The 57,671-nt window shown below is 73.4% G+C and carries 40 protein-coding genes and 4 pseudogenes (2 of these 44 only partly in view); 26 read left to right on the top strand and 18 right to left on the bottom strand.

Annotated features, from left to right (window positions below):
- Positions 1-913, top strand: partial view of an ornithine carbamoyltransferase gene (gene argF, locus E4N63_RS07260; protein WP_125625476.1) — the 3' portion only. Its footprint begins 95 nt before the window's first position; 913 of the gene's 1,008 nt are visible here — the last part of the coding sequence; its start codon lies off the left edge, out of view; the stop codon is at positions 911-913.
- A gap of 94 nt (positions 914-1,007) precedes the next feature.
- Here argF and E4N63_RS07255 read toward each other — a convergent pair.
- A pseudogene (locus E4N63_RS07255) lies at positions 1,008-2,389 on the bottom strand (CoA transferase).
- Between the two features lie 203 nt (positions 2,390-2,592).
- Between E4N63_RS07255 and E4N63_RS07250 the strand changes: the two are divergent.
- Positions 2,593-3,159: a hypothetical protein gene (locus E4N63_RS07250; RefSeq protein ID WP_230240250.1), complete on the top strand. Its 567-nt coding sequence runs from the start codon at positions 2,593-2,595 to the stop codon at positions 3,157-3,159.
- A 126-nt stretch (positions 3,160-3,285) separates the two neighbouring features.
- Here E4N63_RS07250 and E4N63_RS07245 read toward each other — a convergent pair whose 3' ends face one another.
- Positions 3,286-5,166 (bottom strand): glycoside hydrolase family 15 protein, encoded by a 1,881-nt coding sequence (locus tag E4N63_RS07245; RefSeq protein ID WP_125625478.1) that lies wholly within the window; start codon positions 5,164-5,166, stop codon positions 3,286-3,288.
- Between the two features lie 418 nt (positions 5,167-5,584).
- Here E4N63_RS07245 and E4N63_RS07240 point away from each other — a divergent pair, with 418 nt between their 5' ends.
- Together E4N63_RS07240 and E4N63_RS07235 are read left to right on the top strand one after the other, a co-directional pair.
- Positions 5,585-6,526 (top strand): NAD-dependent epimerase/dehydratase family protein, encoded by a 942-nt coding sequence (locus tag E4N63_RS07240; protein WP_230240249.1) that lies wholly within the window; start codon positions 5,585-5,587, stop codon positions 6,524-6,526.
- Positions 6,496-10,305: an aminotransferase class I/II-fold pyridoxal phosphate-dependent enzyme gene (locus E4N63_RS07235; RefSeq protein WP_374112705.1), complete on the top strand. Its 3,810-nt coding sequence runs from the start codon at positions 6,496-6,498 to the stop codon at positions 10,303-10,305. Before E4N63_RS07240 ends, E4N63_RS07235 begins: the two co-directional genes overlap by 31 nt.
- 455 nt (positions 10,306-10,760) lie before the next feature.
- Here the strand turns inward: E4N63_RS07235 and E4N63_RS07230 are convergent, their stop codons facing one another.
- From E4N63_RS07230 to E4N63_RS07220, 3 genes are all read right to left on the bottom strand, one after another.
- Entirely contained in the window at positions 10,761-11,216 is a 456-nt protein-coding gene (locus tag E4N63_RS07230; RefSeq protein WP_125623697.1) for a helix-turn-helix domain-containing protein, read from the bottom strand.
- Positions 11,217-11,522: 306 nt separating this feature from the next.
- Entirely contained in the window at positions 11,523-12,680 is a 1,158-nt protein-coding gene (locus E4N63_RS07225; protein WP_125623698.1) for an MAB_1171c family putative transporter, read from the bottom strand.
- A 59-nt stretch (positions 12,681-12,739) separates the two neighbouring features.
- Complete coding sequence (locus E4N63_RS07220; protein ID WP_230240248.1) at positions 12,740-13,468, bottom strand: TetR-like C-terminal domain-containing protein; 729 nt, start codon at positions 13,466-13,468, stop codon at positions 12,740-12,742.
- 310 nt (positions 13,469-13,778) lie between these two features.
- On the opposite strand from E4N63_RS07220, the gene E4N63_RS07215 reads away from it, so the two are divergent.
- Both E4N63_RS07215 and E4N63_RS07210 read left to right on the top strand, forming a co-directional pair.
- Positions 13,779-14,162 carry a helix-turn-helix transcriptional regulator gene (locus E4N63_RS07215; RefSeq protein ID WP_125623700.1) on the top strand — a complete coding sequence of 128 codons (384 nt, stop codon included), beginning with the start codon at positions 13,779-13,781 and terminating at the stop codon, positions 14,160-14,162.
- 5 nt (positions 14,163-14,167) lie between these two features.
- Entirely contained in the window at positions 14,168-14,947 is a 780-nt protein-coding gene (locus tag E4N63_RS07210) for a cation diffusion facilitator family transporter (protein ID WP_230240247.1), read from the top strand.
- 95 nt (positions 14,948-15,042) lie between these two features.
- Here the strand turns inward: E4N63_RS07210 and E4N63_RS07205 are convergent, their stop codons facing one another.
- Complete coding sequence (locus tag E4N63_RS07205; protein ID WP_019711070.1) at positions 15,043-16,572, bottom strand: UDP-N-acetylglucosamine 1-carboxyvinyltransferase; 1,530 nt, start codon at positions 16,570-16,572, stop codon at positions 15,043-15,045.
- Positions 16,573-16,823: 251 nt separating this feature from the next.
- Here E4N63_RS07205 and E4N63_RS31005 point away from each other — a divergent pair, with 251 nt between their 5' ends.
- From E4N63_RS31005 to E4N63_RS07125, 16 genes and pseudogenes are all read left to right on the top strand, one after another.
- Positions 16,824-17,417, top strand: coding sequence for a gas vesicle protein (locus E4N63_RS31005; RefSeq protein WP_308188660.1), 594 nt, complete (start codon positions 16,824-16,826; stop codon positions 17,415-17,417).
- On the top strand, positions 17,410-18,414 hold the full coding sequence (locus tag E4N63_RS07195) for a gas vesicle protein (RefSeq protein ID WP_230240246.1): 1,005 nt from the start codon (positions 17,410-17,412) through the stop codon (positions 18,412-18,414). The genes E4N63_RS31005 and E4N63_RS07195 overlap by 8 nt, the downstream gene beginning before the upstream one ends.
- Entirely contained in the window at positions 18,398-18,748 is a 351-nt protein-coding gene (locus tag E4N63_RS07190; protein WP_125623703.1) for a gas vesicle protein K, read from the top strand. The genes E4N63_RS07195 and E4N63_RS07190 overlap by 17 nt, the downstream gene beginning before the upstream one ends.
- The gene (locus tag E4N63_RS07185; protein ID WP_125623704.1) at positions 18,745-19,659 is read left to right on the top strand and encodes a GvpL/GvpF family gas vesicle protein; all 915 of its coding nucleotides are present in this window, start codon (positions 18,745-18,747) and stop codon (positions 19,657-19,659) included. Before E4N63_RS07190 ends, E4N63_RS07185 begins: the two co-directional genes overlap by 4 nt.
- Before the next feature lie 448 nt (positions 19,660-20,107).
- Positions 20,108-22,858, top strand: a complete 2,751-nt coding sequence (acnA, locus tag E4N63_RS07180) for an aconitate hydratase AcnA (protein ID WP_230240245.1) — start codon at positions 20,108-20,110, stop codon at positions 22,856-22,858.
- A gap of 276 nt (positions 22,859-23,134) precedes the next feature.
- Positions 23,135-23,388 (top strand): annotated as a pseudogene (locus E4N63_RS07175) (cytochrome P450); the annotation flags it as partial.
- 561 nt (positions 23,389-23,949) lie between these two features.
- Complete coding sequence (gene ngcE, locus E4N63_RS07170) at positions 23,950-25,374, top strand: N-acetylglucosamine/diacetylchitobiose ABC transporter substrate-binding protein (protein ID WP_125623706.1); 1,425 nt, start codon at positions 23,950-23,952, stop codon at positions 25,372-25,374.
- A gap of 57 nt (positions 25,375-25,431) precedes the next feature.
- The gene (locus E4N63_RS07165; protein WP_125623707.1) at positions 25,432-26,361 is read left to right on the top strand and encodes a carbohydrate ABC transporter permease; all 930 of its coding nucleotides are present in this window, start codon (positions 25,432-25,434) and stop codon (positions 26,359-26,361) included.
- Positions 26,362-26,366: 5 nt separating this feature from the next.
- A pseudogene (locus E4N63_RS07160) lies at positions 26,367-27,312 on the top strand (carbohydrate ABC transporter permease).
- Between the two features lie 369 nt (positions 27,313-27,681).
- Positions 27,682-28,884, top strand: coding sequence for an ROK family transcriptional regulator (locus E4N63_RS07155; protein WP_043460875.1), 1,203 nt, complete (start codon positions 27,682-27,684; stop codon positions 28,882-28,884).
- 117 nt (positions 28,885-29,001) lie between these two features.
- A complete protein-coding gene (locus E4N63_RS07150; RefSeq protein WP_185831190.1) occupies positions 29,002-30,087 on the top strand; it encodes a sugar ABC transporter substrate-binding protein in 1,086 nt (361 codons plus the stop codon).
- A 177-nt stretch (positions 30,088-30,264) separates the two neighbouring features.
- A complete protein-coding gene (locus E4N63_RS07145) occupies positions 30,265-31,053 on the top strand; it encodes an ATP-binding cassette domain-containing protein (RefSeq protein WP_078649015.1) in 789 nt (262 codons plus the stop codon).
- Positions 31,050-32,318: a sugar ABC transporter permease gene (locus E4N63_RS07140; protein WP_125623709.1), complete on the top strand. Its 1,269-nt coding sequence runs from the start codon at positions 31,050-31,052 to the stop codon at positions 32,316-32,318. The genes E4N63_RS07145 and E4N63_RS07140 overlap by 4 nt, the downstream gene beginning before the upstream one ends.
- Positions 32,319-32,587: 269 nt before the next feature.
- The gene (dxs, locus tag E4N63_RS07135; protein ID WP_125623710.1) at positions 32,588-34,540 is read left to right on the top strand and encodes a 1-deoxy-D-xylulose-5-phosphate synthase; all 1,953 of its coding nucleotides are present in this window, start codon (positions 32,588-32,590) and stop codon (positions 34,538-34,540) included.
- A 221-nt stretch (positions 34,541-34,761) separates the two neighbouring features.
- Positions 34,762-36,285 (top strand): amino acid permease, encoded by a 1,524-nt coding sequence (locus E4N63_RS07130; protein ID WP_125623711.1) that lies wholly within the window; start codon positions 34,762-34,764, stop codon positions 36,283-36,285.
- Positions 36,286-36,361: 76 nt separating this feature from the next.
- Positions 36,362-37,936, top strand: coding sequence for a glycosyltransferase family 39 protein (locus tag E4N63_RS07125; protein ID WP_230240244.1), 1,575 nt, complete (start codon positions 36,362-36,364; stop codon positions 37,934-37,936).
- A 39-nt stretch (positions 37,937-37,975) separates the two neighbouring features.
- Here E4N63_RS07125 and E4N63_RS07120 read toward each other — a convergent pair whose 3' ends face one another.
- Positions 37,976-38,845 (bottom strand): trans-aconitate 2-methyltransferase, encoded by an 870-nt coding sequence (locus E4N63_RS07120; protein WP_374112702.1) that lies wholly within the window; start codon positions 38,843-38,845, stop codon positions 37,976-37,978.
- Between the two features lie 156 nt (positions 38,846-39,001).
- The gene (locus E4N63_RS07115; RefSeq protein ID WP_125623714.1) at positions 39,002-39,595 is read right to left on the bottom strand and encodes a helix-turn-helix domain-containing protein; all 594 of its coding nucleotides are present in this window, start codon (positions 39,593-39,595) and stop codon (positions 39,002-39,004) included.
- A 95-nt stretch (positions 39,596-39,690) separates the two neighbouring features.
- Here E4N63_RS07115 and E4N63_RS07110 point away from each other — a divergent pair, with 95 nt between their 5' ends.
- On the top strand, positions 39,691-40,701 hold the full coding sequence (locus tag E4N63_RS07110; protein ID WP_230240243.1) for an NAD(P)/FAD-dependent oxidoreductase: 1,011 nt from the start codon (positions 39,691-39,693) through the stop codon (positions 40,699-40,701).
- A gap of 305 nt (positions 40,702-41,006) precedes the next feature.
- Here the strand turns inward: E4N63_RS07110 and E4N63_RS07105 are convergent.
- Positions 41,007-41,411 (bottom strand): annotated as a pseudogene (locus E4N63_RS07105) (NTP pyrophosphohydrolase); the annotation flags it as partial.
- Between the two features lie 125 nt (positions 41,412-41,536).
- On the opposite strand from E4N63_RS07105, the gene recQ reads away from it, so the two are divergent.
- Positions 41,537-43,615: a DNA helicase RecQ gene (gene recQ / locus E4N63_RS07100; RefSeq protein ID WP_230240242.1), complete on the top strand. Its 2,079-nt coding sequence runs from the start codon at positions 41,537-41,539 to the stop codon at positions 43,613-43,615.
- Between the two features lie 180 nt (positions 43,616-43,795).
- Here the strand turns inward: recQ and E4N63_RS07095 are convergent, their stop codons facing one another.
- The 6 genes from E4N63_RS07095 to E4N63_RS07070 form a co-directional block, all read right to left on the bottom strand.
- Complete coding sequence (locus E4N63_RS07095) at positions 43,796-44,914, bottom strand: LCP family protein (RefSeq protein ID WP_125623717.1); 1,119 nt, start codon at positions 44,912-44,914, stop codon at positions 43,796-43,798.
- A 328-nt stretch (positions 44,915-45,242) separates the two neighbouring features.
- Complete coding sequence (locus tag E4N63_RS07090) at positions 45,243-47,372, bottom strand: 3-hydroxyacyl-CoA dehydrogenase NAD-binding domain-containing protein (protein ID WP_125626785.1); 2,130 nt, start codon at positions 47,370-47,372, stop codon at positions 45,243-45,245.
- A complete protein-coding gene (locus E4N63_RS07085) occupies positions 47,369-48,589 on the bottom strand; it encodes an acetyl-CoA C-acyltransferase (protein WP_125626786.1) in 1,221 nt (406 codons plus the stop codon). The genes E4N63_RS07090 and E4N63_RS07085 overlap by 4 nt, the downstream gene beginning before the upstream one ends.
- A 271-nt stretch (positions 48,590-48,860) precedes the next feature.
- Entirely contained in the window at positions 48,861-50,144 is a 1,284-nt protein-coding gene (locus E4N63_RS07080; protein WP_125626787.1) for a ribonuclease D, read from the bottom strand.
- Between the two features lie 92 nt (positions 50,145-50,236).
- Positions 50,237-50,899, bottom strand: a complete 663-nt coding sequence (locus E4N63_RS07075; RefSeq protein ID WP_030544346.1) for a response regulator transcription factor — start codon at positions 50,897-50,899, stop codon at positions 50,237-50,239.
- Positions 50,900-51,276: 377 nt separating this feature from the next.
- The gene (locus tag E4N63_RS07070) at positions 51,277-51,918 is read right to left on the bottom strand and encodes a DUF3000 domain-containing protein (protein ID WP_125626108.1); all 642 of its coding nucleotides are present in this window, start codon (positions 51,916-51,918) and stop codon (positions 51,277-51,279) included.
- 199 nt (positions 51,919-52,117) lie between these two features.
- On the opposite strand from E4N63_RS07070, the gene hemE reads away from it, so the two are divergent.
- Positions 52,118-53,170 carry a uroporphyrinogen decarboxylase gene (gene hemE / locus E4N63_RS07065; RefSeq protein ID WP_019706414.1) on the top strand — a complete coding sequence of 351 codons (1,053 nt, stop codon included), beginning with the start codon at positions 52,118-52,120 and terminating at the stop codon, positions 53,168-53,170.
- 82 nt (positions 53,171-53,252) lie between these two features.
- Here hemE and E4N63_RS07060 read toward each other — a convergent pair whose 3' ends face one another.
- The 3 genes from E4N63_RS07060 to E4N63_RS07050 form a co-directional block, all read right to left on the bottom strand.
- The gene (locus tag E4N63_RS07060; protein ID WP_230240241.1) at positions 53,253-54,446 is read right to left on the bottom strand and encodes a hypothetical protein; all 1,194 of its coding nucleotides are present in this window, start codon (positions 54,444-54,446) and stop codon (positions 53,253-53,255) included.
- 109 nt (positions 54,447-54,555) lie between these two features.
- Positions 54,556-55,941, bottom strand: coding sequence for an FAD-dependent oxidoreductase (locus tag E4N63_RS07055; RefSeq protein ID WP_230240240.1), 1,386 nt, complete (start codon positions 55,939-55,941; stop codon positions 54,556-54,558).
- Positions 55,942-56,202: 261 nt separating this feature from the next.
- The gene (locus E4N63_RS07050) at positions 56,203-57,360 is read right to left on the bottom strand and encodes a DUF4349 domain-containing protein (protein WP_230240239.1); all 1,158 of its coding nucleotides are present in this window, start codon (positions 57,358-57,360) and stop codon (positions 56,203-56,205) included.
- Positions 57,361-57,621: 261 nt separating this feature from the next.
- Between E4N63_RS07050 and hemG the strand changes: the two genes are divergently transcribed.
- A protein-coding gene (gene hemG, locus E4N63_RS07045) for a protoporphyrinogen oxidase (RefSeq protein WP_230240238.1) crosses the window boundary here: on the top strand, positions 57,622-57,671 show its start. The gene runs 1,492 nt beyond the window's last position; 50 of the gene's 1,542 nt are visible here — the first part of the coding sequence; it begins with the start codon at positions 57,622-57,624; its stop codon lies off the right edge, out of view.

Genomic DNA, 57,671 nt, shown 5'->3' with positions numbered 1-57,671 from the left:
GGCCGCCAAGCGGGCCGGGACCGAGACGCCGTCCCTCCGGGGCCGCAACATCGCGCTGATCTTCGAGAAGACCTCGACCCGCACCCGCTGCGCCTTCGAGGTGGCCGCCGCCGACCAGGGCGCCTCGACGACCTACCTGGACCCCTCCGGCTCGCAGATCGGGCACAAGGAGTCGGTCAAGGACACCGCCCGGGTGCTCGGCCGGATGTTCGACGGCATCGAGTACCGGGGCCACGGACAGGAGGCCGTCGAGGAGCTCGCCGCGCACGCCGGGGTCCCCGTCTTCAACGGCCTGACGGACGAGTGGCACCCCACCCAGATGCTCGCCGACACGCTCACCATGACCGAGCACAGCCCCAAGCCGCTGCACGAGATCGCCTACGCCTACCTCGGCGACGCCCGCTGCAACATGGGCAACTCCTACCTCGTGACGGGCGCGCTGCTCGGCATGGACGTCCGGATCGTGGCGCCCCGGTCCCTCTGGCCGTCCGAGGAGGTCGTGGCGGAGGCGGAGCGGCTCGCCGCGGGCAGCGGCGCCCGGGTGACGCTCACCGAGGAGATCACGGAGGGCGTGCGCGGCGCGGACTTCGTGGCCACCGACGTCTGGGTCTCCATGGGCGAGCCCAAGGAGGTCTGGGACGAGCGGATCGCGCTGCTGAGCCCGTACGCCGTGACGGCGGACGTCCTGGCCGCGACCGGCAACCCGGACGTCAAGTTCCTGCACTGCCTGCCCGCCTACCACGACCTCGGCACCAAGGTTGCCCGCGAGATCCACGAGCAGTACGGCCTGACCTCGCTCGAAGTCACCGACGAGGTCTTCGAGTCCGACCGCTCCGTCGTCTTCGACGAGGCCGAGAACCGCATGCACACCATCAAGGCCGTACTGGTCGCCACCATGGCCGGCCTGAAGTAGCACAGTCGGCCCCGCCGGAAGGCGGGCAGCGGAGGCAGCAGCGGCGGCCCTGTCCGTGAGCCGCCGTGAAGCCGTGAAGCCGCGCCGCCGCCTCTCAGCTCTCCCAGGCCGGACGGTCCGTGCCCCACACCCCGGGCGGGCGGCTCCAGTTGGCGGGCGCGCCCGCGTACCCGACGGGCGGGAGGGCGTGGCGGAGCGTGCCGGCGGGGAGGCGGTCTCGGTCAGCCAGGCTTCCGGCTCGTACGGCTCGCCGTTCAGGGGCGCCGGGCGGATGCCGTGCAGCAGCCAGGAGGCGGTGCCCGCGAGGGCGAGCCGCAGATGGCGGCCGGCCCCGGTCGTCCGGCGGTCGGTGAGGGCACGCAGGACCGCGGCCGCGAGCAGATACCCGGTGCCGTGGTCCAGCGCCTGCGCGGGCAGCACGCCGGGCCGGCCGTCGTCACCGGCGGCCTCGGCCGCGGCGATGCCACACGCCGCCTGGACGAGGCTGTCGAAGCCGCGCCGCCCGGCCCACGGCCCGGACGGGTCCCAGGCGCGGAGCTGGGCGACGATGAGGCCGGGCCGGCGCTCGAACAGCGCCTCCGGCGACAGCCCGTACCGGTCGAGCGCTCCGGGCCGGTAGCCGGTGATCAGGACGTCGGCCGAGGCGAGCAGCTCCTCGAAGGTCTCCCGTCCTCCGGGGGAGGAGAGGTCGAGCAGCGCCGAGCGCTTGCCCATGCCGGTGTCGGCGTGGGCGTCCGCGAACTCCCGGACGCCGGGCGGATCCACGCGCAGGACGTCGGCCCCCAGCAGGGCGAGGGTGCGGGTGGCCACGGGGCCGGCGATGACCCGCGTCAGGTCCAGGACCCGGACCCCGGCGGCCGGCAGCGGGGCCGGCGGCAGCTCCCGGGCGCGGCCCCCGCCGGCCGTCCGCGCCCCGGTGATCCGTGTTCCGACGAGCGGGTGGACGGCCGGCGCCGGCTCGGTGGCGACGGCCACGGCCAGGCCGCCCGCCGCGTAGACGGTCTCCTGCACCTCCCGGGCCGGGCGCGAACCCACTTCGGCCGCCAGCGCCGCGGACGCCGCCCGGTCGTCGGCGGTCTCGCCGATGCCCAGGGCGGCCAGCAACCGGGCACGGTGGTGCGGGTAGTTGGCGTGGGTCCGCACCCAGCCGTCGGCCGCCCGCCAGAAACCGGACAGCGGCGCGAAGGTGACCGGGGCCCGGCCGTCGATCCGCAGATGGCGCTCGCTGACGAACGCCGTGGCCACCGCCCCCTCGTGCACCCGCACCTCCGGCAGCGGGCAGGCGTTGCGAGCGGCCAGCAGCTCGGCGGCGGCCAGCGAGCACACGCCCACCGTCGCCCGCGCCAGCTCCCGCACCGGCAGCCGGGCCGGGAGTATGCCCTCCGCCCCGGTGAAGGAGACACGGCCGGCCAGGTCCTCCGGGCCGCCGAGTGCGGCCCACGCGTCCGCGGTCGCGGCGTCGATTCCACTCGTCATCCGGCCATGGTGCGGCAGGACCCCCAGCCGGGTGGTCGTCCGGAGACGGACATCACACCCGCCCCGGCCGATCGCCGTGACCGGTCACTTCCGGCCAACCCCCGTACACAGACCTTGGAAACGGCACAACGGGGGCAGGCGAAACCGAACAAGCCGCCTCCGAGAAGCGGAAAGGGCGCGCGGCCATGCGGAACACGCGAAGCATGCGGAAGCTGACGCAAAGACTCGAACGACACCTCGGGGCCCAGGCGCTCCTCATCCTGCTGGTGGCGTGGCCCGCGCTCGCGTTCACCGGCCGGGAGTCCTGGTCCGGTTCCTTCGCACGCGCCGCGGTGTTCGCGGCCGTGGGCACGGCCGTCCTGGCGTTCGACCAGCGCCGGGACAGCAAGGCCGCCGGGCTGAGCGAGGACGACGCGGCGGACCTCGACCGGAGGCTCCGCCACGGCGAGATCCCCCGGCGCCGGCGGGAGCGGGTGGCCATGTACCGGCTGCTGGTCCACCGCCGCCACCGGATGCGCCACGCCTGGATCGCCCTTCCCGCGCTGGCCGTGGGCATCGCGACGGCCCTCGCCGTCATCGTCAAGGGCGCCGTCGGAGCGGGCCTGTTCCTGCTCGCCGTCCTGGTGTGCGTCACCGCCGTCGGCGCCTGGGGCAGCCACCGCCAGCTCACCCGCCTCCGCCGCCTGGAGGAATCCCTGGTCCGCGAGCGCGAGCGCGAGCGTGAACGTGAACGGCAACGCGCCCGCGTCCACGCCTCCGCGGGTGCCTGACACCCACGGGCTCGCGGCCGTCACATCACCGCAGGACGACGCGGACGCCCCTCTCCTCGCCGCGGCACCGGGATCTCGACGCGGTGCGCTCACACCTCCGGGCTGCGGCAACCGGGTGCCGGGCCGTCAGCCCGCAGGCCCTCCGCCGGACCCTTCCCCGTGCCGCTCCTCCGCCTGGGCGATGGTCCACGCGGCGTTGACCAGTCCGATGTGGCTGAACGCCTGGGGGAAGTTGCCCAGCGGCTGCCCGGTGTCCGGGGCGGCCTGCTCGGCGAGGAGGCCGAGGTCGTTGGCGTGCGCGGCGGCCCGTTCGAAGGTGGCGCGGGCCTCGGCCGTGCGTCCGGCCACCGCCTGGGCCTGGGCGAGCCAGAAGGTGCACAGCAGGAAGCTGCCCTCCCGCCCGGCCAGCCCGTCGACGCCGGTGACGCCGGCGGCCGTGCCGTAGCGCCGTACGAGGCCCCGGCTGTCCGTGAGGTGGGCGGCGACGGCGTCGAGGGTGGCGAGGAAACGCGGGTCGTCGGCGGGCAGGAAACCGGTGAGGGGCAGCATGAGGGCGGAGGCGTCCAGGGCGTCGCTGCCGAAGGACTGCGTGTAGGCGCCGACCGCCGGGTTCCAGCCCCGGTCGAGGATCGCGGCGCGGATCTCCTCGCGGGTCCGGCGCCATGCCGCGGCGTGCCCGGTGGCGCGCAGCAGCGGTGCGAGCCGCACGGCGCGGTCGAGCGCAACCCAGCACATGAGCTTGGAGTACAGAAAGTGCCGCGCCTCGCCACGGATCTCCCAGATGCCGTGGTCCGGCCGGCGCCACGCCTCGGCGGCGGTGTCGGCCAGGCCCGTCAGGAAGGAGCGCAGCGCCGGCCCGGAGCCGAGCTGGTCCTCGAAGCGGGCCGCGGTGTCGAGGAGTTCGCCGTAGACGTCCAGTTGGGGCTGGTTCCAGGCGCCGTTGCCGACGCGCACGGGCCGGCTGCGGCGCCAGCCGGCCAGATGCGGCAGCTCGCGTTCGCTCAGGTCGTGCTCGCCGCCGATGCCGTACATGATCTGCAGGTGGGAGCGGGTCCAGCCGGTGGCCGCGGCGCCGGCCATGAAGGCGAAGAACTCGTCCGCCTCGTCCGGGCAGGCGGCCACCCACAGCGCGTCCATGGTGAACGCGGCGTCCCGCACCCAGGCGTAGCGGTAGTCCCAGTTCCGCACCCCGCCGGGGTCCTCGGGCAGCGAGGTGGTCGCCGCGGCCACGATCGCCCCGGTGGGCTGGTAGGAGAGGGCCTGGAGGATCCGGCCGGAGTGGTGCACCTGCTCCTTCCAGGGGCCGGAGTAGCTCTGGTGCATCCGTGACCACCGCTGCCAGGCGGTGACGGTGTCCTCCAGCTGCCGGGCGAGGTCGTCCTGGCTCCACACCCGCGGGTCCGGACCGCCGGACGGGGCCCACTGCAGGGCGAAGCGGAGCGTCCGCCCCGCCCGTACCCGTACGGTGCCGTGGGCCGCGCCGGCGGCCCGGGTGAGGGGGACCGGGCTGGTCAGGGCGAAGTCGGCGGGGCCGCCGCGGGCCCGGAACCCGCCCTCGCACACCGACAGCAGCGGGACGACCAGGCCGTACTCCGGGCGCGGCCGGAAGTCCACGGTCAGTTCGGCGGAGCCGCGGGAGCAGTGCACCGAACGGATCAGCAGGTGCGGGGCCCGTTCCCCGAGCCGGTGCGGGTCCCTGCCGGGGCCGGTGGCCAGGGCGTCGGTGAGGACGACCGTGCCGGTGGGCGTGGTGAACTCGGTCCGCAGGACCATGCTGTCCTCCACGTACCGGCGGGTGACGCGGGTGTCACCCGCCGGCCGGATCGTCCAGCTTCCGGCGCGTTCGTCGAGGAGGGCGGCGAAGACGGCGGGGCTGTCGAAGCGGGGGAAGCAGAGCCAGTCGACCGCACCCGTGCGGTCGACCAGGGCCGCGCTGTGCCGGTCGGACAGCAGCCCGTAGTCCCCGATCGGGGTGCCCGCCCCCCGGGTGCGGGATCGCGCTGGCATCACGCCCGGCCCTCCGGTTCCTCTGCGGCGACGATGCTGTGCCGGAACGCCCTGTGGCCGCGGTCCGCCCTACGGCCGCGGTCCGCCGGACGGTTTCGGCGGCCGTCCCGAGCGGTTCCGGGCGGTCCCGGTCCGGTCCGGCCCGGTCGCCCGCTCGCCCGCCGGGCCGGGTGGCGGCTCCACCCTGCCACGCGCAGGGCCGTGCCGCCGGGCCGTCCACGCGGGCTCGCCGGGTGACGGAGTTCCCGTCCGCGCGGCCGGGAAACCCCTGCAACCAGCGGTGACGGGACGGCGCCGAGCTCTCGGCCGCCCGTGCCCCGCCGGCGGAGACCACCCCGGCGGCGCAGGCCGGCAGGCACCCGCCGACACCCCCGGCACCCCTGCCACAGCCACCGCACACACGCGCTAATGTGCGCGCGTGAGCCTTTCTGTCGTCTTAGGTTTCGGGCCCGCCGGGGCAGCCACCGCACGGCTGCTGGCCGATCAGGGGCATTCCGTACGAGTCATCAGCAAGTCGGGCCGAAGTCCGGAGCCCGGTATCGAACACGTCGCGCTGGACGCGACAGACAGCGGGCGGCTGACCGAGGCCGCCCGGGGAGCGGACGCGATCTACAGCTGCGCCGCACCGCCCTACCCGCGCTGGGCGAGCGACTGGCCGCCGCTGGCCTCCTCCCTCCACACGGCGGCCGAGGAGACCGGGGCCGTCCTGGTCATGCTCGGCAACCTCTACGGCTACGGCCCCGTGGACGGCCCCCTCACCGAGGACCTGCCGCTCGCGGCGACCGGCCCCAAGGGGCGCGTGCGCGCCACCGTGTGGGAGCAGACCCGGCAGCTCCACGAACAGGGCCGCATCCGGGCCGTCGAGGTGCGCGCCTCGGACTTCTTCGGGCCCGGCGTGACCGACGGCGGGCACCTCGCCGGGCGCGTCATGCCCCGGCTGCTGCGCGGCAAGCCGGTCTCCACGCTCGGCGACCCGGACGCCCCGCACAGCTGGAGCTACGTCCCCGACGTGGCGCGGGCGCTCGTCGAGGTCGCGGGCGAGGAACGGGCCCGGGGACGCGCCTGGCACGTTCCGACGGCGCCCCCGCAGTCCGTCCGGGAGATGACCGACCGCCTCGCCGCCCGGGCCGGGACGGGGCCGGTCGCCGTGCGCGGCCTGCCGCCGGCGGTGCTGGGCATCGCGTCGCTCTTCTCCCCGATGCTGCGCGAACTGAAGGAGGTCCGCTACCAGTTCGACCGACCGTTCGTCATCGACGCGAGCGCCTACGAAGCCGCGTTCACGGTGCGGGCCACCCCCCTCGACGAACAGGTCGGGGCGACGGTGGACTGGTGGCGCGAGCGCCTGGCGGCCTCCCGGTGACGGCCGCGACCGCGAAGGAACCCCCCGCGGGCTTACCCGGAGCACGGCGCGACGACATCGCGATCGTGGGCATGGCCTGCCGGTTCCCCGGGGCGCGGAACGTCAACCGGTACTGGCGGCTCCTCATGGACCCGCGGGCGCAGTTCTCCACCGTCCCGGACTCCCGGTGGCGCGCCGCCGCCTTCCTCCGCGACGACTTCCGCGACACCTGCTCGGCGTACACCGACACCATGGCGCTGCTGCCGGACATCGGCCACTTCGACGCCGTGCACTACGGCATCCCGCCGCGGCGGGCCCGGGCGATGGACCCCCAGCACCGGCTGCTCATCGACCTCGCCCGGGAGGCCGTCCAGGACGCGGGCTGGGAGGCCGAGGGCTTCGACCGCGAGGAGACCTCGGTGATCACGGCACTCACCGAGAGCGGCTACCGCGGGCTCAGCACCCTGCAGATCCGGATGCGCCAGCTCGCCGGCGGCGAGTTCGGGGCGCGGGCGGCCGGCCCCGGCTGGGCCGACGCGGTCCGCGGCGTCAGCGGCCTGCACGGCACCTCCGTGGCCGGGCTGCTGCTCAACATGGGCCCGAACACGATCAGTTCGGTCCTCGATCTGCACGGCGAGAGCTACGCCCTGGACTCGGCGTGCTCCGGCGGGCTCATGGCCGTGGCCAACGCCGTGTTCGCGCTGCGCGCCGGCCGGTGCCGTATCGCCCTCGCGGGCGGCGCCCAACTGCACGTCACCCCGGACCTGCTGGTGGGGCTGTGCCGGATCGGCGCCATCTCGCGCACCGGCAGATGCCTGCCCTTCGGCGCGGAGGCCGACGGCTTCGTCCTCGGGGAGGGCGCCGGGGTCCTGGTGCTGCGCCCCCTGTCCGACGCGCTGGCGGCCGGCGACCGGGTCTACGCGGTGATCCGGGGCGTGGGCACGGCCAACGACGGGACCGTCCAGGGCGGTCTGCACCCCGAGGCGGCCGGCCAGCTCCGGGCGCTGCGCCGGGCCTACCGTGACGCGGACCTGGCCCCGGACGCGGTGGGCTATCTGGAGGCGCACGGCACCGGGACCACGGTCGGCGATCCCGTCGAGGTCGGCGTCCTGCGCGAGCTGCGCGGGGAAGAGGGCGCGCCCGCCTACCTCGGCGCGGTGAAGGCGGTGGTCGGGCACTCGCTCAACGCCGCCGGCATCGCCGGGCTCGTCAAGGCCGTCCTGGCCGTGCACCGGGGAGTGATACCGCCGCAGCCGGAGTTCGGCCTGGCGGACCGCTCCGGGCTCGACGCCGCACGGCTGACCGTCCCGGCGGAACCGTCCCCGTGGCCGGGGTCCGGGCAGCCGCGCCGGGCGGGGGTGAGCGCCTTCGGCTTCGGCGGCACCGGGGTCCATCTGGTGGTGGAGGAGTGCGACGCGGCAGCGGCCCGCCCGGTGGCGGACCGCCCGGCGCCCGACGAGGGGCCGCACCTGCTGGTGCTCAGCGCCCGCGACCGCGCCGGACTGGCCCGGCACGCAAGGGAGTTGGCGCAGATCATCGACGGCGACCGGCCGCCGCCGGCGGGAGTGGCGGACACCCTGGCCCGCCGGACCCTCTTCGCGGAGCGACTGGCCCTGGTGGCGGAGGACGCCGCCGACGCCGCCGCCAAGCTGACCGAGGCGGCCGGGGCCGTGGCGGCGGGGCGGACCGGAAACCTCGGTCCGGGGCTGGTGGCCGGTACGGCGCGGCCGGCCGGTGACGAGCTGCCCGAGGTCGCGGTGCCGGCGCCGGGCTCGCTGTCCGCCGAAGCGCGCTGGGCGGTGCTGGCACGGCTCGCGGAGCGCGTGACCGCCGGTGCGGACCTCCGCCCGGCGCGGGAGCGCATACCCCCGTACACCCTGCCACCGAGCCCTCTCGCCCCGCGCCACCACTGGGTGGTGGACGAATCGGCCCGCGAGGACGGGGACCCGTCGCACGCCGCCGGGGCGTCGGCCGACGGCGCCGCCTCGCCCGGCGCCGAGGCAGTGGATGGGGGCACCTCCCACGCCGTCAGGGCAGTGGATGGGGGCACCTCCCACGCCGTCAGGGCAGTGGGGGAGGGCCGCCCCGCCCCTCCGGGCCCGCCCGGGCCGGCGCCCGTCACGGCGCACCCCGGCGCCGCGTCCGCCGCGGCGTCCCTCGTCTTCGAGGAGGTGTCGCGGACCAGCGTCTTCCCCGTCTCCGACCTGAGCGAGCGGACGGTGCTGGTGACCGACCTCGGCTTCGACTCCCTGATGCTGCAGGAGCTGGAGGTCAACATCGGCAAGCGGATACCCGGCTTCCGCACCGACGAGATCTTCTCGCCGGACCTCACCATCGCGCGCCTGATCGCGCTCGTCGCCCCGCACGTCACGCGGCCGCCCGCACCCGGGGGACTGCTGCCCGGTGAGACACCGGCGGACTGGGACGCGGGCACCGCCCGCGTCGACGACTTCCCGGAGGTGCGGCAGTTCGAGGAGCGGCTGAGCGCCATCACGGGCAGCGGCGCGGACTTCCCGTACTTCCGCGTGCACGAGGGCAACATCCGCGACAGGACCGTCATCGGCGACCGGGAGTACCTGTCCTTCGGCAGCTACAACTACCTGGGACTCTCCGGCCATCCGGCGGTCACCGAGGCCGCGCGGCAAGCGGTGGAGCGGTACGGGACCTCGGTCTCCGCGAGCCGGGTCCTCTCCGGCGAACGGGACCTGACCGTACGCCTGGAGCGGGCGCTCGCCGGCTTCCTCGGCGTGGACGACTGCCTGGCGCTGGTGAGCGGCCACGCCACCAACGTCACCGCGATCGGGCATCTCCTCGGCCCGCGGGACCTCGTGCTCCACGACGATCTGGCCCACGACAGCATCCTGCAGGGCTGCGCGCTGTCCGGGGCGGCGCGGCGCCCGTTCCCCCACAACGACACCGGCCGGCTGGAGCACCTGCTGCGGCTCAACCGCTCCCGATTCCGGCGGGTCCTGATCGTCGTCGAGGGCGCCTACAGCATGGACGGCGATCTGGCCGACCTGCCGGCCGTGATCGGGCTGAAGAAGCGCTACGGCGCCCTGCTGATGGTCGACGAGGCGCACAGCATCGGCACGGTGGGGGAACTCGGCCGCGGTGTGGGGGAGTTCTTCGGCGCCGACCGGTCCGACGTGGATCTGTGGATGGGCACCCTCTCGAAGGCCTTCGCGAGCTGCGGCGGCTACCTCGGCGGCTCGGCCCGGATGGTGCGGTGGCTGCGCCACACGCTGCCCGGCTTCGTCTACAGCGTCGGCCTGACCCCGGCCAACGCGGCCGCGGCTCTGGCCGCCACCGAGCTGATCACCGCCGAACCCCACCGGGTGCGCGCCCTGCGGCGGAACGCGGAGCTGTTCCTCGGCCTGGCCTCCTCGGCCGGCCTGGCGACGGGCTCCAGCGCCCACACGCCGATCGTGCCGTGTCTCCTCGGCGATTCGGCGCGGACCCTGCGCGTCGCGGACCGGCTGTTCGACCGGGGTGTCGTCGCCGACCCGATCTTCCACCCCGCGGTGGAGGAGGGGCTCGCGCGGCTGCGCTTCTTCGTCACCAGTGAACACCGGGAGGAGGACATCGGACGGGCCGTGTCGGTCCTGGCCGAGGAGGTGGCGGCCGCCGGGGATGAGGGGACGGGCGGGACAAGGGGCGCATCTCAGATCAGCGTGCGTTCGATCCGGTCGAGCGTGGCGTCCTCCCGGACCCCCGCCCTCCCCGGCGGCCCCGCCCGGGCCCGGGCGCGCCGCGCCGTCCCTTGGTGCTGCCCACCCGCTGCGAGAGCAGATAGGCGATGATCTCCGCCTCCTGTTCCTGCACGTCGTCGTAGGTCGCGCGCAGGAGCATGTCGCGCACGAGGTCGGGGTCGAGATTGGGGAAGAGGAGGCGGGCGCTCGCCTCGTCCAGCCAACCCGCCCCGCGATGGCAGCAGATGATGTGGCCCAGCTCGTGCAAGATGATGTGCTCCCGATGCGCGCTGGTCGTGTTGGCGTCGTAGAAGATCAGGTCCTCGTCGCGCGCGGCGACCCACATGCCGCACGGGTGCGACGCGGGCATCTGCATCGGGACCACCGTGATGGGACGGTCGCGGATCTCGCCGAGGTAGCGGCAGAGCTCGGCCACGTCGGCCACCTTCGGCAGGTCCAGCTCGGCCAGCCGCCGCGCGCCCGCCTTGCGGAGCCGCTTGAGCCGGCTGCGGCGGTCCTGGTCGGCCGGCCGGCCCTTTCTGCTGCCTCTCACCGGCCGGTGCCCCTCACTTCTGCTCCGAGGGGCCGGCGGGATCGGGATCGGTGACGGGCGGAAGGCCCTGCAACTGCCGGTACTGGTCCATGATGGCCGTGATGGCCCGGAGGTTCTCCCTCTTCATCCCGGCGGCCCGCATCGCCACGGAGCGGACCCCCGCCTGCCGCAGCGCCTCGATGGCGGCGACCTCGCTGAGCACCGACTCGGCGACCTCGTCGTCGAAGAAATAGGCCACCGACACGCCGAAGAAGCGTGCCAGGGCGGCCAGCAGGTCCGGGGAGGGGTTGGAGCGCTTGCCCGTCCGCAACTGCGAGAGGTACACGCCCCCGACGCGGAGGTCGGGGTTGGCCCGCTTCAGCTCGTCCGCCACTTCGGCGTTCGTCCAGTGCCTGCCCTTGGGCCGAACCGTCTTGAAGAGCTGGTCCAGGCGTACTGCCAGCACGGGCCGCTCGTCGGTCTCGGACATTCCCAATCTCCCTCCCGCCACCTCCTCGGTCTTGCTCTCAGCTAACCGTCAGTTTTCCAGATTAGCGGTCAGTTGACAATCTGACGGTACTGCGCCAACGTGGACCCCGGCCGATAGCTGGCAGCTAATTCGCTTACGGGGGAAGCGAGTTGGGTGCCGGCCGCGTCGGCCCGGCCCGGGACGGGGGAACGAACCGGGCCGGGCCGGGCGGGTCGTATCCGCCCGGTCCGCGGGAAACACGGGGGAACGGGGAGGCCCGCCCGGTCTGCAGGGGGCAGACCGGGCGGCCCCCTCAACCCAGCGCTCTCAGCCCGTCTTGCCGAGCCTGCGGTAGGCGGACGCGACCTTGGTGAGCCAGACGATCTCGGCGCCGAAGTTGTCCGTGTCGCGGTCCTCGAAGTCGCCGGCGTCCTTGTTGTCGTCGGGCACGGTGCCGGTGCGCTTGGCCTGGAGGGCCTGTCTGATCTGTGCCGCCTCGGCGTACGCCTGCCGGGACTCCTCGCTCGCCCCGGAGCCCGCCCCGCCGGCGCCGTTGGAGGTGCGGTCGATATAGGGGCGCAGGTCCCGCCAGCCGTCGCGTATCTCCACGACCCGCCGGTGGAGGCGGTAGTTGAGATCGGAGACGGAGGCGGCCCCGGACGGCTCGAGAACGATGTCCGGGGAGGACTCGTACAGATCCCGCCACAGCGGATACAGCACCCGGTACGACCGGTAACTGCGCGCCCACTCCACCAGCTTGGCGACCGACCCGCCCCAGGAGGGGATGGTCAGGCTGAGGGACAGAACGAGGATGCCCGCGGCACTAAAGATGTTGGAGGCGAGCTGCCAGACGCCGATGTCCACCCCGGCCGCGGCCGTGAGGATGTTGACCGTCCGCGCCAGGCAGTAGAGGAAGAGGACCACCGCGGCGACGCGGAGCATCCGCAGGGCCTGCCGCAGCGAGTCGTTGTCGGTCATCCGCGCGTAACGGCCGCACTGGCGGAAGATCGTCACGCACGGAATCGCCTGGGAGACGATGAAGAACAGGAGATAGGTGAGCACCAGCGGCCGGCCGCTGCCGGTGTTGAAGTCCGACGCCGGCCGGCCGGGCCCGTCGGCGACGAAGAACAGCGCGATCAGCAGCGCGTTCAGCGCGATACCGGCCACGAGCCAGAAGCGGGTCTTCCAGACCGCCTCCTCGGCGTCGGTCGCCCAGCGCAGCAGGATGATCTGCGCGCTGACGCAGAAGGCCACCGCCGACACGTGCATCACCAGGATCGCGAGGTTGCCGACGCCCAGGAAGCTGTCGCTTCCCATGGCGACGGCACCCATCGTGAAGGTGAGGCACTGGAGCAGCAGCGTGACCATCAGCGTGCGGTAGGTGACGTCCCGCCAGCTGCGCCTCACCTGGAACAGCCGGTAGGTGAGCGCGGCGTAGGACGAGAGCGCCGCGATGACGAAGCAGAGGGTTCTGATGCTGTTCACTGCCTGGCCTGATCCCCCGGTTGGTGCCGCGCGGCGCGCGGCCGGACTGGTCGGACGGACTAGTCGGTGGTCTCGCCCACGGGAACCGTGAGTCCGATGCCTTCGGCGGCCACGGCGATGGCGTAGTCGAAGAACGCGGACTCGTCCCGCACGCTGTCGTGGGTGCGGCTGAAGACCTGGAACACCAGGAGCCCGATGAGGCTGCTCCACAGCACGATGCCGCGCTCGATGATGTCCGAGAACGGAGCCGGTGGCGTGCCGCCGAAGACCTGCACGGCCTCCGGCAGGAGCAGCGGCGGCCCGGGCACCTCCCGCCGGGGCGGGGCGAGTTCACCGGCCTCCAGCGCCGACCGCACGATGCCGGCCAGTACGGCGGGGGTGCGTGAGGCGGGCGGGACCGTGTCCTGCGGGGCGTGGTAGTCCGGCACGGGGGAGCCGTAGATCAGCGTGAACTCGCCGGGGTTGTCGAAGGACCACTGCCGCAGCGCCCGCGTCACCGCCAGGAGCCGCGCGCCCGCCGAGGCCCCGGCCTCCCGGGCGTCCCGGTCGGCCCGCTCCATCGCGGCGGCGGAGTTGTTGTAGGCGTCGATGACGAGCGCGGTGAGGAGATCGTCCCGATGCGGGAAGACGGCCTCCACCTCGGCGACGGCGAGACCGCCCTCCCGGGCGACGGCCTCCGGGGACAGCCCTGCGGCGCCCAGTTTCACCAGCAGTTGGCGCGCGGTTGCCTTGACGGCCTCCGTCAGATCGCTGTTCTCGTCGGTCACACGTGATCCGGAAACTCCCATGGCCAAACCGTAGCGGTCGGTTACGGCCGCCATAAGTACCGTCAGCCGCGAGCGGCGACCGTGCGCTGTGATTCGGCCACAAGCTGTCCGAAGGGCACCCCTGCCGGCTCCCGTCTGGGACTCAACGGGGCGCCGCACGACGGCTGTTACCGCCACCCGCCCGGCGCACACGGCCCGGGCGCCGGGGAGAAACCCCCGGCGCGGCGTGAACGGAGGTGCACCGGGGGTGCTGAAGCGCGGCGGGAACCCCGGAGTCGCCGTAGCCGTACCCCGCCGATAAATGACCTGTGACCGTCGATATTATCGTTCCATGACGATGAATGGCGAAGAGGCCGCCCTGACGGCCACCACCTCCTGCGGGGCCCCGTCGGCGGCCGTGGCCCTGTTCCGTTCCCTGGGCGACCCGGCCCGGCTGGCGATCCTGCGCCGGCTGGCCGAGGGCGAAGCCCGTACCACCGACCTGGTCGCCTGTGTGGGGCTGGCGCAGTCCACGGTCTCGGCGCACCTGGCCTGCCTGCGTGACTGCGGCCTGGTCACCTTCCGCCCCGTCGGCCGGGCCTCGTGGTACTCGCTGGCACGCCCCGAACTGCTGGACCTGCTGGCCGCCGCCGAGCAGTTGCTGGCGGCGACGGGCGAGGCCGTCGACCTGTGCCCCGCCTACGGCACCCATCCCGCCCGGGACTCCGCCCGGTGAGCGGCGTGTCCTCCACCGGCGCCACGCCGGACGTGACCGGCCCGGCCGCGCACCGTGCGGTGCGCTACGCGAAGTTCACGATCGGCTACAACGTCGTCGAGGGCGTCATCGCCGTCTCCGCCGGTGCGGTCGCCGGGGCGATCTCCCTCATCGGCTTCGGCATCGACTCCGGCATCGAGGTGGCCGCGGCCACCGTGGTCCTGGTGCGGCTGCTGGCGGAGATCAAGGGCGGCGAACCGGACGAGGCCAAGGAACGCAAGGCGCTGAAGTTCATCGCCCTCACCTTCTTCGCCCTCGCCGCGTACGTCACCGTCGAGGGCATCCGCGATCTGGTGGCCGACGAGAAGCCCGACACCTCTCCCGTGGGCATCGCCCTCACCGGCCTGTCGATCGTCGTGATGCCGTGGCTGGCCCGGGTCAAGCGCAGAGCCGGACTGGAGATGCGCTCCCGTCTGGTCGTCGCGGACGCCGCCGAGACCAGACTGTGCGCCTGGCTGAGCGTCTCCACCTTCGCCGGACTGCTCGCCTTCGCCGCCTTCGGCTGGACCTGGATCGACCCGGTCGCCGGATTCGTCATCGCAGCCTTCGCCATCATGGAAGGCAGGGAAGCCTGGGAGGGCGAACTCGTCTGCGACGACGGCTGCGACGACGGCGGTGCGGACGAGGACGCGGGCGCGGGCGTGGGCGCGGACGAAGAGCGCGAGAACGCGGGCGCGGGTGAACGCGTGGACGGCAAGGGCGCCCCCTCCGGCGGAAGGACCTCTTGCCCGGACAACTGCCGGTGACTGCCGCCACCGCGGCCCGGTCCGGCGCCTTCTCACGCCGGACCGGCCCGATCCCCTCACGGGCGGCCCGCCCGGACCTGCGCCCGGCCCACCCCTCAGATGTCGCGGAAGATCTCGATCTGCGCACCGACCGAGTTCAGGCGTTCCGCCAGTTCCTCGTAGCCGCGGTTGATGACGTAGACGTTGCGCAGGACCGAGGTGCCCTCGGCCGCCATCATCGCCAGCAGGATCACCACCGCGGGGCGCAGGGCCGGCGGGCACATCATCTCCGCGGCCCGCCAGCGCGTCGGGCCCTCGACCAGCACCCGGTGCGGGTCGAGGAGTTTGACGTCGGCGCCGAGCCGGTTGAGGTCGGTGAGGTAGATCGCGCGGTTGTCGTAGACCCAGTCGTGGATCAGCGTCGAGCCCTGCGCGGTGGCGGCGATGGCCGCGAAGAAGGGGACATTGTCGATGTTGAGGCCCGGGAACGGCATCGGGTGGATCTTGTCGATCGGGGCCTTCAGCTTCGACGGGCGCACGGTGAGGTCGATCAGCCGGGTGCGGCCGTTGTCGGCCGGGTACTCGGGGCTGCGCTCGTGGTCCAGGCCCATCTCCTCCAGGACCGCCAGCTCGATCTCCAGGAACTCCACCGGCACCCGCCGGATGGTCAGTTCGGACTCGGTGACGAGGGCGGCGGCGAGCAGGCTCATCGCCTCCACCGGGTCCTCGGAGGGCGAGTAGTCCACGTCCCGGTCGATGTGCGGAACGCCGTGCACGGTGAGGGTGGTGGTGCCGACGCCCTCGACCGTCACGCCGAGCTGCTCCAGGAAGAAGCAGAGGTCCTGGACCATGTAGTTGGAGCTGGCGTTGCGGATCACGGTGACGCCGTCGTGCCGGGCGGCGGCCAGCAGGGCGTTCTCCGTGACGGTGTCCCCGCGCTCGGTCAGCACGATCGGGCGGTCGGGACGGATGCTGCGGTCGACCTCGGCGTGGTAGATGCCGTCGGTCGCCGTGATCTCCAGGCCGAAGCGGCGCAGCGCCGTCATGTGCGGTTGCACCGTGCGGGTTCCCAGGTCGCAGCCGCCGGCGTACGGGATGCGGAACCGGTCCTCGCGGTGCAGCAGCGGGCCGAGGAACATGATGACGCTGCGGGTGCGCCGCGCCGCCTCCATGTCCATGGAGTCCAGCTCCAGCCGGTCCGGCGGGACGATCTCCAGGTCGGCGCCGTCGTTGATCCAGCGGGTGCGGACGCCGACGCTGCCCAGCACCTCCAGGATCCGGTAGACCTCCTCGATCCGGGCCACCCGGCGCAGGATGGTGCGGCCCGAGTTGAGCAGGGTGGCGCAGAGGAGGGCGACGCAGGCGTTCTTGCTCGTCCTGACGTCGATGCCGCCCGAGAGCCGGCGGCCGCCGACCACGCGCAGATGCATCGGCCCGGCGTAGCCGAGCGAGACGATTTCGCTGTCCAGGGCCTCGCCGATGCGGGCGATCATCTCAAGGCTGATGTTCTGGTTGCCGCGTTCGATGCGGTTGACGGCGCTCTGGCTGGTGCCCAGGGCTTCCGCGAGATGCGACTGTGTCCAGCCGCGGTGCTGCCGGGCGTCCCTGATGAGGCGTCCGATGCGTACGAGGTAGTCGTCTCCCATGCGGCTCAGGTTATCTCAGATATGAGATTCCCGCGCTTCGGGACGACCGGGTCCGTCGGCCGGGTGGAGTCCGGAGTGCCCGTTTTCCCGGCGTTCTCACCCGGCCGGGCGCACGGCCGCCGGACCCGGACCGTCCGTCCGTCCCGGAAGGGGCGGAATGCCCGGGGCCGCCGGGGCGCCGCCCCGGCGCGGACCGGACGGCGCCCGGCTTCCGGAGGGTTGACAGCGTGCGCTCAGGTAAGGCGAGGGGCATGAGAGAACCCGATCCGATACGTGACGTCCGGGGCCCCTCGGGGACCCCGGCGCCGGCGCCGCGCGCGCCGGCGACCGCGGTCGGCACCGGGCGGTACGGCGGCGGTGCCCGCGCGCTGGAACCGCAGCGCGGCGGCGAGGGCAGCCTCGCCCATGTCGTCGAGACCCTGCTGGACAAGGGGCTCGTCCTCAACGCGGACATCATGGTGTCGGTCGCCGGTGTCGAACTGCTGGGCATCCGGCTGCGCGCCGCCCTGGCCTCCTTCGAGACCGCCGCCCGCTACGGGCTGGAATTCCCCTCCGGCACGGACGTGGAGACCGCCGCCTGGCGCGAGGTCAAGGAGGACAAGGAGAGCTGCCCGGAGTGCCACAAGAGGGTTCCCACCCGGGAACTCCTCGACGAGTGGTGCCCTTGGTGCGGCTGGCGCAGCGCCAAGGCGCTGTCCCGGGCGTCCGCCGCGGACGCCGCCCCGGTGGAGAGCGGGCGGACGCCGGACGGCCGGCGGAGCGAACGGCAGAGCAGGCGGCAGCCCGGACGTCAGGGCGAGCCGCACTCCGAACGGCAGGACGAGCGGCAGCCGGACGATGCCTGACCGCCTCCCCGCCGTACCGGCCGTCCCCTCGCTCCAGCCGACCCGCGACCCCCGGGTGACCCTGGACGATCTGCTGGAGGTTGTGCTCAACAAAGGAGCCGTCCTCCATCTGGACCTGATCATCGCCGTCGCGGACATCCCGCTGATCGGCGTCAACGTCCGCGCCGCGATCGCCGGCATGGAGACGATGCTGGAGTACGGGATGCTCCGGCAGTGGGACGAGGCCACCCGCGCCTGGGCGGAGCGCTCCGGCAGCCGGGGCCTCGAACTGCGGGACGGCGAGCGGCTGGTCACCCGGATGTTCGGCGGCCACCGGCTGACGGGCGAGGTCTACTCGGGATGGCGGCCCGGCAGCGTCCACCTGACCGACCGTCGCCTGGTCGTGCTCCGCCGTGAGCCGCGCGAGGTCCTCTGGGAGGCCGAGCTGGCCGAGCTGGAGTCCGCCGCCCTGGAGACCGAGCGGGCCGTCGGCGGCGAGGACCGCACCCGGCTCCGCGTCCGGCTGCGCGACGGCGGGGAGGCGCTGCTCTCGGCCGCCGAGCCGGAGCGCCTGCACCGGGAGCTGCTGGAGCAGGCGCCCGGCACCAAGGGCCTGGCAGCGGCCGACGGGGGCGGCGGGACGGCCGGCCCGGCGGACGAGGACGGGCACGAGGGCCACTTGTGGTACCACGAGCCCCGCCGCGGCGGCGCGATGTGGCGCGGCGGCCGCGGCCGTCTCGACGCGGGCGGCCTCTCCTGGAAGTCGCCCGTCGACGCCCGCCCCGCGCTGATGCTGGCCCCCGGCGATCTGCTCGGCGTCCGGCTGGAGGAGCGGGACAACCCGGCCGGCAGCCCGTACACGCTGGTGCTGGACACCCCCGGCGGCGAGGTGGCCCTGGCGGCCGACGCACTCCCCGGCTGGACCGGCCCCCTCCACCGCATGGCGGCGGGCGGCACGGGTCAGGAGGACGGGGAGTCCCCGGAGCGAAGGAGGGATGACGGTGGCCCTCACCGTTGACGAGAAAAGCCTCAAGCACGGTGTGCTGACCCTGGTCGTCACCCTGGTCGAGGTGATCCAGGAGGCGCTGGAGCGGCAGGCCCTGCGGCGGATGGAGGGCGGCGACCTCACCCCCGGGGAGACCGAGCGGCTCGGCGAGGCGCTCCTCGAACTGGACGAGGCCATGAAGGAGATCAAGGACGAGCACGGGATCACCGTCTCCGTCGCCGATCTGCACCGCGGCCTCGACGAGGTCGTGGACGACGTGGTGGACAAGCTGGTCAACCCGGCGCGCTGGGCCGAGGAGGCCGGGCCTGGGAACGGGAGCGGGACCGGGACGGGAGGGGCGCGATGAGCGGCACCCACCCCGGCACCCACACCGACACCCACCCCGGCACCACGACCGGCCACAGCGGGCCGGAGCCGGACGAGCCGCCCCGGGCCCTGTACGTCTACGCGCTGCTGCCCGACCCGGGTGCGGAGGCCCTGCCGGACACTGTCACCGGCATCGACGGCCGGCCCCTCCGGCTGGTGGGCGACGTGCCCGGCGGCCCGGTGGCCCTGGTGCACGCCACGGCTCCGGCGCCCTACCAGGGCCCGGACGAGGACGTGCGCCGCTGGATCGTCGAGCACGACCGGGCGGTCGACGCGGCCTGGCAGCTCACCGGGGCCGTCCTGCCGATGACGTTCAACGTGCTGGTGCGGCCGGAGGAGGGACAGAGCGCTGAGCAGCGGCTGCTGAGCTGGCTGTCCGAGCGCCGCGACGAACTCACGGCCAGGCTGGACGACTTGGCGGGCCACGCCGAACTGCGGGTGGAGATCACCCTCGACCGGGAGGCCGCCGCCGTCGGCAACGAGCGGGCCCGGTCCCTGATGGCTGACATGGCGGAGAGCTCGCCCGGCGTGCGCAGGCTGCTGGCCAAGCGGCTGGAGATGGCCCGCCGCGAGGCGTCCGAACACCTGGCCGACACGCTGTACGCGGACACCCGGCGCCGGCTGGCGGCCGTCTCGGAGGACCTCCAGGACCGCCGCCGGGCGGTGCGGGACCCCGGCGAGACGGATGTGCTGTCGGTGTCCCTGCTGGTGCGGCAGGACGGGATCGAGACGGTGGGCCGGGTGCTCGCGGAGATCCAGGACGAGCAGCCGGCGGTCCGCATCCGCTTCCTGGGGCCCTGGCCGCCGTACTCCTTCGCGGACCTGGGGCACGGTCCCGGCGGGGCCGAGGGGACCCCGCCCGGCGGAGCGGTCCCCGGCCTCCGGGCCTGAGGACACCGCCTGCTCTGCACGCCCCGCCTGCTCCGCACGCCCCGTCTGCCACGCCGGCCCCGTCTGCCCCGTCTGCCCCGCCGGCCTGTACGGCCCGCCCGGAGCGGCGTAACCGGTTCCGCCGCGCCCGGCCCCCTCAGGGGTTCGGTCCGGCTCCGGCGGGTACCCGGCCCCGCCGGAGCAGCCGCTCCGGACGGCGACGGACGGCGACGGGAGGGCGGCGGAACGGCAGCCGGACGGGCAGCCGGACGGCGGAGTGAACAGCAACCGCACGGCAGCCGGGATGCCCGCCGCGTGATCCGTGTACTAGAGTTATCTCGACATCGAGATATCTGCCGAGCGGGCACACCGCGGCCGCCGGGGACACGGGCTCACACACAAGTAAGCCTTACCTCAGCGGAGGGACTGTGAGTCGGGGCGGCAGCATGGCGGTAACAGACGCACATTCATGAAGGAGACTGTCGTGTCGGCGAACAGCTTCGACGCCCGCAGCACGCTGCGCGTGGGTGACGAGTCGTACGAGATCTTCCGGCTGGACAAGGTCGAGGGCTCCGCGCGCCTCCCTTACAGCCTGAAGGTGCTGCTGGAGAACCTGCTCCGCACGGAGGACGGCGCGAACATCACCGCCGACCACATCCGCGCGATCGGCGGCTGGGACGCGGCCGCCCAGCCCAGCCAGGAGATCCAGTTCACGCCGGCCCGCGTGATCATGCAGGACTTCACCGGTGTGCCCTGCGTGGTGGACCTGGCCACCATGCGCGAGGCCGTGAAGGAACTCGGCGGGGACCCCGCCAAGATCAACCCGCTGGCCCCGGCCGAGCTGGTCATCGACCACTCCGTGATCGCCGACAAGTTCGGCACCCCGGAGGCCTTCACGCAGAACGTGGAGCTGGAGTACGGCCGCAACCGCGAGCGCTACCAGTTCCTGCGCTGGGGCCAGACGGCCTTCGACGAGTTCAAGGTCGTACCGCCCGGCACCGGCATCGTCCACCAGGTGAACATCGAGCACCTGGCCCGCACCGTCATGGTCCGGAACGGCCAGGCGTACCCCGACACCCTCGTCGGCACCGACTCGCACACCACCATGGTCAACGGCCTCGGCGTGCTCGGCTGGGGCGTCGGCGGCATCGAGGCCGAGGCCGCGATGCTCGGCCAGCCGGTGTCGATGCTCATCCCGCGGGTCGTCGGCTTCAAGCTGACCGGCGAGATGCCGGCCGGCACCACCGCCACCGACCTGGTGCTCACCATCACCGAGATGCTGCGCAAGCACGGCGTGGTCGGCAAGTTCGTCGAGTTCTACGGCGAGGGCGTCTCCGCGGTGCCGCTGGCCAACCGCGCCACGATCGGCAACATGTCGCCGGAGTTCGGCTCCACCGCGGCGATCTTCCCGATCGACGGTGAGACCATCACCTACCTCAAGCTCACCGGCCGTTCCGAGCAGCAGCTCGCGCTCGTCGAGGCGTACGCCAAGGAGCAGGGCCTCTGGCTCGACCCGGCCGCCGAGCCGGACTTCTCCGAGAAGCTGGAGCTCGACCTCTCCACGGTCGTCCCCTCCATCGCCGGCCCGAAGCGCCCGCAGGACCGCATCATCCTGGCCGACGCCAAGAACCAGTTCGCCCAGGACGTGCGGAACTACGTCGCCGTCAACGGCGACCTGGACGAGGCCGGCAAGGAGTCCTTCCCGGCCTCCGACTCCCCGGCGGTCTCCAGCTCGGTCCCGAGCAAGAAGGTCAAGGTCACGGCCCCGGACGGCACGGAGTACGAGCTGGACCACGGCGCCGTCACCGTCGCCGCGATCACCTCCTGCACCAACACCTCGAACCCGTACGTGATGGTCGGCGCCGCGCTCGTCGCCAAGAAGGCCGTGGAGAAGGGCCTCACCCGCAAGCCGTGGGTCAAGACCACCCTGGCCCCCGGGTCCAAGGTCGTCATGGACTACTACGACCGGGCCGGGCTCACCCCGTACCTCGACAAGATGGGCTTCAACCTCGTCGGCTACGGCTGCACCACCTGCATCGGCAACTCCGGCCCGCTGCCGGAGGAGGTCTCCCGGGCGGTCAACGAGCACGACCTCGCCGTCGTCTCGGTGCTCTCCGGCAACCGCAACTTCGAGGGCCGGATCAACCCCGACGTCAAGATGAACTACCTGGCCTCCCCGCCGCTGGTCGTCGCGTACGCCATCGCCGGCTCCATGAAGGTGGACATCACCACCGAGGCGCTCGGCACCGACCAGGACGGCCACCCGGTCTTCCTCAAGGACATCTGGCCCTCCGAGCAGGAGGTCGAGGAGGTCGTCGCCTCCGCGATCGGCCAGGAGATGTTCGGCAGCAGCTACGCCGACGTCTTCGCGGGCGACGCGCAGTGGCAGGCGCTGCCCATCCCGACCGGCGACACCTTCGAGTGGGACAGCGAGTCCACCTACGTCCGCAAGCCCCCGTACTTCGAGGGCATGGGCATGGAGCCGGCCCCGGTCGAGGACATCTCCGGCGCCCGCGTGCTCGCCAAGCTGGGCGACTCGGTCACCACCGACCACATCTCCCCGGCCGGCGCCATCAAGGCCGACACCCCGGCCGGCCAGTACCTCACCGAGCACGGCATCCAGCGCCGCGACTTCAACAGCTACGGCTCCCGCCGCGGCAACCACGAGGTCATGATCCGCGGCACCTTCGCCAACATCCGCCTGCGCAACCAGATCGCGCCGGGCACCGAGGGCGGCTACACCCGCGACTTCACCCGGTCCGACGAAGAGGGCGGAGCACCCGTCTCCTTCATCTACGACGCCTCGCGCAACTACATCGAGCAGGGCATCCCGCTGGTCGTGCTGGCCGGCAAGGAGTACGGCTCCGGCTCCTCCCGCGACTGGGCGGCGAAGGGCACCGCGCTGCTCGGCGTCAGGGCCGTCATCGCCGAGTCGTACGAGCGCATCCACCGCTCGAACCTCATCGGCATGGGCGTGCTGCCGCTCCAGTTCCCGGAGGGCGCCTCGGCGGAGTCCCTGGGCCTCACCGGAGAGGAGACCTTCTCCGTCTCCGGCGTGACCGAGCTCAACGAGGGCACCATCCCGGGCACCGTGAAGGTCACCACCGACACCGGTGTGGAGTTCGACGCGGTCGTCCGCATCGACACCCCCGGCGAGGCGGACTACTACCGCAACGGCGGCATCCTGCAGTACGTGCTGCGCTCGCTGATCCGCAAGTAGGCACGGCCGCCGGCACCGGTCCACGGACCGCCCGGACGGCGACGACGGGCCGCGCTCCCCACCAGGGGCGCGGCCCGTCCGCCGTTCCGGGCGCGTCCCAACCACCGCCGATCCCGGCGGAGTTCACGGTGGTGCGCACCGTGCGGAGCTGGCTGAGTCCCGATCGCCGAGATCAGCCCGGATCGGCCCCCCAGCCACTCCGGTGCCCCGGAAGGCAGCATGACCACCACCGCCCGGCCGCAGGTCCCCGACATCCCGTCCGCGGAGTCCGCCGGCGACCCGGACACCTTCCACCTCTTCCGCGAGGACCTGACGGCGCGGAACGCCTTCACCGCCGCCGCGGACCACTTCGCCTTCGCCCTCGGCCGGCACTTCCGCGTCGGCGCGCTGCCGGCCGGGGCCGAGGTGGAAACCGGCCCGAACATGCTGCTGGACGCCATGCCGGACGCCCGGCTGCCGGAGGGCTTCACCGCGCCGGGCAGGACGTCTTCCCCCGCGGCCCGCTCCCGCTGCCCCTGGAGTTCACCCCGCGGGCCGACCCGCCCCGGATGCGCCCGCCGTACGGGCCCGCCGTCCGCACCACGGGCGGAGGCCGTACCAGCGGGCCGTCCGCGCCCGCCGTCCCCCGCTGCGCCCAATCGGCTGAAAATCGGACCGGTGGCGCCGTCGTGACCGGACGCGGGGGCCGGTGCCGGGTTTGGATGGTCCCCGGCGGACCACCGGTCCGGCCCCAACTCCCGCCGGGGGCAGACGGACCGCCCGTCCGCACGGAAACGGTGGCGGATGTGTGCCGCCGAGGTCTCAACTCGGGAAAGACTCCTGCCGAATGCTGTATTCGATCTTGCTCACCCGGCGCGGAGTGGACTATACCTGTCGGCGTCCCAGGGCCTGCGACACCCGTGGAATCGGGGGACGGGAAACGGCGGGAGACGGCTTCGCCGCGCACCACCGGGGTACTCCGACCGATCCCGGCGCACACCCAGCACGACTCAGCTGCACATGACCGCGGTGGCGGTGTCCTTCGCCGAGGCGCGTAGCACCCGGAGACCGGCACACACCGCCCGAGTCCGGGAGAGGGCGAGGACCCCAGCATGCGATCCACCTCCGACCACAGCCGACGCGACGTCATCAAGAGGGCGGCGGCCCTCGGTCTGGTCGCCGTACCGGCGATGAGCACCCTCGCGGCCTGCGCCTCCAGCGCCACCGGCGGGGACAAGGTCGAGAAGGGCGAGAAGAGCGCCGCCAACCCGCTCGGGGTCAACGGGAGCGCCCCCCTGGACGTCGTCATCTTCGACGGCGGATTCGGCGACCAGTACGCCAAGGACGCCGAGGCCGTCTACCGGAAGAAGTTCCCGGACGCCGAGGTGAAGCACGCCGCGACGCAGAAGATCCAGTCGGTGCTCCAGCCCCGCTTCAACGGCGGCACCCCGCCCGACCTCATCGACAACTCCGGCGCCGAGCAGATGGACCTGGGCGTCCTGGTCGGCAAGGACCAGCTGACCGACCTCACCCCGCTGCTGGACGCGCCGTCCTACGACGACCCGGACAAGAAGGTGCGCGACACCCTCCGCCCGGGCGTCGCCGAGATGGGGCAGTTCGACGGCGACCCCGTCCACGTCCTCTACTACGCCTACAACGTGCACGGCGTCTGGTACTCGAAGACGGCCCTCGACAAGCTCGACGCCGAATACCCGCAGACCTGGGACGACATGCTCGCCCTCTGCGCCAAGGCGAAGAAGAAGGGCATCGCCGGCTGGACCTACGCCGGCAAGAACCCGTACTACCTCAGCTTCAGCCTCTTCCCCTTCATGGCGAAGATCGGCGGCCGGCAGGTCCTCGACGCCATCGACAATCTGGAGCCCGACGCCTGGCGCGACCCCGCGGTCAGGTCGGCCCTGGAGGCGTACTACGAACTCCAGCAGAAGGGCTACGTCCTCAACGGCACCCCCGGCCTGAGCCACATCGAGTCACAGACCGCCTGGACGGAGGGGAAGGCGCTCTTCATCCCCAACGGCTCCTGGGTCGAGAACGAGTCCAAGGCGACCACCCCCGACGACTTCGAACTCCGCGTCGCGGCACCCTCCGGGCTGGACGACTCCGACAAGATGCCCGCCGGCACCATCTGGGCGGCCGGCGGCGAGCCGTTCATCGTCCCGGCCAAGGCGAAGAACCCCGACGGCGGCATGGAGCTGCTGCGCACCATGCTCGGGGAGCAGTCGTCGAAGAACTTCACCCGGCAGGTCTCCTCGCTGACCTCCTACGACGGCGGCACCGAGGGGCTGTCGCTGCCGCCGGGGCTCACCTCCGCGGTGGACGCCCTGGACAAGGCCGGGGACAACATCGTCAACCCGCGGATCAAGGACTGGTACGTCGCCCTGTGGAAGGAGAAGGTCGGCGGCGGGCTCGGCGAGATGATGGCCGGCCGGATCACCCCGGCCGAGGCGGTGAAGAAGATCCAGATCTACACCGACGAGGCGGCGAACGACGACTCCGTCAAGCACTACCAGCACCAGTGAGGGCACGTCACCAGCGGCCGGCGCGGGCGGCGCGTCCGGGGAACGGGGTCGGTCACCATGCACCACGGTAAGTACCGCTTCATCGCCGGATTCCTGGCCGGCCCGCTCGCGCTCTACACCCTCTTCGTGATCTGGCCCTTCCTCCAGGCGGTCTACTACTCCTTCACCGACTGGACGGGCCTGAGCCCCGACTTCGCCTTCACGGGGCTGCGCAACTACGAACGGCTGCTGGACGACCAGGTCTTCTGGAAGTCGTTCCAGCACAGCGTGCTCCTCGTGGTGCTGGTGCCGCTGGTGACGATCGCCCTCGCGCTCTTCTTCGCCTTCATGCTCAACGTCGGCGGGCGGCGCCGCCGGGGCGCCGCCGTCACGGGCGTGCGCGGCTCCGCCTTCTACAAGATCGTCTACTTCTTCCCGCAGGTCCTCTCGATCGCCATCGTCGCCCTGCTCTTCCAGTTCGCGTACAACCCGAGCAACGGCGCGATCAACGCCGGGCTGCGGGCCGTCGGCCTGGACTCCGTCCAGCCGGACTGGCTCGGCGATCCCGATTACGCCCTGTGGTCGGTGATGGCGGTGCTCGTCTGGTGCACGGTCGGGTTCTTCGTGGTGCTGTTCTCGGCCGGCATGTCCTCCATCCCCCTCGACTTCTACGAGGCGGCCCTGCTGGACGGCGCCAGCCGCGTCACCACCTTCTTCCGGATCACGCTGCCGCTGCTGTGGGACACGGTGCAGTCCGGCTGGATCTACATGGGCATCCTGGCGCTCGGCGCGGAGGCCTTCGCGGTCGTCCAGATCATGACCGTGGGCGCCAACGGCGGCGGCCCCGACTACTCCACGACCGTGCTGCCGCTGTACGTGTACGTGAAGGCGTTCCGCGACGGACAGGCGGCCTACGCGACGACGATCGGCGTCGCCCTGCTCGTCGTCACCCTGGCCTTCGCGGCCGTGGTGATGCGGCTGGGCCGGCGCGAGCGGCTGGAGTACTGATACCGATGGAGACCACCGACACCCCGCCCCCGCCGGCCCCGACGCCGTCCCCGGCACGGCGTCCCCGAGGAGCCGCCGGTACGCAAGACCGGGCCCGGCGGGCGCCGGCGCCCCCGGAAGAGCGGCGAGGGGAGGACGCTCAACGCCTTCTCCCACGGCATGCTCGTGCTGTGGGCCTTCATGGTCGTCATGCCGCTGCTGTGGGCGGTGATGACCTCCTTCAAGACCGACCGGGAGATCTTCACCGCGCCGTGGAGCCTGCCCGCCTCGCCGCAGTTCGAGAACTGGGCCCGCGCCTGGAGCCAGGCGCACATGAGCGACTACTTCCTCAACACCGTCCTGGTGGTGGGGGGTTCGCTGACCGGCACCATGCTGCTGGGCTCCATGGCCGCCTATGTGCTGGCCCGGTTCGACTTCCCCGGCAACCGGTTCCTCTACTTCCTCTTCATCGGCGGGATGAGCTTCCCGGTCATCCTCGCCCTGGTGCCGCTGTTCTACGTGCTCAACAACCTCGCCCTGCTCAACACCCTGCACGGGCTGATCCTGACGTACATCGCCTACTCGCTGCCGTTCACCGTCTTCTTCCTCACGGCCTTCTTCCGGACCCTGCCGACCACGGTGGCGGAGGCCGCGCTCATCGACGGGGCCTCGCACGCCCGGACCTTCTTCCAGGTGATGCTGCCGATGGCCCGGCCCGGGCTCATCAGCGTGGGGATCTTCAACTTCCTCGGCCAGTGGAACCAGTACATGCTGCCGACCGTGCTCAACACCGACCCGGAGCGGAAGGTGCTCTCCCAGGGCCTGGTGCAGCTCGCGGTCAGCCAGGGCTACAAGGGCGACTGGTCCGGGCTCTTCGCCGGCCTGGTGATGGCGATGCTGCCGGTCCTCGCGGCGTACATCGTCTTCCAGCGGCAGGTGGTCGCGGGGCTGACGGCCGGGGCGCTGAAGTAGCCGGACGGCGGTCCGCCCTTGTCGCTCCGCCCGTCCCGGTGTGAGATATCCCCCCGCTGGGCGGCTCCGGGCCGGGCCGGAAGACCGGCATGGGGTGGTTTGTTGGGGTGTGCGCCGTTTGTGTTCGGATGGTGCATGGCCGCTACCGCCGCGACCGCGGGTCCGGGGCCGGGGGCGCACCGGCGCCCGGGCAGGTCGCACGCGGTACGGGCGGGGGCGCATCGGCTCCCGCCGCGGGTCCAGCTCTTGACGAGATCTGCTCCACGGGCTCAGCTTAGAGTTCACAAGTTGGAGGAACGGCCCGGTCACCCTTGCGGGGAGCGGGCCGGGCGGCGGTCGAGCCGCCGTTCCAGGCGGGAGTGGATGATCGTGGAGACTCCGGGATCGCAGTCGTCGCTGCACCGGGCCAACCTGGAGCGGGTCGTGCGCGCGGTGCGCCTGGCCGGCTCCCTCACCCAGGCGGAGATCGCCCGTACCACGGGTCTGTCCGCGGCCACCGTCTCCAATATCGTCCGGGAGCTCAGAGACAGCGGGATCGTGCAGGTCACGCCCACGTCCGCGGGTGGCCGGCGGGCGCGCAGCGTCTCGCTCAGCGGTGACGCGGGGATCGTGGTGGGGGTGGACTTCGGCCACACCCATCTGCGGGTGGCCGTCGGCAACCTCGCCCACCAGGTGCTGGCCGAGGAGGCCGAGCCGCTGGACGTGGACGCCTCCGCGACCCAGGGCTTCGACCGGGCCGAGGCCCTGGTGAAGCGGCTCATCGACTCCACCGGCCTCGGCGTGGGCAAGGTCATCGGGGTCGGGCTCGGCGTGCCCGGGCCGATCGACGTCGACAGCGGCGCCCTGGGGTCCACGGCGATCCTGCCGGGCTGGGCCGGCACCAATCCCAAGGAGGAGCTGGCCGCCCGGCTGGGCGTGCCGGTCTCCGTCGACAACGACGCCAACCTCGGCGCCCTCGGCGAGCTGGTCTGGGGCACCGGCCGCGGGGTGAAGGACCTGGCGTACATCAAGGTCGCCGGCGGCGTGGGCGCGGGCCTGGTGATCAACGGTCACATCTACCGCGGCCCGGGCGGCACGGCGGGCGAGATAGGGCACATCACCATCGACGAGTCCGGCCCCGTCTGCCGCTGCGGCAACCGGGGCTGCCTGGAGACCTTCACCGCGGCCCGGCATGTCCTGGATCTCCTGCGCACCAGCCACGGCCCGGATCTGACGATCGAGCGGATGGTGCAGCTCGCCCGCGAGGGCGATCCGGGCTGCCGCCGGGTGATCGCCGACGTCGGCCGGTACATCGGCACCGGTGTGGCCAACCTCTGCAATCTCCTCAACCCCAGCCGGGTCGTGCTCGGTGGGGACCTGGCGGAGGCCGGGGAGCTGGTGCTGCTGCCGATCCGGGAGTCCGTGGCGCGTTACGCGATCCCCAGCGCGGCCCGGCGGCTGTCGGTCCTCCCGGGCGCGCTCGGGGGGCGGGCCGAGGTGCTGGGGGCGCTCGCGCTCGTACTCAATGAAATGGGCGATTCGACACTTCTGGACGGATCGGTCGCCACGGCGACCCCCGCCTTCACTAGATAACGGTTGGCACCGTTGTCATCTCGTTAAGTCTTTACTTCTTGACGGTTACGACCCGGCCGAGTTGACTTCCCCACACCTCGGCCGCAGGGACGCGGCCTCGTCAGGGAGGTTCAGTACATGAACAGCACGATGCGCCGTGTCGTCATCGGCACCGCAGCGATCTCGATGGCCCTGTCCGTAGCGGCTTGCGGAGAGGCCGGCAGTGACGCGGCAGACAGCGACAAGAAGTCCATCGGCATTCTTCTGCCGGAGAACAAGACGACCCGGTACGAGACCTTCGACCGGCCGCTGATGGAAAAGAAGATCAAGGCGCTCTGCTCCGACTGCGAGATCTCCTACAACAACGCCAACCAGGAGACCGAGCTGCAGAAGAAGCAGTTCGACGCCCTGATCACCAAGGGCGTCAAGGTGATCATCCTGGACGCGGTGGACGCCACCGCGACCAAGTCCTGGGTGGACGCGGCCGCCAAGAAGGGCGTCAAGGTCGTCGCCTACGACCGTCTCGCCGAGGGCGACGTCTCCGCCTACGTCAGCTACGACAACGAGAAGATCGGCGAGCTGCAGGGCGAGGCCGTGCTCCAGGCCCTCGGCGACAAGGCCGAGGACAGCGAGCTCGTGATGATCAACGGCTCGCCCACCGACCCGAACGCCGCGCTGTTCAAGAAGGGCGCCCACACCGTCCTGGACGGCAAGGTCAAGAAGATCGTCTACGAGCAGGACATCCCGGACTGGTCGCCGGACGAGGCCAACAAGAAGATGGCCGCCGCGATCACCACGCTCGGCAAGGACGGCTTCGACGCCGTCTACTCCGCCAACGACGGCATGGCGGGCGGCATCATCACCGCCCTGAAGTCGCGCGGCATCAAGGACGTCCCGGTGGGCGGCCAGGACTCCGAGCTCGCGGGTCTGCAGCGCATCGTGGCCGGCAGCCAGACCTTCACGATCTACAAGGGCATCAAGCCCGAGGCCGAGCGGACCGCCGAGATAGCCGTCGCCCTGCTGAACGGCGAGAGCATCGACGAGTTCACCGAGCACAAGGTCGACAGCAAGAGCAAGAAGGGCATCCCGAGCCAGCTCTTCGACGCCACGGTCGTGACCAAGGACAACATCAAGGACACCCTGATCGCGGACAAGGTCTACACCGTGGACCAGATCTGCACCACGGAGTTCGAGGCGGCCTGCAAGGACGCCGGACTCCTCTAACCGGGCAGGCGCCCTCCGCGCCACCGGCCCGCCGGACTTGCCCGGCACCCGCCCCCCACTTCACCCCGCTGCCGGGGGCGGGTGCCGGGCAACGGCGGCACCATCCGTCGCTGCTCGCACCACCTTCGCGCCCACAAGGCGCGGCACCCCCCTCCGCCTGTGAAGGCGGCTAAGGAGATGATTCACGTGTCCGCTACGCCCGTGCTGGCGTTGCGCGGGGTCTCCAAGCGGTTCGGCGCCGTACAGGCGCTCACCGACGTCGAACTGGAGATCCATCCGGGCGAGGTCGTCGCCCTGGTCGGCGACAACGGCGCCGGCAAGTCCACCCTGGTCAAGACCATCGCCGGGGTGCACCCCATCGATGAGGGCGTCATCGAGTGGAAGGGCCGCAAGGTCCGGATCGACAAGCCCCACGACTCCCAGGACCTGGGAATCGCCACCGTCTACCAGGACCTGGCGCTCTGCGACAACCTCGACGTCGTCGCCAACCTCTTCCTCGGCAGCGAGCTCCGCCGCGCCGGGGTCATCAACGAGGTCGCGATGGAGAAGCGGGCCCAGCAGCTGCTGGACACCCTCTCCATCCGCATCCCCAGCGTGCGCATCCCCGTGGCCTCCCTCTCCGGCGGCCAGCGCCAGGTGGTGGCCATCGCCCGCGCCCTGGTCGGCGACCCCGAGGTCGTCATCCTGGACGAGCCGACCGCGGCCCTCGGCGTCGAGCAGACCGCGCAGGTGCTCGACCTGGTGGAGCGGCTGCGGGAACGCGGCCTCGGCGTCATCCTCATCAGCCACAACATGGCCGATGTGAAGGCCGTCGCCGACCAGGTGGCGGTGCTGCGCCTCGGCCGCAACAACGGGGTCTTCCCGGTCCGGACGACCTCCCACGAACAGATCATCGCCGCCATCACGGGCGCCACGGACAACGCCGTGACCCGTCGCCAGGCGCGCACCACGGAGGCAGGACGATGAGCCACACCGTGCAGAAAGGTTCCGCCCAGGGGGCGCCCGCCCCGGCCGGCGCCGTCGACCCCCGGCTGCTCGTCCGCGAGCAGGGCCTCAAGGGCTACCTCACCGAGTTCAAGCGCAAGATACGCGGCGGCGAGCTCGGCTCCATACCGGTCGTCCTCGGCCTCGTGGCCATCGGCATCATCTTCCAGTCGCTGGACGAGAGCTTCCTCTCCGCGGGCAGCCTCAGCAACATCAGCGTCTACATCGCCGGCCAGGGCATCATGGCCGTCGGCATCGTCTTCGTCCTGCTGCTCGGCGAGATCGACCTCTCCGTCGGCTCCGTCGCCGGCGTGGGCGCCGCCATCTGGGCGGTGCTGAGCGTCACCAACGGCATGGGCGACCTGCAGTCCGTCCTGATCGCCGTCGCCGCGGGTGCCCTGATCGGCGGCCTCCACGGCTTCTTCTTCGCCAAGGTAGGCGTCCCGGCCTTCGTGGTCACCCTGGCCGGCTTCCTCGGCTGGAGCGGTCTGCAGATCTGGCTGATGGGCTCCGAGGGCAGCATCAACACGCCCTCCGGCAGCATCGTCGAGAACCTGACCAACTACTACTTCTCGGATGTCGCGGCTGCCTACGGCCTGGCCGGCGCGGCCGTCGCGCTCTACTTCCTCGCGATGGTGCTCGACAGCCGCCGCCGGCGTGCCGCGGGGCTGCTGCACCGCCCCTTCGGCGAGGTGCTGTTCCGGGCGGGTCTGCTCGCGGCCGTCGCGTTCGCCGCCGCGTACCAGCTCAACCAGTCCCGCGGCCTGCCGCTGGCGCTGGTGCTCTTCCTCGCCGTGCTGGTGTTCGCCGACTTCGTCGTGCGGCGCACCACCTACGGCCGGCAGATCTTCGCGGTCGGCGGCAACGCCGAGGCGGCGCGCCGCGCGGGCATCAACGTGGAGAAGATCCGGATCACGGTCTTCATGATCGCCGGTCTGCTGGCGGCCTTCGGCGGCCTCTTCATCGCCAGCCAGTCCGGCGGCGCGACCAAGAGCCTCGGCGCCGGCAACGTGCTGATGAGCGTGATCGCGGCCGCGGTCATCGGCGGCACCAGCCTCTTCGGCGGACGCGGCAAGATCTGGTCCGCGCTGCTGGGCATGCTGGTCATCCAGTCCATCCAGCAGGGCCTCAACCTGCTCGGCATGGCGAGTGAGATCCAGTACATGATCACCGGCGCGGTGCTCCTCGCCGCCGTCGTGATCGACTCGGTCTCGCGCCGCACCCAGAAGTCGGCGGGCCGCACCTGACCGGCTGCCCGTGCGGACGTGCCCGGTACCGGCCTCGCGGCCGGTGCCGGGCATCCGTGCGTCCGGGCGCCGGAGGGCCGGCGGACGGCCCCCGGGGCCCGTGGGGACGGGCCTCCCGCCGCGCGGCCGGGTCCGCGCGGACCGCTCCGGCGGTCCGTGCGGGCCGTCCTCCACCGCGGCCGGGTCCGCGCCGTCCGAAAGGGAACATTAGACTCAGCGGACCGGCAATGTGCTCGAAAGCAAGACGGCCAAGAGGAGACACAGTGGCAATGGTGCCGCGCGAAGAGCGGGAGCTGCTGTCCCGCATCACCGGACCGCGCGATCTGGACCGGCTGGACCAGGAACAGCTCGCCCGGCTGGCCGGCGAGATCCGGACCTTCCTCGTCGAGGCCGTCTCCAGGACGGGCGGTCACCTCGGACCGAACCTGGGCGTCGTCGAGCTGACGATCGCCCTGCACCGCGCCTTCGAGTCCCCGCGGGACAAGGTGCTCTTCGACACCGGCCACCAGTCCTATGTGCACAAGCTCCTGACGGGGCGCCAGGACTTCTCGAAGCTCCGGGCCAAGGGCGGCCTGTCCGGGTACCCCTCCCGGGCCGAGTCCGAGCACGACGTGATCGAGAACAGCCACGCCTCGACGGTGCTGGGCTGGGCCGACGGCCTGGCCAAGGCCAACCAGGTGCTGGGTCGCGAGGACCACGTCGTCGCCGTCATCGGCGACGGCGCCCTGACCGGCGGCATGGCCTGGGAGGCCCTGAACAACATCGCCGCCGCCAAGGACCGTCCCCTGGTCATCGTCGTCAACGACAATGAGCGCTCCTACGCCCCCACCATTGGCGGCCTCGCCGACCACCTCGCCACCCTCCGCGTCACCGACGGTTACGAGCGTTTCCTCGCCCGCGGCAAGGATCTCCTGGAACGCACCCCGGTCGTCGGCCGCCCGCTGTACGAGACGCTGCACGGCGCCAAGAAGGGCCTCAAGGACTTCATCGCCCCGCAGGGCATGTTCGAGGACCTCGGCCTCAAGTACGTCGGCCCCATCGACGGCCACGACATCGAGGCCCTGGAGTCGGCCCTGGTGCGCGCCAAGCGGTTCGGCGGCCCCGTGATCGTCCACTGCCTCACCGAGAAGGGCCGCGGCTACTCGCCCGCCCTGGAGGACGAGGCCGACCGCTTCCACGCCGTCCCCGTCATCCACCCGGACACCGGGCTGCCCGTCTCCGCCGCCGGCGCCGACTGGACCTCCGTCTTCGGCGAGGAGATGGTGAAGCTCGGCCGGGAGCGGAAGGACATCGTCGCGATCACCGCGGCCATGCTCCAGCCGGTCGGCCTGGAGAAGTTCGCCAGGACCTTCCCCGACCGCGTCTACGACGTGGGCATCGCCGAGCAGCACGGCGCCGTCTCGGCGGCCGGCCTGGCCACCGGCGGCCTGCATCCCGTCTTCGCCGTCTACGCCACCTTCCTCAACCGCGCCTTCGACCAGGTGCTGATGGACGTGGCGCTGCACAAGTGCGGCGTCACCTTCGTGCTCGACCGGGCCGGCGTCACCGGCACCGACGGCGCCTCGCACAACGGCATGTGGGACCTGTCCATCCTCCAGGTCGTGCCCGGCCTGCGGATCGCCGCCCCGCGCGACGCCGACCAGCTCCGCGCCCAGCTCCGCGAGGCCGTCGTCGTCGACGACGCCCCCACCGTCGTGCGCTACTCCAAGGGCGCGGTCGGCCCGGCGGTCGCGGCCGTCCGCCGCATCGGCGGCATGGACGTCCTCCGAGAGCCCGCCGAGGACACGCAGACGCGGGACGGTTCGCAGGCGGACGTCCTGCTCGTCTCCGTCGGCGCGCTCGCCCCGATGTGCCTGGAGATCGCCGGCCTCCTGGACAAGCAGGGCATCTCCACGACCGTCGTCGACCCGCGCTGGGTCAAGCCCGTGGACGAGCAGCTGCCCGCGCTGGCCGACCGGCACCGGGTCGTCGTCACGGTCGAGGACAACGGCCGCGCCGGCGGCGTCGGCTCGGCGATCGCCCAGGCGCTCCGTGACGCGGGTGTGGACGTGCCGCTGCGCGACTTCGGCATCCCGCAGCGCTTCCTCGACCACGCCTCCCGCAAGGAGGTCATGGCCGAGATCGGCCTGACGGCGCCCGACATCGCCCGCCAGGTCACCGGCCTGGTGGCGAAGCTCGACGGCCGCTACGACACCGAGCCCGCCGAGGTGGCCGGCGACTGACCGCCCCGCCCGCCCGCCCACCCCGTACGGCCCCGGGCGGCCGGCGCACCGTGACGGTCGCGCCGGCCGGCTCGTTCCGTGCCCGGGAGGCTTCGCCCCCCGTTCCCGCGCCCCGCGCTCGTCCGATGAGGTGAATTCCCCTCCGCCCGGCGGTGTAGTGCTCCGCCCGGACGGGGGCACGTGAAGCATGACGCCGACGAACGAGCGCGTGGAGGTGGACGGTGAGCCAGGGAAAGACGGGAACCCGCGGGCCGGGCGGCGTCCTCCGGACCAAGACGGTCGAACAGTCCATCAGCGACACGGAGGAGCCGGACCACCGGCTCAGCAAGTCGCTCTCCGCCTTCGACCTCATGGTCTTCGGCGTGGGCGTCGTCATCGGCACCGGCATCTTCGTGCTCACCGGCGCCGTGGCCAAGGAGACCGCCGGCCCGGCGGTGGCCGTCTCCTTCGCCGTCTCCGGCCTCGTCTGCGCCCTGGCGGCCATCTGCTACGCGGAGTTCGCCTCCACCGTGCCCGTGGCCGGTTCCGCGTACACCTTCGCCTACGCCTCGCTCGGCGAGCTGCCCGCCTGGATCATCGGCTGGGACCTCATGCTCGAACTCGCCCTCGGCTGCGCGGTGGTGGCCGTCGGCTGGTCCGGCTACATCCGCTCCCTGCTGGACAACGCCGGCTGGCAGTTGCCGGAGGCCCTCGCCGGCACCAGTGAGCAGACCGGGTTCGCCTTCGACCTGCTGGCCTTCCTGCTGGTCCTGACGCTGACGGCCGTCCTCGTCGCCGGGATGAAGCTGTCCGCGCGCGTCACCTCCGTCATCGTGGCGGTCAAGGTCGCCGTGGTGCTGATCGTGATCGTCGTCGGGGCCTTCTTCATCCAGGCGGACAACTACGACCCCTTCGTGCCGCCCGCGCGGGACACCGGCTCGGGCGGGGGCGCCGACATCGGGGCGCCGCTGGTCCAGCTGCTCTTCGGCTACACCCCGTCCACCTTCGGCCTGATGGGGATCTTCACCGGCGCCGCCATCGTCTTCTTCGCGTACATCGGCTTCGACATCGTCGCCACCGCCGCCGAGGAGACCCGCAACCCGCAGCGCGACCTGCCCCGCGGCATCCTCGGCACGCTCGCCGTCACCACCGTGCTCTACATCGCCGTCTCCATCGTCGTGACCGGCATGCAGAAGTACACCGAGCTGTCCGTGGACGCCCCGCTCGCCGACGCCTTCAAGGCGACCGGGCACCCCTTCTGGGCCGGGCTGATCAGCTTCGGCGCGGCCGTCGGCCTCACCACCGTCTGCATGATCATGCTGCTCGGCCAGACCCGGGTCTTCTTCGCGATGAGCCGGGACGGGCTGCTGCCCAAGACCTTCTCGCAGGTCCACCCGCGCTTCCGCACGCCCTACCGCTCCACGGTCCTGCTCGGCGTGACCGCGGCCGTCATCGCCGGTTTCACCAGCATCTCGGAGCTCGCCGAGCTGGTGAACATCGGGACCCTCTTCGCCTTCGTCGTCACCGCCCTCGGCGTGATCATCCTCCGCCGCACCCGGCCCGACCTGCCGCGCTCCTTCCGCACCCCGCTGGTGCCGCTGCTGCCGGTCGTCTCCGTGCTGGCCTCGGGCTGGCTGATGCTCAACCTCTCCGGCGAGACCTGGCTGCGGTTCGTCGTCTGGATGGCCGCGGGCGTCCTGCTGTACTTCTTCTACGGCCGCCGCCGCAGCCGCCTCCACGGCGGCGCGGACCGGCCCGCGGCCTAGGTTTCCGCCGGGCGCGGGCTCGCGAGAACCGGGGCTCGCCGCCCGCGGCCCGGCGCGGGGCCTTACGTTGGAGCGCATGCCCGCCGAGTCGTCCCCTTCCGTACGCGCCGACGCCCCGTCCCCGCGGGGCGTCCCGCTGCCCGCGCCGCGGACGGCGGACGGGCCGGAGGGGCCGGACGGACCGCCCGCGTACCCGGGCAGACGGCGGTACTGGGCGCGGCTGCTGCCGCTGCTGGCGGGGATCGTCCTGGTGGCGCGGCTGCCGTCCTTCCTCCGCCCGCTGTGGAACCCGGACGAGGGCTATCTCGCCGTCCAGGCGCGGATGCTCGCCGCGGGCGGATCGCTCTACGAGACGGTCGTCGACCGCAAGCCGCCGCTGCTGCCCTGGCTCTACCAGGGCGCCTTCGCCCTCTTCGGTGACGACTCGCTGTGGCCGCTGCGCGTCCTCGCCGTCCTCGCCCAGCTGCTGACGGCGGTGCTGCTCGCCTCGCTCGCCCGCCGCCGCTGGGGCGACCCGGCCGGGCGCACCGCCGGTGTGCTGTACGCGCTGGTCTCCATCGGCCTCAACCCCGAGGACACCCAGGCGGCCTCCTTCGGCGTCTTCATGCTGCCCGCGACCGCCGCCGCGGTGTGGTCCGCCGACCGCGCCCGGTGGGGCACCGCCGGGCTGATGGTGGCGGCGGCGGCCCTCACCAAGCAGACCGGGGCGGCCGTGCTGCTGCCCGTCCTGTGGCTGCTCTGGCGGCACGGCCTCCCCGGGAAGCGGTGGCGGGCGCTGCTGCGGCTGGCGTGCTGCGCCGCGGCCCCGGTCGCCGCGGCGGCGCTCCTCACCGACCCCCGGGGCTTCCTCTTCTGGACGGTCACGGGCTCCGCCGGCTACGCCTCCCCGGACGGCTCCGTGCTCCACGTCCTGAGCCGCGCTGCGGGCAACGCCGGCCTGCTCGCCGCGGCCTGCGCCGGGCTGCTGGTCTCCCTGGCGGCCGTACTGTGCCGCCGTGCCCTCCGCGCCGGTGCCCTCACCGGCGACCTGTGGGTGTGGACGGCCTCCTCGGCGCTCGCCGTGACCACCGGTTTCCACTTCTTCGGGCACTACTTCCTCCAGCTCATCCCGCCGCTGGTGCTCCTCGGCACCGCGGCCCTGCGGCGGCTGCCCCGGCCGTGGACGCGCGGCGCCGTCCTCGTCTCGGCCGTGTCCTGCCTGGCGTTCGCCGGGTGGGGGGTGCTCGCGCCCAGCGGGGAACTGGACCACACCCGGCGGCTGGCCGAGCGGGTGGAGCGGCGCACGGACCCGTCCGACCGGGTGCTGTTCTGGGGGATGCACCCCGAGCAGTACTGGTTCGCCGGCCGCCAGCCCGCCACCCGCTATCTGACGGCCGGGCTGCTCACCAACTACAGCGGGGGACGGGAGGACGGCCGGCAGGTGGGCCCGCGCCACGCCGTGCCGGGGAGCTGGCCGGTCTTCCGGCGCGAACTGGCGTCCGCACCACCGGAGTTGATCGTGGACGACTCCCGCGGCAAGCCGTACGGCCCCGCCCGCGTCCCGGAACTCCGCGAGCTGCTGCGCGAGCGCTACGAGCCGGTGGAGCGGGTGGACGGGGCGGTGCTGTACGTGCTGCGCGGGGACGCCGCGGGCGGTGGCGCGGGCGGCTGAGCGCCGGGGCCGGTGCCGCCTCGCGCCCTGTGACGGGTATCAGGTGCGGCGCGCCGCCCACACGGTCCGTGTGGTGCGGACGGCGAGGTCGCCGCGGCGCAGGACGCTGTGCGGGCCGGCGGTGTCGAGCAGACGGTCGAGGGCGGCGACGTCCTCGGCCTCCAGGGCATCGGCGGCACTGTCGCGCAGGCGGCCGAGGACGCTGAGCGCGTAGGGGCCGACCGCCTCGTTGCCGGAACTCTCCACGTGCACGGTCATGGTGCGTTCGCCCTCGACGGTGAAGCCGGCGGCGGTCAGCCGGGGTCCCCAGTCGGCGCCGAGGTGCGGCATGTGCTCGGCGCGGCGGTGCGCGACGGCGGCGTGGCAGCGCTCCTCGAGGCCGGGCCGGTCCTCGGGGGCGTCCTCGGGCAGGAAACGGGGGAAGCTGTCGACTTCGACGAGCGCGAACAGCCCTCCGGGCGCGAGCAGGTCGATGACCGTGCGCAGGGTGCGGTCGGGGTCGGCCACGTGGTGCAGCGACGCCGACGCCCACACCAGCTCGGGCCGGCCGAGGCCGGGCCAGTCCGCGTCGAGATCGGCCCGTACGGTGCGCACCCGGTCGGCCACCCGGTCCGCCTCGGCCCTCTCCCGCAGGCGGTGCAGGTGGGGGGCCGACGCGTCGACGGCGGTCACGGCCGCCCGGGGGAAGCGCGTGAGCAGGGCGAAGGTGCCGGCCCCGGTTCCGCACCCCAGGTCCACCACGTGGCGCGGATCCGTCGTGACGGGCAGCCACGCGGCGACGGACGCCAGGTGCCCGGCGAGCACGTCCGCCTCCAGATCGAGGAAGTCCGCCATGTCGTCGGCACCCGGCTCGTGCGGGGAAGAGCCGTTGGCGTGGTCATGGGCTGTGTGTGCCGAGGTGTGGGTCATGACAGCGATGCTGGCCCCGTTGTGCCGCAGCGGCACCATGGATCCCGGAGTGCGCAAGACGATGGCCGGAAGAACTGCCGGACGCGCAAGCGGCTCGCCCGCGCCCCTCGTCCCCGCCCCAGTGATGCGCCTCCGCGCAGTGGGCCGCCCGGTGCCTCACGGGACGGGCCGGCCGCCGTCACCCGTGTCCTCGCCGCGCTGGTGGCCGCGGCGGGCGTCGCGGTCGAAGATGCCCAGGATCTCGCACGGCCCGCCCTCGGCGCCGAAGGCGTGCGGGAGCATCGTGGGGAACTCGGCGGCCTGGTCGGTCTCGACGCGGAAGCGCCGGTTGCCCAGCATCAGGACCGCGGTGCCGGAGAGGACGACCAGCCATTCGCGGCCGGGGTGGGCGCGCATCCGGGCAGGGCTGTCCGGCGGCGGGTTCGTCAGGCGCTGGCGCACGACCGTCATCCCGGGGTCGGCCTTGACGGACCAGCGCTTCTGCCCGTGGGCGCTGTCGATCACCGGGTTGGTCACGACGTCCTCGGTGGCGGTCGCGACGAGCTGGTCGACGGAGGTGTCCAGGGCCCGCGCGAGGGTGACGAGCTGGTCCAGGGCGAGACGGCGCTGCCCGTTCTCGATGCGGGAGAGGGTGGACTGGCTGACCCGGGCGCGCGTGGCCAGATCCTCCAGGGACCAGCCCTGCGCGACGCGCAGGGCGCGGATCCTCTTGCGCACCAGGCTCTCCAACTCGCCTTCGTTTTGCGTCATGGGCAACATCGTATGCCGCTGCGGCAACACCTGCTTACCGTCGTCCGTGCAGGGCCCCGCAACGAGCGGGGCCCGTGGAGGAGAGGGACGACGCCATGCCTGGGACCACCGTCGCGTACGCGACCGACAAGCTGCCGGACGAGACCGTCGACGCCGTGGTGATCGGCGGGGGAGCGGCGGGCCTGAACGGCGCGCTGATGCTCGCCCGCTCGCGCCGTTCGGTCGTCGTGATCGACAGCGGCACCCCGCGCAACGCCCCGGCCGAGGGCGTACACGGACTGCTCGGCCTGGACGGCACACCGCCCGCCGAGCTGCTGCGGAGAGGCCGCGAAGAGGTGCGCCGCCACGGCGGCCTGGTCGTGGCCGGCGACGTGGTCTCCGCCCGCCCGGCCGCGCCGTCCGTCGGGGGCGACCCGCGCTTCGCCGTCACCCTGGCGGGCGGCGGGACCCTGCGGGCGCGCCGCCTGCTGGTCGCCACCGGACTGCGGGACGTCCTGCCGGACGTTCCCGGGCTGGCCGGGCACTGGGGACGCGGCGTGGTGCACTGCCCCTACTGCCACGGCTGGGAGGTGCGCGACGAGCCCATCGGGATCCTGGCGGTCGGCCCGGCCTCCGTCCACCACGCGCTGCTGTTCCGCCAGTTGACCGACGACCTGGTCTACTTCACCCGCGGCACCGAGCTGGACGACGGCACCCGGGCCCGCCTCGCCGCCCGCGGCGTGCGCGTCGTCGACACTCCGGTGACCGAGGTCGTGACCGGTGAGGACGGCGGCATCGCGGGCGTACGCCTGAGCGACGGACAGGTCGTGCCGCGGCGGGTTCTCGCGGTGGTGACCACCCTGCTGGCCCGCACCGAGGGCTTGGAGGAACTGGCGCTGCCGACGCGGGATCTGCCCGGCGGTATGGGCCGCCACGTCGCCGGCGGCACGGCCGGCGCCACCGAGGTGCCGGGCGTGTGGGTGGCCGGCAACGCCACCGAGCCGATGGCGCAGGTCGGCGCCTCCGCGGCGGCCGGCGCCCTGGCCGGGGCCCATATGAACGCCGACCTGGCCGCCGCCGACACCGAGGCGGCCCTCGCCGCCGCGCGGCGCGTCACCCACGCCTGAGCGGGCGCGCACGCTCCGGCCCGGGGCCGCGGCACGACGTCCGAAAGCGTCTCCCGGGGCCGGCTCCCGGCCCGTTCCCCGGGGCCCGCCCGCTGTTCCGGCGACGATGCGCGCGAGCGCGGGAACCGGGACGAGGAATCCGTGCGGACGAACCGGTCCCCGCCCGACCCTCGTCCGGACGGCGGAGACACCTACGCGCCAGGGGTGTCCCCCCGGGTGCGGCCGTCCGCCCCCTGGGCTCCCGTGGTCCCCGGCGGCCGCTCCGGTTCCGGTCCGCCGGTCCGTCCACTGCCGCCTCCCGCCCCCGGGCGGACCGTACGCGGGCCCGCGCAGACCGCGCCGAGGGCGGTGACCCGGCGGCGCAGTTCCCGGTCCGCCGTCACCACCAGGCAGGGCCGCCCGGAGGAGGCCGGGGCCTCCTCGGCCACCAGCTCCACGATCCGGTCGTCCCCGCTGCCGGGGGCCGACTCGACCCGCACCCCCGGCACCGACGGCAGGCCCCGGGCCGCGCCCTCCACGACGAGCACCACCTCCAGAGGCGGCTCGGCCGTCCACGGCGGCAGGCCCGCCGCCTCCGGCAGACCGTCCTGCCCGTACCCGGCCAGCGCGTCGCGCAGCCGTTCGGCGGCGGCCCGGCGGTCGCGCCACCAGCCGTCCGGTACGGATCCGACGACGTTGGCGGCGTCCACGACGACCAGTGGGGGAGTCATGCTCCCAGTGTGGCGCGGTGCCCGCCCGTGCGGCGGAGCCGGGCCGGGGGCGGATCCCCACCGCTGATCTCCCGGGTTGTCCACAGGCGCCGCGCCGGCCCCGGCCGTCCTCGTAGACTGCCCGGATGACCGCCCTCGACGACACCACCGGCACCGGCGACCCCATCCGTCACGACAGCGGCGACGACGGCAGCGAGGCGCTGCGCGTCCTGCGCAAGGTCTTCGGCTACGACTCCTTCCGGGGGCCGCAGCAGGAGATCATCGACCATGTGGTCGCGGGCGGCGACGCCCTCGTGCTGATGCCGACCGGCGGCGGGAAGTCGCTCTGCTACCAGATCCCCGCGCTGGTGCGGCCGGGCACCGGGGTCGTCGTCTCGCCGCTGATCGCCCTGATGCAGGACCAGGTGGACGCCCTGCGGGCCCTCGGGGTGCGGGCCGGGTTCCTCAACTCCACGCAGGACCTGGACGAGCGGCGCCTGGTCGAGGCCGAGTTCCTCGCGGGCGAGCTCGACCTGCTCTATCTGGCCCCGGAGCGGCTGCGCGGCGAGGCCACCATGAGCCTGCTCGACCGCGGCACCGTCTCCCTCTTCGCCATCGACGAGGCGCACTGCGTCGCCCAGTGGGGCCACGACTTCCGCCCCGACTACCTCGCGCTCTCCGCCCTGCACGAGCGCTGGCCGGACGTGCCGCGCATCGCGCTCACCGCGACGGCCACCGAGGCCACCCACGGCGAGATCGCGGACCGGCTGAGCCTCCGCGGTGCCCGGCACTTCGTCGCGAGCTTCGACCGCCCCAACATCCAGTACCGCATCGCGCCCAAGAACGACCCGAAGAAGCAGCTGCTGCAACTGCTGCGCACCGAGCACCCCGGTGACGCGGGCATCGTCTACTGCCTCTCCCGGGCCTCCGTGGAGAAGACCGCCGAGTTCCTCGTGCGCAACGGCATCGAGGCCGTGCCGTACCACGCGGGGCTCGACGCCGGGGTCCGCGCGGCCAACCAGGCGCGCTTCCTGCGGGAGGACGGCGTGGTGGTGGTCGCCACGATCGCCTTCGGCATGGGCATCGACAAGCCCGATGTGCGCTTCGTGGCCCATCTCGACCTGCCCAAGTCCGTCGAGGGGTACTACCAGGAGACGGGCCGCGCCGGCCGGGACGGCCTGCCGTCCACCGCCTGGCTGGCCTACGGCCTTCAGGACGTCGTCCAGCAGCGCAAGATGATCGAGACCTCCGAGGGCGACGAGGCGCACCGCCGGATGCTGCGCGCCCACGTCGACGCGATGCTCGCGCTCTGCGAGACGGCCGGGTGCCGCCGCGTCTTCCTGCTGGACTACTTCGGCGAGAAGAGCGGCGCCTGCGGCAACTGCGACACCTGCCTCACCCCGCCCGAGTCCCTGGACGGCACGGTCCCGGCCCAGAAGGTCCTCTCCACCGTCGTCCGGCTGCAGCGGGAACGGCGGCAGAAGTTCGGCGCCGGCCAGATCGTGGACATCCTGCTCGGCCGGAAGACGGCCAAGGTCATCCAGCACGACCACGACACCCTGTCCGTGTTCGGCATCGGCACCGAGCTGAAGGAGGCCGAATGGCGGGGTGTGGTACGCCAGTTGCTGGCCCAGGGCCTGCTCGCCGTCGAGGGGGACTACGGCACGCTCGTCCTGACCGGCACCAGCGCGGAGGTGCTGGGCGGCCGGCGCGAGGTCCGGCTGCGGCGGGAACCGGAGCGCCCGGCGGCCAGGGCGGCGAAGGGCCCGTCCTCCGGGCGGCGGGCCGCCGCCGCGCCCGCGGATCTGCCGGAGGAGGCGGTGCCGGTGTTCGAGCGGCTGCGCGCCTGGCGGGCCGCCACGGCCAGGGAACAGGGCGTGCCCGCGTACGTCATCTTCCACGACGCGACGCTGCGCGCCATCGCGACCGCGGCTCCGGGAAGCCTGGCCGAGCTGGGCACGGTGAGCGGCGTCGGCGAGAACAAGCTGGCCAAGTACGGGCAGCAGATCCTGGACCTGCTCGCCGACGGCCCGGGGACGGCCCCGGGCGCCGCCGCGGACGCCGCACCGGCGGCGGGGGCACCGGCAGCGGCGCCCGCGCCGGCGGCTCCGGCCGCCCCGGCAGCTTCCGGGGCGCCCGCCGCGGATACCCCGCAGGCACCGTCCGGGGACGACCCGCCGGGCTTCTGGGACGAGGAGCCCCCGGAGGAGCCGTACGACTACTGACGGGACCGGCGCCGGGCCGGGCCGCCACCGGCCCGGCCGAGCCGTGACAGGCCGGACCGAGCCGACAAACGGCCGGGCTCCGGGGCGGCCCGCGTCCGGGGCACCGGCCGTCCCGGGAGCACCGTCCGGCGGTCCCGTGGCGGCCGGCCATGAGCTGCCCCGGCCGCGGGGGCGGGCGGTTCAGCCCTCCGAACCCCCGCCCGAGGAGGGCTTCCTGGCGGACTCCGGTACGGCCGCGCCGGTCCGCAGGGCCTTCCACAGCTCGTCCGCCCGGGGCTGTACGGGCACGACGCGGTTGGGGTCCCGCCGGTCGGGGACGACGGGCAGCGTGATCGTCTCCATGGCGGCCGGGTCGATGCCCTGGAGGCTCCGGCCGAAGTCCGCGAGGCCGGTCAGGGAGCCGATGGCGGTGTCCGTGGTGAGGGAGGCGGTCGCCGCGTCCGCGACCTTGTAGAGCTTGGCCGGGCTGGTCAGGATCTCCTGCCGCTTGATCTCGGTGAGCAGCGCCATCAGGAACTGCTGCTGCAGCCCGATGCGCCCGAGGTCGCTGCCGTCCCCGACGCCGTACCGGGTACGGACGAACCGCAGCGCGTCCTCACCGTCCAGCCGGTGGGTGCCCGCGTCGAGCCGGAGGCCGGTCGCCCTGTCGTCGATGGCGCGGTCCGTGGTGACGGTGACCCCGCCGAGCGCGTCCACGATGTCCCGGAATCCGGCGAAGTCGATCTCCACATAGTGGTCCATGCGGATCCCGGACATCCGCTCGACCGTCTTCACCACACAGGCCGGACCGGCTTGCGCGTAGACCGAGTTGAACATCACGCGGCGCGCCTCGGGGAGGGGCCGGCCCGCGGAGGTCTCGCACGCGGGGCGGTTCACCAGGGTGTCGCGGGGGATGCTCACCGCCGTGGCCCGGTTCCGCCCCTCGGGTATGTGGACGACGAGAGCGGTGTCGGAGCGGGCTCCGGGGGCCTTGCCCGCGTCGAGGGCGGCGTTGTCCCCGGCCCGTGAGTCCGAGCCGAGGACCAGGATGTTGCGGCCGCTCGTCGGCAGCTTCTCCGGGCGGTCGTCACCGAGCGCCTTGTCGATGTCGACATTCGCCAGATTCGCGTCGAGGCCCCGGTACAGCCACCAGGCGGTGCCGCCCAGGCCCAGCAGAAGGGTCAGCAGCACCAGCGGGACGAGGACGGCCGGACGGAGGCGGCGCCCTGCCTTCCGCCCGCGCTCCGGTTCCTCCCCGGCGCCGGGCCGGTCCGTTCCGTCCGCGTCCTGCGGGCCGGTGTCCGTGGTGGTGTGCGGCATGGCCGGGTGCTCCTCCGATGCGACGCCCGTGGGACGGGGCGGTGGGTCGGGTGGGGGAGGCGGCGGCCCGGGTGGATGGTGCTGGTGCTGGGCAGCATATGCGCAACTCCCGCCCCATGAGCCCCAGTTCTGCCGTCCGGCCACCCGGCCGGGCACCGGCCCGCGCCGCCGGGGGCAGCGGCGCGGTCCGGGCGGTTCGCCGGACCCCCCGGCGCAGCCGGCCACCGCACCCGGGGCGGCGGCCGGTACGGCGAACGGGCCGGGCAGGAGGGGATCCTCCTGCCCGGCCCGCCGCTCACACACCGTGGCGCGTCACCGCGTCACCGCGTCACTCGGGAACGCTGGCGATGCCCGGGGCCAGGAACCGCTTGCCGTTGACCCGCTCCGAGACGCCCTCCCGGTCCAGGTACGGCGTGATGCCGCCCAGGTGGAAGGGCCAGCCGGCGCCGGTGATCAGGCAGAGGTCGATGTCCTGCGCCTCGGCGACGACACCCTCCTCCAGCATCAGGCCGATCTCCTGCGCGACGGCGTCCAGCACCCGGTCGCGGACCTGCTCCTCGGTGAGGACGGTGTCGCCCTGCTGCAGCAGCGCGGCGACCTCCGGGTCCAGCTCCGGCTTGCCGGAGTCGTAGACGTAGAAGCCGCGCTTGCCGGCCTTGACGACGGCGGCCAGGTTCCCGGAGACGGTGAACCGCTCCGGGAAGGCGCGGTTCAGCGTCTCGGAGACGTGCAGGCCGATGGCCGGGCCGACCAGCTCCAGCAGCACCAGCGGGGACATCGGCAGACCGAGCGGCTCGATCGCCTTCTCCGCGGTCGCGACCGGGGTGCCCTCGTCGATGACGTTCTGGATCTCGCCCATGAAGCGGGTGAGGATGCGGTTGACGACGAACGCCGGGGCGTCCTTCACCAGTACCGCGGTCTTCTTCAGCTTCTTGGCGACGGCGAAGGCCGTGGCCAGCGAGGCGTCGTCGGTGCGCTCGCCGCGGACGATCTCCAGCAGCGGCAGCACGGCGACCGGATTGAAGAAGTGGAAGCCGACGACCCGCTCCGGGTGCTTCAGCTTCGACGCCATCTCGCTGACGGAGAGCGAGGAGGTGTTGGTGGCGAGGATCGCGGTCTCCGGGACGACCGCCTCGACCTCGGCGAACACCTGCTGCTTGACGCCCATCTCCTCGAAGACGGCCTCGATGACGAAGTCCGCGTCACCGAAGGCGGCGGCCTTGTCCAGGGAGCCGCTGACCAGGGCCTTGAGGCGGTTCGCCTTGTCCTGGTTGACGCGGCCCTTGAGCAGCAGCTTGTCGATCTCCTCGTGGACGTAGCCCACGCCCTTGTCGACCCGCGCCTGGTCGATGTCGGTCAGCACGACCGGCACCTCCAGACGGCGGGCGAACAGCAGCGCCAGCTGCGAGGCCATCAGGCCCGCGCCGACCACGCCGACCTTGGAGACCGGGCGGGCCAGCGACTTGTCCGGGGCGCCGGCCGGGCGCTTGGCGCGCTTCTGCACCAGGTTGAAGGCGTAGATGCCGCTGCGCAGCTCGCCGCCCATGATCAGGTCGGCGAGGGCCTCGTCCTCGGCGTCGAAGCCGGCGGCCAGGTCGCCGTCCTTGGCGCCGGCGATGATGTCCAGCGCACGGTACGCGGCGGGGGCCGCGCCGTGCACCTTGCCGTCGGCGAACGCCTTGCCGCGCGCGACGGCCTGGTCCCAGGGATCGCCGCGGTCGACGTCGGGCCGGATGACCTCCAGCTGCCCGTTGAGCACGGACGCGGTCCAGATCAGCGACTGCTCCAGGAAGTCCGCGCCCTCGAAGAGCGCGTCGGCGATCCCGAGCTCGTAGACCTGCTTGCCCTTGAGCTGCTTGTTCTGGTTGAGCGAGTTCTCGATGATCACCTTGACCGCGCGGTCGGCGCCGATGAGGTTCGGCAGCAGCGCGCAGCCGCCCCAGCCCGGGACCAGCCCGAGGAAGACCTCGGGGAGGGAGAAGGCCGGGATGGCGGTGGAGACGGTGCGGTAGGAGCAGTGCAGACCGATCTCGACACCGCCGCCCATCGAGGCGCCGTTGTAGTAGGCGAACGTCGGCACGGAGAGGCCGGAGAGCCGCTTGAAGACGTCGTGGCCGCCCTTGCCGATGGCGAGCGCGTCCTCCCGGCGCTTCAGCAGCTCGACGCCCTTGAGGTCGGCGCCGACGGCGAAGATGAACGGCTTGCCGGTGACACCGACGCCCTTGATCTCGCCGGCGGCGGCCTCCTTCTCGACCTGGTCGAGGGCGGCGTTGAGGTTCGCCAGCGACTGCGGGCCGATGGTGGTCGGCTTGGTGTGGTCCAGGCCGTTGTCCAGGGTGATGAGCGCGAAGCGCCCGGCGCCCTGGGGGAGGTCGAGGTGGCGCACGTGCGCCTGCGTCACGACCTCGTCGGGGAACAGCTCGGCCGCTCCCTTGAGCAGTTCAGCGGTCGTGCTCACTTGTTGCCTCCGTCGAAGTGCGGGTTCTCCCAGATCACGGTGCCGCCCATGCCGAAGCCGACGCACATGGTGGTCAGGCCGTAGCGGACGTGCGGCTGCTGCTCGAACTGGCGGGCGAGCTGCGTCATCAGCCGGACGCCGGAGGAGGCCAGCGGGTGGCCGAACGCGATGGCGCCGCCGTACTGGTTGACGCGCGGGTCGTCGTCCGCGATGCCGTAGTGGTCCAGGAGCGAGAGCACCTGCACCGCGAAGGCCTCGTTGATCTCGAACAGGCCGATGTCACCGATCGACAGCCCGGCCTTGGCCAGCGCCTTCTCCGTGGCGGGCACCGGGCCGATGCCCATGACCTCGGGCTCCACGCCCGCGAAGGAGTACGACACCATGCGCATCTTGACCGGCAGGCCCAGCTCGCGCGCGACGTCCTCGGCGGCGATCACCGAGGCCGTGGCGCCGTCGTTGAGACCGGCGGCGTTGCCCGCGGTCACCCGGCCGTGCGGGCGGAACGGGGTCTTCAGGCCGGCCAGCATCTCGACGGTCGTGCCCGGCCGCATCGGCTCGTCCGCGGTCGCCAGGCCCCAGCCGGTCTCGCCGGCCTCGGCGTTGGTGCGGCGGACGGAGACGGGCACCAGGTCGGCCTGGATGTTGCCGTCGGCGTAGGCCTTGGCGGCCTTCTCCTGGCTGCGGGCCGCGTACTCGTCGGCGCGCTGCTTGGTGATGTGCGGCAGCCGGTCGTGCAGGTTCTCGGCCGTCATGCCCATGAAGAGGGCGGACTGGTCGACGATCTTCTCGGAGACGAAGCGCGGGTTGGGGTCGACGCCCTCACCCATCGGGTGGCGGCCCATGTGCTCGACACCGCCCGCGATCGCGATGTCGTACCCGCCGAAGGCGATGCCGCCGGCGGTGGTGGTGACGGCGGTCATCGCGCCGGCACACATCCGGTCGATCGAGTAGCCGGGCACCGACTGGGGCAGCCCGGACAGCAGGGCGGCGGTGCGGCCGAGGGTCAGGCCCTGGTCGCCGATCTGGGTGGTGGCGGCGAGGGCGACCTCGTCGACGCGCTCCGGCGGCAGGTCCGGGTTGCGGCGCAGCAGCTCCCGGATGCACTTGACGACGAGATCGTCGGCCCGGGTCTCGTGGTAGATGCCCTTCGGGCCCGCCTTGCCGAACGGGGTGCGGACGCCGTCGACGAAGACGACATCCCTAGCGGTACGAGGCACGTTGGCTCTCCTCCTGATGCGTAACGGGCACTGCGGGGCTGCCTGCGACGGCGGCTCACACCGCCGTGCGGGGACGGCGGACTCCCGCCATGCTACTTGCGGGTAACCAGGCTGCCCACCCCTGCCCGCCGGAGCGGCGGAGATCACACGCCGGACGCCGCCCCCGCTCGCGGATCCCCCGCCCCGTACGGGCCGGAGAATGTCACCCTGAAGGCCCCGAAACCCGGCGCGCGGACCCGATGCTCCGGTCCGACGCCCGGACCCGGAGGTCCTACTCCGGCGGAGTGGCCGACAGCGCGCCCGCCAGCAGCGGCGCGGTCAGCTCGATCTGCCAGGGCCGGGCGCCGTGCCCAGCGAGCGTCGCGGCGACCGCCTCCGGAGTCTGCTCGGCCGGCGGCTCCCAGCAGAGCCGGCGGACCGTGTCCGGGGTGATCAGGTTCTCCTGCGGGAGGTTCAGGCCCTCCGCGAGCGCGGTCACCGCCGCCCGCGCCGCCGACAGCCGCGCCGCGGCGGCCGGGTCCTTGTCGGCCCAGGAGCGCGGCGGCGGCGGTCCGGTCACGGCCTGCCCGGGCTGCGGCAGTTCCGCGTCGGGAAGCGCGCGGGCCCGGTCGACGGCGGCCTGCCACTGCTCCAGCTGCTTGCGGCCCATCCGGTGCCCGAAGCCCGGGAGGACGGCGAGCGCCTGCGCGTTCTGCGGCAGGGCGAGGGCGGCCTCGACGATGGCGGCGTCGCTCAGCACCTTGCCGGGCGACACGTCGCGGCGCTGCGCGATCCGGTCCCGGGCCGTCCACAGCTCCCGGACGACCGCCATCTGGCGGCGCCGCCGCACCTTGTGCATTCCGGAGGTGCGGCGCCAGGGGTCCTTGCGCGGCGGCGGCGGGGGCGCGGCGGCGATGGCGCCGAACTCCTGGTGCGCCCAGTCGAGCTTGCCCTGCCGGTCGAGCTCCTCCTCCAGCGCGTCCCGCAGGTCGACCAGCAGCTCGACGTCGAGCGCGGCGTACCGCAGCCAGGGCTCGGGGAGCGGACGGGTCGACCAGTCGACGGCCGAGTGGCCCTTCTCCAGGGCGAAGCCGAGCACCTTCTCCACCATGGCGCCGAGGCCCACACGGGCGAAGCCGGCGAGGCGCCCGGCCAGCTCGGTGTCGAACAGCCGGGCCGGCCGCATGCCTATCTCCCGCAGGCAGGGGAGGTCCTGGCTCGCGGCGTGCAGCACCCATTCGGTATCGGCGAGGGCGTCGCCGAGCACGGACAGGTCGGGGCAGCCGACCGGGTCGATCAGGGCGCTGCCGGCGCCCTCGCGGCGCAGCTGGACGAGGTAGGCGCGCTGGCCGTAGCGGTAGCCCGAGGCGCGCTCGGCGTCGACGGCGACGGGGCCGGTGCCCGCGGCGAAGGCGGCGGCGACCCGCTCCAGCTCTCCGGGGTCGGCCGTCACCGGGGGGATGCCCTCACGGGGATCCAGTAGCGGAACCGGCGCGCTGTGGACGGCAACATCCGGGGGGGCGCCCCCGGGAATGCGCAGTGTGCGGTCTTCTGCGGTCTCTTGGGCGTCGGTCACCGGACCAGGGTATCCATGAGTGGCCGACGCCCGCCGACGGAACGTTCCGTCGGCGGGCGCGAGCAGGCCGGGAGGCGGGGTGCGGAGGGGGGTCAGTGGATGATGCCGGTGCGCAGGGCGACGGCCACCATGCCGGCGCGGTCGCCGGTGCCCAGCTTGCGCGCGATCCGGGCGAGGTGGCTCTTGACGGTCAGGGCGGAGAGCCCCATGGACACGCCGATCGCCTTGTTGGACTGGCCCTCGGCGACGAGCCGGAGCACCTCGACCTCGCGGCCGGACAGCTCCCGGTAGCCGCCCGGGTGACCGGGGGCGCCCGGCGGGCGGCGGTGCATCCGGGCCGCCGCCGCGCCGACGGGCACGGCGCCGGGGCGCCCGGGAATGCCGAGGTTGGTGCGGGTGCCGGTGACGACGTACCCCTTGACGCCGCCGGCGAGGGCGTTGCGGACGGCGCCGATGTCGTCGGCGGCGGAGAGGGCGAGGCCGTTGGGCCAGCCCGCGGCGCGGGTCTCGGAGAGCAGGGTGAGACCGGAGCCGTCGGGGAGGTGGACGTCGGCGACGCAGATGTCGCGGGGGTTGGCGACCCGGGGGCGGGCCTCCGCGATCGAGGAGGCCTCGATGACGTCCCGGACCCCGAGCGCCCAGAGGTGACGGGTGACGGTGGAGCGGACACGGGGGTCGGCGACGACGACCATGGCCGTCGGCTTGTTCGGACGGTAGGCGACCAGGCTTGCGGGCTGCTCGAGAAGAACGGACACCAGGCCTCCTGCTGGGGGAGTGCGGGGAAGGGCTCTGTATGGGGGTGAGCCGGGGGCTGCGTCCCGTGGGGGACACCTGGTCCTTCGGCAGCATTCGGGGGAGTCTTTAGCGAATGATCACGATTTAGTGAGTAACAATTCGGGCAATTCGGACGACTGCTCGATCGCGGGACGGCCCGGGAGCGGGCGCCCCGCGGTGTCCCGCACGGGGCGTGCGGCGTTTCCGGGCCCCGTGCGCGCCGGGCCTGTGCGCGCCGGGCCCGGAGGGGCGCCTGCCGGGGCGGAAGGGGCCGGGGCGGCCGACACGGCCGGGGTGAAGGGGTCCCGGAGACCGGGGTGGCGCCCGGGACGGCGGTGCGGGTATCGGCGGGCGCGGCTCAGCGGGCGCGCGGGCCCCGGCGCTGCGGGAGGGTGACCACGGCCGCGTCCACGCCGCCCGTCGGGGGCAGGCCGCCGATCTGGCAGAGCAGCTCGCACCAGGCGCTGAGGTGCGCGGCCGTGTCCGGTACGCCCTCGCGGCCCTCGCGCGGGGTCCAGGAGGCGCGGATCTCGATCTGGGTGGCCGGGGGGCGGTCGCCGAGGCCGCCGAAGTAGTGCGAACCCGCCAGGGTCACCGTCCCGCTCAGTTCCTCGTGGGCGACGCCCCGGGCCTCGAACGCGCCGGTCAGCCAGGACCAGCACACCTCGGGGAGCAGCGGGTCGCCGGCCATCTCCGGCTCCAGCTCCGCCCGGACCAGGGTCACCAGACGGAAGGTGCCCTGCCACGCGTCGTGCCCGGCCGGGTCGTGCAGCAGGATCAGACGGCCGTCGGCGAGGTCCTCGTCGTCCTGGACGACCGCCGCCTCCAGCGCGTACGCGTGCGGGGCGAGCCGGGCCGGGGCGCGGGTCACCGCGACCTCCAGCTCGGGGCGCAGGCGTGCGCCGCGCAGCCCTTCGACCGCGCTGAGGAACGCGGCCGGTGCCTCGTCCCCGCCCCCGTTGTCCGGACCGTCCGCAAGATGTCCCTGAGCCGCAGCCATGCCGGGAAGACTAGGCGGAACGGGCCCCGCAGCCACGGAGGACACCCGGGTGGGGAAAGGCGGGCGGGCGGATCCGCGCGGGTGCCCGCGTGCGAAGATTCGGGGTGAGTGCCAACGACGTTCCCCAAGCTCTCCGCTCGATCCGAGCGGGCGAGATCCCCTCCCGGACTCTTCGTTCCGCCGCCGCCGGGGAGGCCCGATGACGAGCCCGCAGCAGAGCGGCAGGACGGCCGGCTCGGCCTTTCTGCGGGCCTGCCGGCGCGAGCCGGTCCCGCACACCCCCGTCTGGTTCATGCGCCAGGCCGGACGGTCGCTGCCGGAGTACCTCAAGGTCCGCGAGGGCATCGCGATGCTCGACTCCTGCATGCGGCCGGACCTGGTCACCGAGATCACCCTCCAGCCCGTCCGCCGGCACAAGGTCGACGCGGCCATCTACTTCAGCGACATCGTCGTGCCGCTCAAGGCCATCGGCATCGACCTCGACATCAAGCCGGGGGTCGGCCCGGTCGTCGAGCGGCCGGTCCGGACCCGCGCCGACCTGGAGCGGCTGCGCCCGCTGGAGCCGGACGACGTCAAGTACGTGACCGAGGCCGTGGGCATGCTCACCGGCGAACTCGGCTCCACGCCGCTGATCGGCTTCGCCGGGGCCCCGTTCACGCTGGCGAGCTACCTCGTGGAGGGCGGCCCGTCCCGCAACCACGAGCACACCAAGGCGCTCATGTACGGCGACCCGGAGCTCTGGGCCGATCTGCTGGACCGGCTCGCGGACATCACCGCCGCCTTCCTCGACGTGCAGATCGAGGCGGGGGCCTCGGCCGTCCAGCTCTTCGACTCCTGGGTGGGCGCGCTCGCCCCCGCCGACTACCGGCGCTCGGTGATGCCCGCCTCCGCCAAGGTGTTCGACGCGGTCGCCCGGCACGGTGTGCCGCGGATCCACTTCGGCGTGGGAACCGGCGAACTGCTCGGGCTGATGGGCGAGGCCGGCGCCGACGTCGTGGGCGTCGACTGGCGGGTGCCGATGGACGAGGCCGCGCGGCGGGTCGGCCCCGGCAAGGCCCTGCAGGGCAACCTCGACCCGGCGGTGCTGTTCGCGCCGCGGGAGGTCGTGGAGACCAAGGCCGGCGAGGTGCTGGAGGCGGCGCGGGACCTGCCCGGCCACATCTTCAACCTCGGGCACGGAGTGCTGCCCTCGACCGACCCGGACGCGCTGACCCGGCTCGTCGAGTACGTCCACGGCCGGAGCGCCCGCTGAGCACCGGAGCGCCCGCGCCGCGGGTACCGCCGCCGCCCGCGCCGGCGGGACCCGCCGGCGCGCGGTCCGGCGGCGTCCCCGCTCACGGCGGGCCCGGGCCCAGCAGGGTGACGGCCCCGTAGACGCCCGAGGCCACGGCCGCGACGGCGCAGATCAGCGCCGCCCGCGCCGGCTGCTGCCGGGCCACCACCACGGCCGCCGGCAGCAGCAGCGGGAACGCGGGCATCATCAGCCGGGGCCGGGAACCGAAGTAGCCGGAGCCGGCCAGCGAGACGGCGACGACGGCGAACGAGTACACCAGCAGCGGCAACGGCTGGCGCTGCCGCACGCACAGCCGCAGCAGCCAGAACACCAGCGCGAGGGCCGCGCACAGGCCGAACCCAGCAAGGGCGTTCGACCGCAGGGTCTCCGCGGCGAAGCCCGCCAGGGCCCGGCCGCCGTCGAAGCCGTTGCCCCACGCTTCCTGCACCGCGAAGTAGGCGAGCAGGTCGTCCCGGCGGGCCGCCACGTAGAGCACGTAGGAGAGCCAGCCCAGGGGGGCCAGCAGCAGGCCGAGCAGCATCGGCCGGTGCAGGCGGAGCAGCACGGCCGGCGGGATGCCGGCCCGCCAGTCGCGGACGAGGGCCACGCCCGCCGGGACGACGACGGCCGCGACGAGCGCCGCCGCCGTCGGGCGGGTCAGCCCCGCCAGCACGGCGAGGGCGCCCGCCGCCGGCCAGCGGCCGGTCAGCACCGCGTACAGGGACCAGGCGGCGAAGGCCGTGAACAGGGTCTCGGTGTAGGCCATCGACTGGACGAAGCCGGTCGGGTACGCGCCCCACAGCGCCGCCAGCACGACTCCGGTGGCCGGGCCGCGGAGCCGGGCGCCGACCGCGTAGATGCCCCAGGCGGCGGCGAGGGAGGCGAGCCAGCCGGCCAGCAGGCCGGAGGTGGCCGCTTCGAACGGGGTCAGGGCCGCCAGCACCCGCTCCAGGGCGGGCAGCAGCGGGAAGAAGGCGAGGTTGGAGTGGACGCCGTCGGGGGTCGCGATCTCGAAGCCGTAGCCGTGCTCGGCGATCCGCGTGTACCAGACGGCGTCCCAGCGTCTGCTGAGCAGGCCGAGGACGTCCCGGCCGGTGGCCACGGCCGGCACGGTGAGCAGCAGCAGACCGGTGAGCCGCACCGCCGTGTAGGCCAGGAGGGCCGGTGCGGCGTCCCGCAGCGCGGCCTCGGCACGCTCGCGGAGGAGGAGGGCACCGGGGCGGGCGGCCGGTGGTGCGTGGGTGCGTTCGAGCATGGGGGCGATTATCACCGAGTGGCGGCACCCGCCGCGCCGGGAATCCGCGGGCCCGGAACTCGCGTGAGGGGAACGGGAGATCACCGCGGGGGCGGGCGCCCGCCGTGCGTCAGCGGGCCCGCACGTCGGCGGCCACGGCTGCCGTCGCCTTGCGGGCGGCCACCAGGACCGGGTCCCAGACCGGGGAGAACGGGGGCGCGTACCCCAGGTCGAGGGCCGTCATCTGCTCCACCGTCATGCCCGCGGTCAGCGCGACCGCCGCCACGTCGACCCGCTTGCCGGCCCCCTCGCGCCCGACGATCTGCACGCCGAGCAGCCGCCCTGTGCGCCGCTCGGCGAGCATCTTCACCGTCATGGGGCGGGCGCCGGGGTAGTAGCCCGCCCGGCTGGTCGACTCGATGGTCACCGTGACGAAGTCGAGCCCGGCCTGCCGGGCCTGTGCCTCCAGCAGGCCGGTCCGGGCGATCTCCAGATCGCAGACCTTGCTGACCGCCGTGCCGACCACACCGGGGAAGGTGGCGTAGCCGCCGCCGACGTTGCTGCCGATGACCTGCCCGTGCTTGTTGGCGTGGGTGCCGAGGGCGATGTGCCGGGTCCGGCCGGACACCAGATCGAGGACTTCCACGCAGTCGCCGCCGGCCCAGATGTTCTCCTCGCCGCGCACCCGCATCGCGAGGTCCGTCAGGAGCCCGCCGGACGCGCCGAGCGGCAGTCCCGCCTCCCGGGCCAGCCGCGTCTCGGGCCGGACGCCGAGGCCCAGGACGACGAGATCGACCGGGTACTCCTCCTCCCGGGTGCGGACGCCGGCGACCCGGCCGTCGTCCCCGGTGAGCACCTCCGTCACCTCGGCGCCGGTCACGGTGTGGATGCCGAGCCCGCACATCGCCTCGTGGACGATCCGTCCCATGTCCGGGTCGAGCGTCGACATGGGCTCTTCGGCGCGCTCCAGCACGGTGACCCGGCAGCCCCGGTTCACCAGGGCCTCGGCCATCTCCACACCGATGTAGCCCGCGCCGACGACCACGGCGCGCAGCCCCTCGGCGTCCTTGCCGAGGGCGTCGTGCAGCGCCCGGCCGTCGTCGAGGTTCTGCACCCCGTGCACGCCGGGCGCGTCGATGCCGGGGATGTCCGGCCGCAGGGGGCGGGCGCCGGTGGCGACGACCAGGTCGTCGTACCCTTCCCAGCGCTCGCCGCCCTCCCGGTCGCGGACCCGCACCCGCTGCGCCGCGGTGTCGATCGCGGTCACCTCGGTGTGCATCCGGAGATCGATGCCGCGGGCCCGGTGCTCGGCGGCGGTCCGGGCCACCAGGGCGTCCGGGCCGTCGACCACGCCGCCGACCCAGTACGGGATGCCGCAGGCGGAGTACGAGGTGAAGGCGGACCGCTCGAAGGCGAGGATCTCCAGTTCGTCCGGGCGCTTCAGCCTGCGTGCCTGGGACGCGGCGGACATGCCGGCCGCGTCTCCGCCGATGATGAGCATCCGCCGCGCCGCCATGCGGTGTCCTTTCGCCCGGGTTTCGCTTTCCTGCCCCCACGGTAGGGCGGCTGCCCGGCGGGCGCGGGATGGATGCGGCCCGCCCGCGGGTCCCCGGCTCCGGCTCCGCGCACCGCGCGGGGGTACGGCCCGGCGCGGGGCCGTCCGGCCCGCCGGGGCGGGGTGTGCTGCCCTCCGGGGCCGGCTGTCCGTGTCCGGAGGAGCCGGTGGGGGCGCCGGCCGGCCTGCTGTTCGCCGTGGACGGCGCCCCCTGCGGGGGGTCTACTCCTCCGCGGCCCGGCCCGACGGCGCCGGTCCCGTGCCCGGTGCCGTGCCCGGGGCCGGAGGTGCGGCCGGAGCCGGTGCCGGGGACGCGGCCTCGGCCGCCGACTCAGCCGACTCAGCCGACTCAGCCGGGCCGCGCTCCCGGCCGGCGGCGCGGCCCGGGAGCAGCCGCCCGGCCAGACGGACCAGCAGCAGGATCAGGGCCAGGGCCACCGCGAACGGCAGGACGGCGCCCACCGCCACCGCCAGCCACCGCAGCCCCGTGGTGAAGGCGTGCCAGCCGCCCGCCAGGGCGTCGGGGAAGGAGAGCTCGTCCTCGGACTTCTCCGCCCGCTCCGTCTCGGTCAGCCTCAGCGTGACGGTGGCCATCGCCGTGCGGTCCTCCAGCGACGCCCGCTGGGCGAGCAGAGCCTCCAACTCGCTTTGCCGCGTGCTCAGTTCGCCCTCCAGCGTGACGATGTCGCTGAGCTTGTCCGCCCGGTCCATCAGCTCGCGCACCCGTGCGACGCTCGCGCGCTGCGACTTGACACGGCTCTCGACGTCGACGACCTGATCGGTGACGTCCTGCGCGTCGACCTTCCGTTCGAGGAGCTCGCCCGTGCCGGCCAGCTCCTCCAGCAGGTCCGTGTACTTCTCCTGGGGGATCCGCAGCACAAGACGCGACCGTTCGCGGCCGTCGGAGTCGCGGTCCGTCGTCTCGTCGCTGATGTAGCCGCCCGCGTTCTCCGCCGCCGTACGGGCCGTGTCGAGCGCGGACGGCACGTCCTTGACGCGGACGGTGAGGGTCGCCGTGCGGATGACGTGCGCGGGCACGGACGCGGGCGTCCGGCGCGTGTCCCCCGGGGAGGCCGGGCCGGCGGCGTCCTCCGTACCGCCCGGCTGTGCGGCGCGGTCCCCGGCTCCGGCCTCCCCGGCGGCCGGGCCGTCCGCCGCGCTGCCGGCGCCCCCGTCGCGCTGCGCCGCGGGGGCCTCCACGGCCGACTTGCCGTCGGACCCGCCACCGCTGCCGCAGCCCGCGGCGCCGAGCAGGGCCGTGAGCAGAACGGCCGCCGCCACCGCGGCGCGGGCGGGCCGGCGCCGCCGGTTCCTGCCGCGCCGGCCGCCTCCGGCGCGGCTCTCCGGGCTCTCCGGTATGTGCCGTATCGGGTGTGTCATCGCTGGTCCCCCCAGGAGTGTTCGATGATGTCGCCCTTCTGACGGGGCGGGTGGGGGCCGGGTTGCCGGTCCGCGGTCCCGATGCGGTCACGGTGGGATACCGGGGAGATACCGGCGGAAGCAGCGTGCGGCCGGGCGGGACGCGGGGGAGAGAGGAGAGGCCGGGCGGGACCCGGCGGAGATCACGGCCGGTCCGGATACCCCTGGAGGGGCCATTGGACCCTGGCGCCCGACGGGCCGGGCTCTGAGAGAGTGGGCGGCATGAGTGAGACGCACGCATCCGCAGGCCATGTCGTTGTCGTCGGAGGCGG

The sequence above is a fragment of the Streptomyces sp. MNU89 genome (assembly GCF_020982505.1).
GTDB lineage: Bacteria > Actinomycetota > Actinomycetes > Streptomycetales > Streptomycetaceae > Streptomyces > Streptomyces xinghaiensis.
This window is presented reverse-complemented; position numbering and strand designations above follow the sequence as displayed.

Bases quoted from the DNA above. Each gene is read 5' to 3' on its own strand.
- E4N63_RS07250 (WP_230240250.1), top strand. From the start codon at position 2,593: ATGCGGAAGCTGACGCAAAGACTCGAACGACACCTCGGGGCCCAGGCG.
- E4N63_RS07245 (WP_125625478.1), bottom strand. From the start codon at position 5,166: ATGCCAGCGCGATCCCGCACCCGGGGGGCGGGCACCCCGATCGGGGAC.
- E4N63_RS07230 (WP_125623697.1), bottom strand. From the start codon at position 11,216: ATGTCCGAGACCGACGAGCGGCCCGTGCTGGCAGTACGCCTGGACCAG.
- E4N63_RS07220 (WP_230240248.1), bottom strand. From the start codon at position 13,468: ATGGGAGTTTCCGGATCACGTGTGACCGACGAGAACAGCGATCTGACG.
- E4N63_RS07215 (WP_125623700.1), top strand. From the start codon at position 13,779: ATGACGATGAATGGCGAAGAGGCCGCCCTGACGGCCACCACCTCCTGC.
- E4N63_RS07205 (WP_019711070.1), bottom strand. From the start codon at position 16,572: ATGGGAGACGACTACCTCGTACGCATCGGACGCCTCATCAGGGACGCC.
- E4N63_RS31005 (WP_308188660.1), top strand. From the start codon at position 16,824: ATGAGAGAACCCGATCCGATACGTGACGTCCGGGGCCCCTCGGGGACC.
- E4N63_RS07195 (WP_230240246.1), top strand. From the start codon at position 17,410: ATGCCTGACCGCCTCCCCGCCGTACCGGCCGTCCCCTCGCTCCAGCCG.
- E4N63_RS07185 (WP_125623704.1), top strand. From the start codon at position 18,745: ATGAGCGGCACCCACCCCGGCACCCACACCGACACCCACCCCGGCACC.
- acnA (WP_230240245.1), top strand. From the start codon at position 20,108: ATGAAGGAGACTGTCGTGTCGGCGAACAGCTTCGACGCCCGCAGCACG.
- ngcE (WP_125623706.1), top strand. From the start codon at position 23,950: ATGCGATCCACCTCCGACCACAGCCGACGCGACGTCATCAAGAGGGCG.
- E4N63_RS07165 (WP_125623707.1), top strand. From the start codon at position 25,432: ATGCACCACGGTAAGTACCGCTTCATCGCCGGATTCCTGGCCGGCCCG.
- E4N63_RS07150 (WP_185831190.1), top strand. From the start codon at position 29,002: ATGAACAGCACGATGCGCCGTGTCGTCATCGGCACCGCAGCGATCTCG.
- E4N63_RS07145 (WP_078649015.1), top strand. From the start codon at position 30,265: ATGATTCACGTGTCCGCTACGCCCGTGCTGGCGTTGCGCGGGGTCTCC.
- E4N63_RS07140 (WP_125623709.1), top strand. From the start codon at position 31,050: ATGAGCCACACCGTGCAGAAAGGTTCCGCCCAGGGGGCGCCCGCCCCG.
- dxs (WP_125623710.1), top strand. From the start codon at position 32,588: ATGGTGCCGCGCGAAGAGCGGGAGCTGCTGTCCCGCATCACCGGACCG.
- E4N63_RS07125 (WP_230240244.1), top strand. From the start codon at position 36,362: ATGCCCGCCGAGTCGTCCCCTTCCGTACGCGCCGACGCCCCGTCCCCG.
- E4N63_RS07120 (WP_374112702.1), bottom strand. From the start codon at position 38,845: ATGACCCACACCTCGGCACACACAGCCCATGACCACGCCAACGGCTCT.
- E4N63_RS07115 (WP_125623714.1), bottom strand. From the start codon at position 39,595: ATGACGCAAAACGAAGGCGAGTTGGAGAGCCTGGTGCGCAAGAGGATC.
- E4N63_RS07110 (WP_230240243.1), top strand. From the start codon at position 39,691: ATGCCTGGGACCACCGTCGCGTACGCGACCGACAAGCTGCCGGACGAG.
- recQ (WP_230240242.1), top strand. From the start codon at position 41,537: ATGACCGCCCTCGACGACACCACCGGCACCGGCGACCCCATCCGTCAC.
- E4N63_RS07095 (WP_125623717.1), bottom strand. From the start codon at position 44,914: ATGCCGCACACCACCACGGACACCGGCCCGCAGGACGCGGACGGAACG.
- E4N63_RS07070 (WP_125626108.1), bottom strand. From the start codon at position 51,918: ATGGCTGCGGCTCAGGGACATCTTGCGGACGGTCCGGACAACGGGGGC.
- hemE (WP_019706414.1), top strand. From the start codon at position 52,118: ATGACGAGCCCGCAGCAGAGCGGCAGGACGGCCGGCTCGGCCTTTCTG.
- E4N63_RS07060 (WP_230240241.1), bottom strand. From the start codon at position 54,446: ATGCTCGAACGCACCCACGCACCACCGGCCGCCCGCCCCGGTGCCCTC.
- E4N63_RS07055 (WP_230240240.1), bottom strand. From the start codon at position 55,941: ATGGCGGCGCGGCGGATGCTCATCATCGGCGGAGACGCGGCCGGCATG.
- E4N63_RS07050 (WP_230240239.1), bottom strand. From the start codon at position 57,360: ATGACACACCCGATACGGCACATACCGGAGAGCCCGGAGAGCCGCGCC.